This window comes from Rhizobium sp. ERR 942 (assembly GCF_007828395.1).
Classification (GTDB): domain Bacteria; phylum Pseudomonadota; class Alphaproteobacteria; order Rhizobiales; family Rhizobiaceae; genus Rhizobium; species Rhizobium dioscoreae.
In genome coordinates, this window is record NZ_VIUA01000002.1 from 1,085,132 (window position 1) to 1,140,903 (window position 55,772).

Genomic DNA, 55,772 nt, shown 5'->3' on the forward strand with positions numbered 1-55,772 from the left:
TCGAGAAATTTCATGCTGAAGGCGCCGGACAGTTCTCCCGCCTTCGATATAATCCATTTGTTGACGCATCCGTGGCGAATGACGTTGCTGTTTTTCATCTCAGGCGCCGTGACGGGCATGCTGCTTGTGAAGCGTCCTCCAGGCGCATTGAGGAGTGCGCGGACAAGACAACTATTGCTGCCTTTTCTGGCGGGCATGGTATTTCTGATTCCACCACAGATATATGTGTTTTTGAACGCTGAGATGGGTGTGCATATCAGCCTTTTGGAGGTCTTCTGGAATTATCTGACCTTGACTCCGGTTTCCTTGCCGAGCGGTGAGCAGACGCTCCTCGCCGGCATGCAGCATCTTTGGTATCTCCTGTATCTGTGGAGTTATACCGTGATCATTACGCTCGCGGTAGCGGTGTGGCCATCGTTGTTGCCCTATATGGGAGATCGGCTTGCGCCCTGGCTTACGGGCAAATGGGTACTGATAGCGCCCGCCTTGCTATTTATCTTACTGCGGCTCGTCTTGAGACCAATTTTCCCCCCATCACTGGAGTTTTTGACGGATTGGTACAGTCATGCCGTTTATATGGCCGCGTTCCTGATGGGAGCTGTGATGGCAACGCGTGACGATTGCTGGGATGCTATTGTCAACATGCGGAGGCCGGCATTGATTCTGACGGTCGCTTGCGCGGTGGCTTTGGTATGCCTGTTTCCCAGCCTGCCTTCCAGTGATCCAGAAATGTGGCGGCTGTCTGTAGGGAGGGTGCTTGGTGGTACGTTCCAGTGGTGCGCGATCGTCGCCGTTCTCGGCTATGCGAGGATTTGGTGCCGATCGGAAAACGCCGTGATCCGCTATCTCAACAGGGCAGTTCTCACCTACTACGTTCTCCACCAGACCGTTATGCTGCTGATCGCCTATGGGTTGGATCGTATTGGGCTCTTGTCCGCCGTGTCGTTTATCCCGATTTCCGTTGCGACTTTGGCAATCTGCGCTGTGGCTTACGAACTGAAGCTTCGTCTGGAGAGTGCCGCGAACGCAATGTTTCGTCCGCACGCTGCCTGATATCACGAGCGAGCTTGGCAAATCGGATTCTTATCGATCGTCAATTGTCGGGAGCTGGCCGCGCAACCGGCTCCCGTTGCGATGATCTACAGGTCGCGATCGATGGCATCGCGCTTAAAACATGGCGCTCCAAATAGGCGGCGGCAGTCAGAGACTGGCTGCCAACAATCAATGATCTGAGACGGATCGCAATCTCTACATCTCAGGCTCTCAATGCACCGCTCCCGATCCGCCAGCCGCAACGATTGCAAAGGGTTGCCCCTCGACGGGAATGCTGCGGACTTCCTTCAGCGATTGATTATCGACCATGCGCACGAGGCTGTGGTGCGGATCGGTAATGGCGACGAGGTTGCCGGCCATCGCCAGGCGAGGCCGCGGGTCGCGCCAGTGGCCGTCCTTGCTGTAAGGCTCGGTAACGGTTTCGGATTTCACGATCGCGCCTTTCACGACGTCAAGAAGGTGCAGATTGCCGTCCTCCGTGAGAATGTAGGCGATCTGCGGCTTTGCCGGATCGAGCACGAAATCGACCCGTCGTGTCGGCAGTTCGATCAGCTTGTATGGTTGGTCAGAATTGTCCGGATCGATCAATACGACGTTCTGCTCACCATAATTGCCGAGGAAGTATTGCATGGACGTGCCGCCGAGCAATGTCGAGACCTTGCCCTTTGGCAGGGAGGGGGCATAGGCAAGCATCTCAACCTTTGGGCCGTCGATGCCGCCAGGGCGCGCGATCAGGACACCTTCCTCGCAGCCGAAGGCAACCAGCCGGGCGGAGGTCGCTTCCCCATGAAGCCCTGTGCAGCGCTTGATATCGCCGACCTGTTCTCCCTTTCGGTCTAACACGCGCAAGCCGAGGCGCGGCGGCAATTCGCCTTCCTTGAGAGGTGCCTCCATGTTCGGCGCCGACACGAGAAGATGGTTGCCCATCGGAACGGCAACGCCATGGTGGGCGGCGATCGTCCGGAACGAACGAATATCTGCTTTGCCTTCGGCAAGGTCACTTTCGGACAGGAGATCGAACTTGTCGTCGCGATCATAGAAGATCGCGACATCGTTGCTGTGTGTCACCACATGCCCGGGCTTTTCGCCCTTGATCGATGCTGGAAGCAATTTCGGATCGGAAAGCTCGATATCGCGATGTTCGCCGTGGTCGGAGAGGGATATGCCGGTTGCTATCGCGTGGACCACATTCTTTTCGCCTTGCACGGCAAATATGGTGCGGCCGGATTGACTGAGAGACAGGGAGGCATGGCCGTCAAGATCGAACCGGCCGATTTCCTTCCCACTCGAGGCATCGATCGCGCGGACGATCGGCAGGCTGTGATCGGCGACGAATAGGCGCCAGCTTTCCATCTCCTTTTCGTCGTCGGCAAACGATGGAAAGGCAAGCAGGAGGGCGCAAGCCAGGGATGAGGCCGCCAGGAGGATACCAGAGCTCGTGTTAGGCATGAAAGGTCCTTTATGTAATAACATTACATGTGCAGCGTAATGAAATAACGCTGTATCTGTCCAGCCCCCCTGTGCACGCATCAGGCGAGATTGTCGGAATTCATCAACATCGAAATGGGCTTGAGGCCATCGAAGCAGTTGACGCAATTTTAACTGAAGATACTATATATAGTGTTCGAGGTTCTTCTGATTCGCAAGGATTGGAGGCTAAGACGGGAATCCGGTCGGCGAACATGATGATCGCTAAGCCGGAGCTGCCCCCGCAACTGTGAGCGGTGAGCATTCGTTCGATGACGTCACTGAGACCCCCGTGTCTTGGGAAGGCGAGACGAATGTTATGACCCGCGAGCCAGGAGACCTGCCTTGAGCATTGACGTCCACGGGCGGGGTGTCCGGCTGGCGAGCGATGATCCATGCGGCATGATGGCCGCCGTCGCTTCCTCGAATACCTCGCTGAAGAACTTCGGGGTGAAGTGCATGTTCCTGAGTATCCATAGTCGCCGGCGCGAGTGACGGACGCTTAAAAGCGTCCGGCCGCCCGCTAGGTTTGCCTCCACTTTTCACCCGACGAGCGGGCATCACCCGATGCCCGAGCGATTTTCCATGCCCATCCATACGAGGATATCTCATGAGCATCACCGTCTACAGCAAGCCCGCCTGCGTCCAGTGCACAGCAACGACCCGCGCGCTTGATCGCCAAGGCATCGACTACACCATCGTCGACGTGTCGACCGATGCCGCCGCCTATGAACTGGTGCAGGGTCTCGGCTATCGCCAGGTTCCCGTCGTTGTTGCCGGTGAACAGCATTGGGCCGGCTTCCGTCCCGACATGATCAGCGCTCTCGCTTAAGGATCCGGGCGGTGGGCGGGATCGTCTATTTCTCCAGCCGGTCGGAAAATACCCATCGCTTCGTTGTCAAGCTCGCATTGCCGGCTGCTCGTATCCCGCTTGCCGTGGGAGACGAGTTTCGTGCGGCCTCGCCCTACGTCCTGATCGTCCCGACCTATTGCGGCGAAGGCGGCAAGGGGGCCGTGCCCAAGCAGGTGATCCGCTTCCTCAACGATACGGGCAACCGTTCGAACATTCGCGGGGTCATCGCCGCGGGCAACAGCAACTTCGGTGCGACCTACGGGATCGCCGGCGACATCATCTCTGCCAAATGCCAGGTGCCGTATCTCTATCGGTTCGAACTTCTGGGCACGGATGAGGATGTCACCAATGTCAGACATGGATTGGAACGATTTTGGATACGCTAAGCTCTTCTTTGTCGCGGGATGCGGGCGAAAAGCCGCATAACACTTTTTCTCATCCCGGGAATGACCGGCAAGCCAAGGCCGCGGAAACCGCTTTAGACTATCACGCCCTGAACGCCATGCTGAACCTCTATGACGAGCACGGAAAAATTCAGCTCGACAAGGACCGCATGGCGGCCAAGCAGTACTTTCTCCAGCACGTCAACCAGAACACGGTCTTCTTCCATAACCTGAGGGAAAAGCTCGATTATCTGGTGACAGAGGGCTATTACGAGCAGGAGGTGCTGGATCAGTATTCCTTCAATTTCGTGCGCGATCTCTTCGACCACGCCTATGCGAAGAAGTTCCGTTTTCCGACCTTCCTCGGCGCCTTCAAATATTACACCAGCTACACGCTGAAGACTTTTGACGGAAAGCGCTATCTGGAGCGCTATGAAGACCGCATCTGCATGGTCGCGCTGACGCTGGCGCAGGGCAGCGAGCAGATTGCGCGCGATCTGGTCGACGAGATCATCTCAGGCCGGTTTCAGCCGGCGACGCCGACCTTCCTCAATGCCGGCAAGAAGCAGCGCGGCGAACTGGTTTCGTGTTTCCTGCTGCGTGTCGAAGACAACATGGAATCGATTGGCCGCGCTATCAATTCCGCGCTGCAGCTGTCGAAACGCGGCGGTGGCGTCGCTCTGTCGCTCACCAATATCCGCGAGGCCGGCGCGCCGATTAAGCATATCGAGAACCAGTCGTCCGGCATCATTCCCGTCATGAAGCTGCTGGAAGACTCCTTCTCCTACGCCAACCAGCTTGGCGCGCGGCAGGGGGCCGGTGCCGTCTACCTGAATGCTCACCATCCCGACATTATGCGCTTTCTCGACACCAAGCGTGAAAATGCCGACGAGAAGATCCGCATCAAGACGCTGTCGCTCGGCGTGGTCATTCCCGACATCACCTTCGAGCTCGCAAAGAACAACGAGGATATGTACCTCTTCTCGCCCTATGACGTGGAGCGCGTCTATGGCGTGCCGTTTACCGAGATTTCGGTGACGGAGAAGTATCGCGAGATGGTCGCCGACAGCCGTATCCGCAAGAAGAAGATCAAGGCGCGCGAATTCTTCCAGGTGATCGCCGAGATCCAGTTCGAGAGCGGCTATCCGTACATCATGTTCGAAGACACGGTGAACCGCGCCAATCCGGTTGCCGGCCGCATCACTATGAGCAATCTCTGCTCGGAAATTCTGCAGGTCAGCGAAGCCAGCGAGTACAACGACGACCTCTCCTATAAGCATATGGGCAAGGACATCTCCTGCAATCTCGGTTCTCTGAATATTGCTGCCGCAATGGACAGCCCGGATTTCGGCAAGACGATCGAGATGTCAATCCGGGCGCTGACCGCCGTCTCCGACATGAGCCATATCTCCTCCGTACCCTCCATCGAAAAGGGTAATGACGAAAGCCATGCGATCGGCCTCGGCCAGATGAACCTGCACGGTTATCTCGCCCGCGAGCGCATTTTCTACGGTTCGGAAGAAGGCGTCGATTTCACCAATATCTATTTCTACACGGTCACCTACCACGCCATTCGCGCCTCGAACGTGCTCGCTGTCGAGCGCGGCCAGAGCTTTAAGGGCTTCGAGAATTCGAAATATGCTTCCGGCGAATATTTCGATAAATATACGAACCGGGAATGGAAGCCGGCGACCAAGCGCGTCGCGGAAATCTTCGAAACCGCCGGCATCGCCATCCCGACGCAGGAAGATTGGCTCGCGTTGAAGAATGCCGTCATGGAAGGCGGGCTCTATAACCAGAACCTGCAGGCCGTGCCGCCGACCGGCTCGATCTCCTACATCAACCACTCGACCTCCTCGATCCACCCGATCGTCTCCAAGATCGAGATTCGCAAGGAAGGCAAGATCGGCCGCGTCTATTATCCAGCCGCCTTCATGACGAACGACAATCTCGACTATTACCAGGACGCCTACGAGATCGGGCCGGAAAAGATCATCGATACCTATGCCGCGGCCACTCAGCATGTCGACCAGGGCCTGTCGCTGACGCTGTTCTTCCGCGATACCGCAACCACGCGCGATATCAACAAGGCGCAGATCTATGCCTGGAAGAAGGGCATCAAGACTATCTACTACATCCGGCTTCGCCAGATGGCGCTCGAAGGCACGCAGGTTCAGGGCTGCGTTTCCTGCACGCTCTGAACCTTTGAGGGACGATGAAAATGAACATGCAATTCAAGCCGTCAAGCCGGGTTCGCGCCATCAACTGGAACCGCATCGAGGACGACAAGGATCTTGAGGTCTGGAACCGCCTGACCGGCAATTTCTGGCTGCCGGAAAAGGTGCCCTTGTCGAACGATATTCAATCCTGGGCGACGCTGAAACCTGAGGAGCAGCAGCTCACCATCCGCGTCTTCACCGGCCTGACGCTGCTCGACACGATCCAGAATGGTGTCGGCGCCGTCAAGCTGATGGCTGATGCCGCCACGCCGCATGAAGAAGCGGTGCTGTCGAACATCTCCTTCATGGAAGCCGTGCACGCACGCTCCTATTCGTCGATCTTTTCGACGCTTTGCCTGACGCCTGACGTCGATGACGCCTATCGCTGGTCGGAGGAGAACGAGTTCCTGCAGAAGAAATCGACGCTGATCATGGAGCAGTATGCCTCCGGCGATCCCTTGAAGAAGAAGGTTGCAAGCGTCTTCCTTGAAAGCTTCCTGTTTTATTCCGGCTTCTATCTGCCGATGTTCTGGTCGAGCCGCGCCAAGCTTACCAATACGGCCGACATGATCCGTCTCATCATCCGTGATGAAGCCGTGCATGGCTATTACATCGGTTACAAGTTCCAGCGCGGGCTCGAGCGGCTTTCGGAAGAGCGCAGGCAAGAGATCAAGGATTTCGCCTTCGATCTTCTGCTGGAGCTTTATGACAACGAAGCCAAGTACACCGAGGCGCTCTATGATGGCGTCGGCCTGACTGAGGACGTCAAGAAGTTCCTGCATTACAACGCTAACAAGGCGCTGATGAATCTTGGTTATGAGGCGCTCTTTCCGGTCGAAGCCTGCAAGGTCAATCCGGCCATCCTCTCGGCACTATCTCCGAATGCGGATGAGAACCACGACTTTTTCTCAGGCTCCGGCTCGTCCTATGTCATCGGCAAGGCCGTCGCCACCGAAGACGAGGACTGGAATTTCTAAGATTGCATCTTCCGCCGCCTGGATAATTTATCCATCGTTTCCGATCGCAGCTATTAGGCTGCGATTGCTGTTCTAAGATGTCGGTGGCAGCGATCGGCATCGCGCTTTGCAGATCTGTCAAAATCCCATGATACGCCCGCTGAAGACGTGTGGTTCCGGGCGATTCGCGCGTATTCTCGCGAGATGAGGACCTATCATGGACTATGCCGACTATATCGCCGATCCCTCGCGCGATTGTGCGATCGTCGTTCATCGCGGGATCTGGCGCGCCGCGCCGGAAAACAGCCTGCTTGCGATCGAGCGGGCGATTTCAGCCGGCTACGATGTGGTCGAGATCGATGTGCGATGCAGCAGCGATGGCGAGTTCTTTCTTCTGCATGACGATACGCTCGAGCGAACGGCTGGCCTCGCCCGAGAGGCGGAGGGGTTGACGCTGCAGCAATTGTCGAACCTGAACCTGCGCGATCGTGATGGCGGCGAGGCGAACCGGATGACCGATGAAAAGCTGCCGAGCCTGAAGGACGTCTTCGATCTCACGCGCGGTCGCATTTTCCTGCATCTCGATGTCAAGCGCAGTGACATGATCCCCGGCGTGATCGCCTGCGCCAGGGCGATGGGCGTCGATCGGCAGGTCGACTTCTGGAGCGATCTGAAAACCTCGGACGATCTCGCCTGGATCCAGAGCAACGTGTCGCCGGAGATGGTACTTCTCATGGCGAAAACACGCCTCGGTTCTGTGGATGCCGAGAGCCAGCTTGATCTTCTCCGTCAACTCAAGCCGCTGCTCTGCGAAATCTACTTCGACAGTCTTGACCAGCTCGCGGCCCGCAAGGCGCTTTTTGTGGATGCGGGTATGCGCCTGTGGGTCAATACCCTCGATTCCGTTTCCTGCGCGGGCTTCACGGATACTGCCGCCCTGCAGGATCCTGCTGCGATTTGGGGCAGGCTTGTCGATGCCGGCGTCTCTGCCATCCAGACGGATGAGGCTGAGGCGCTGAGGACCTATCTCGATACGCGTTGACCAGCCCTTCGATGCGATCAGCAAGCGCGGTCGCCTTGGTTTGAAAACGCAAACGGCCGGCTCTAACAAATAGAGCCGGCCGTTGAACTGTGGGATCCTAACGATCCGGATTACTTGTTGAGCGCATCCTTCAGCGCCTTGGCCGGCGTGAAGGCGAGCTTCTTCGATGCTGCAACCTTGATGGTTGCGCCCGTTCCCGGATTGCGTGCTTCGCGCGCCGGCGTATCCTTGACTTTGAACTTGCCAAAGCCCGGGATCGAGGTTTCGGCGCCGGATGTTGCGGCTCCGGTAATGGCTGCAAAGACGGCTTCGACAATCGCCTTGCTCTGGACTTTGGTAAGCTTGTGGTCTGCAGCAATCTTGTCTGCAATTTCATTGGTGGTGGTCATGAGGCTTCCCCCGCATTGATGACGGTGGAATCATTTCCATTGCCGATGTCCATTGTCACCTGGAGTCCGGGTCGGAAAGGCCTAGAATGCCCGTATTTCCACAGGTTCCGACGCATCGAGGCCATTTCGAACGCTTTCCGCAAGCGATTTTCCAATCAAGGCCTCTGTTAGGCCGGCCGATAGGAGAGCGGTCAGCGCTATCCGCAGACGCCTGCGAATCTGCGGAAAGAACCGGAATCAGAGCTCCGGCCCCCTTCACCATACGGATGCGAGCGGTAATGGAGTCATTGAAACTGGCCTTTTGCCCGGCAGGTCTATAGAGGCTTGGCTGTGACCAATAGGTGGAACGGACAATGGAACACGAGATCAAGATAGACAACCGCGGTGATTTCGGGCTTTGGGCCATCGAGGTCGCAAAGCAGATCATCAGCGATGAGGGCTTTGAATTGGCAAGAGCCGCACGGGACGGCACGGAGGATGATGTCCGCGCGGCCGGTAACGCACTTGGCCAGGCCATCACCAATGCGATGATGGAAGTCTATGACGGTTTGATCGAAGGAGCGGATGAAGATTAGGATCGTCTTCGAAGGGTGTGGCCAGTCATCCGCATGCTCGCGCGGCTGGCTTGCTCTGGATTGAAATCTGAAAGTTGCACCAACTTAAAATCGCAGCCTTACAATCACGAACAGGCATCCCCATATAGGGGCGGGTTAGTCTTTCTGCCCTATGACAGGAGAGCCAATGTTCAGTGCAGTACCGCGTTTCGCCAAGATCGCAGCCATCGTCGTCCTTGCCGCCGCGTCGTCTTTAGCGACCTTTGACGCTGCCGATGCACGCCGAGCTGGATCCAGCGGCTTCGGAAGCCGCGGAACGCGCACCTTTGATACCCCGGCCATAACACGGACGGCGCCTACGCAGGCTGCCCCGATCGACCGGTCGATGACGCAGCGGCCGCAGCAGCAAACGACGACGCAGCCGCCGCTCGGCGCGCCGCAGCGTCCAGGTCTTTTCGGCGGCTTCGGTGGGTCGATGATCGGTGGCCTGATCGCCGGCGGTCTTCTGGGCATGATGCTCGGTCACGGTTTCGGCGGCGGCATCGGCTTCCTCGGCATGCTGCTGCAGATCGGTCTGATCGTGTTGCTGATCAGTTTTGCCATGCGTTTCTTCGCAAACCGCCAGCGGACACAATATGCAGCACCGGGATCGGGCACGTCCTACAATATGAATCCGATGAACAACGCAGGTGTTTCCCCGCGCCCTTCCTTCTCCATCCCGTCTATCGGCGGTGGAGCGGCGGCCGCGCCGAAGGCGCGCCAAGCCAATGACGAGATCGGGTTGCAGCAGGCCGATCTCGATCGCTTCGAGCACCTTCTGACAGAAATCCAGTCGGCCTATGGTAAGGAAGACTATGCCACGCTGCGCCGGCTGACCACGCCGGAGGCGATGTCCTACCTCGCCGAAGAACTTGGGGAAAACGCGACCAGCGGCGTGCGCAACAGCGTTTCCGACGTCCGGCTGCTGCAAGGCGATATCGCCGAAGCGTGGCGCGAGGGCAATGCCGAATATGCGACGCTTGCCATGCGCTATTCGAGCATCGACGCGATGGTCGATCGCGCGACCGGGAAACTCGTCGACGGCGACGATCGCAACCCTTCGGAAACGACGGAACTCTGGACCTTCGTGCGCAAGCCGGGTTCGGACTGGACGCTTTCAGCGATCCAGGGAACGGAGCTGCACTGATCTGCGCAGTTTCCGCAGAGCCCCGCCTCGCGAGGGATCGCGGGCGGCTGGCCATGTCCATAAACTGATTGTTCTCATCCTTTAAACTTAAAGACGTCAAGCGGCTGTCGAAGACGACGCTGCATCCGCCTTGACTCGCCAAATCTGTCCTCTAATGTGCCGATGTGGAAACGTTACCACATCGGGAGGAAATGGATGAAATCCGCGCGGTTCAACCGCCTGTTCGGCGTGTCCGGAAATTGTTTCGACGTCGCCATAGACCATGGCATGTTCAATGAACGGACCTTTCTCGCTGGCATCGAGGATATGCGAACGGCGATCAAGGTCATTGCCGATGCCGCGCCCGATGCCATCCAGCTTCCGCCGGGCACCGCACCCATTCTGCAGGCGATCCCCGGCAAAAGTCGTCCGGCTTTGGTGCTGCGGACCGATATCGCCAATATCTACGGCAATCCGCTGCCATCGGCGCTGTTTTCCGAAATGATCGACCGAGGCGTGGAGCAGGCCGTCGCACTCGACGCCGCCTGTGTGGTCGTCAATCTTTTGATGCTGCCGGACCAGCCGGAAGTTTATCGCGCCTGCGTGCGCAACGTGAACAGCCTGAAGCGCGAATGTGAGATTTACGGCATGCCTTTGATGGTCGAGCCGCTGGTCATGCAGGATAATTCCAAGGGCGCCTACATGGTCGATGGGGCGATCGACAAGATCCTGCCGCTGGTACGTCAGGCTGCCGAACTTGGCGCCGACATCATCAAGGCCGATCCCTGTGACGACGTGCGGGAATATCACCGCGTCATCGAGATTGCTCAGGGCTTGCCCGTACTGGTGCGTGGCGGCGGCCGCGTCTCGGATCAGGAAATCCTTTCACGTACGAAACAGCTGATGGAGCAGGGCGCCCGCGGCATCGTCTATGGCCGCAACGTCATCCAGCACAGTAATCCCGCCGGCATGACGCGCGCCCTAATGGCGATCGTCCATGAGGAGGCTTCCGTCGAAGATGCCTCGCGGCATCTCGCCTGATGCATCCTGGGAGAAGGAAACATGAAGAAGGTATTCCGCTTCGGCGTCATCGGCTGCGGCCTGATGGGGCGTGAATTCGCAAGCGCCGCCGCACGCTGGCTGCATCTTGCCGACACGAGGGCACGGCCGGAAATCGTTGCCGTCTGCGACACCAATGAGGCGCTGCTCGACTGGTTCAAGGACAATGTGCCGTCGGTTCGGCAATTCACTAGCGACTATAAGGAGCTGCTCGCCAATCCGGATGTTGACGCGGTCTATTGCGCCGTGCCGCATGTGCTGCATAAACAGTTTTACGTCGATATCCTGAAGGCCGGAAAGCATCTGCTGGGCGAAAAACCGTTCGGCATGGATGCGGCACAGAACCGCGAGATCATGGCGGTGCTTGCCGAGAACCCGAAGCTTCTGGTTCGCTGCTCGTCGGAAATGCCCTTCTTCCCTGGAGCGCAGAAGGTCATCGCGCTCGCCGAAAGCGGCGAGATGGGTGATATCCTCGAAGTCGAGGCCGGTTTCCTGCATTCTTCCGACATCGACAGGCAAAAGCCAATCAACTGGAAGCGCATGGCCGATATCAATGGCGAATACGGCTGCATGGGCGATCTCGGCATGCATGTGCTGCATGTACCGCTGCGGCTCGGCTGGCGTCCGCAGACCCTGCATGCGCAGCTGGTCAAGAAGATCACCGAGCGCCCCGATGGCAAGGGCGGGATGGTGCCGTGTACGACCTGGGACAATGCGACGATCAGCACTCGCGTCAGTACGGGCGGTCAGGATTTTCCGATGATTTTGAAGACCTGGCGTATCGCACCGGGTGAGGCCAATAGCTGGTATATTCGCATCCTTGGCATGAAAAAGAGCGCCTTCTTTACTACCAAGGCGCCGCGGCAATGGCAGTGGATGGATTATACCGGCGGCGTGCAGGCCTGGAGTACCGAAGATTTGGGATACGGCTCGCTCTTCCCGGCGATAACAGGCAAGATCTTCGAATTCGGCTTCGCCGATGCCATTCAGCAAATGTGGGCTGCCTTCGTCGATGAATTGGCCGGCGGAAACGCCAACGGCTTCACCTGTGCCACGCCGGAAGAGGCGCAGGCGCATCACGCAGTGCTGACGGCGGCACTGAAATCCGGCCGTGAAAATATCGTCGTGCCGGTCGATTACGAAGGAGCGACCGTCCGATGAAGCGCTCCGAAATCAACGAAGCGCTGCGGCGCGCAAGTAAAACCGTAGGCCATTGGCGCTGGTCGCTGCCAGAGTGGGGTTATTGGACCGCGGCGGACTTCGCTGCAAATCCGGAGGCGGCGCGCTATCTGCGTAGTCATCAGCTGGGGTGGGATGTCACTGATTTCGGCTCGGGCCGTTTTGCCGAATGCGGCCTCGTGCTCTTCTGCTTGCGCAACGGCATCGTCGGTGTCGAAGGCGAACGCACCTATGCCGAAAAGCTGCTTTTCGTTGAGGAAGGGCAGGTCACGCCGACCCATCGTCACCAGGCGAAGATGGAAGACATCATCAACAGGGCCGGCGGCGATCTCGTCATTGAATTCGCTGCGACCGATGCCGAGGGCAATGTGCTGCAGGATGACGTGACCGTCCCGGTCGACGGCTTGCCGAAAAAACTTGCGGCATGGGAGCCGTTGGTTCTTTCTCCTGGCCGGAGCGTGACGATCCCCACCGGGCTCTATCATCGCTTCTACGGCCGCAAAGGCGGCGGTCCGGTCTTCGTCGGCGAAGTCAGCCAGGTCAATGACGACAATAGCGACAATTACTTTCTGGAACCGATCGGGCGCTTCGCCGCGATCGAGGAGGACGAGCCGCCGCTCAGGCCTCTATGGAATGAGGCAGGTGGCTGATGCGGACCGGGGAGGAGGTTCACGACGGCGAAAAGAAGGACCAGGGAGGTATCGTCTGCGCGGGAAACTTCATCGTCGACCGTGTCCATACGCTGTCCTACTGGCCCGAGCAGGGTAATCTTGCTTATATTCAGCATCAGGATGTGGGCGTTGGCGGCGGGGCCGCCAATGTCGTCACCGATCTCGCCTCCCTCGGCTTTCCCGGGAAGCTTGCCGCCGCCGGTTGTATCGGCGCGGATATCGATGGCGGGATCGTCAAGGCGCGGCTTCAGAGCGCCGGTATCGATGCAAGCGGTCTGCGGGAGCTTCCCGACCGTGCAACAGCTCATACGCATGTCATGAACGTGCCGGGGCAGAACCGCACTTTCTTCTATCACGGCGGTGCCAATGATGCGGTGACGGACGCGCTCCTCTCGCCCGCGACCTTTGCCAACGCCGGTTACCGGCTGTTCTATCTCGGCTATCTCATGCTCCTGCCTGGTCTCGATATGCTCGATGCGGATGGCCGATCCGGAGCATCGCGCCTGCTGGAGGCCGCGCGCAATGCCGGCCTGATCACTTGCGTCGATTTCGTCTCCAGTGAGGATCCGGAATTCGCGGCAAAGGTTGGCGCGGCGCTGCCCTATTGCGATTATCTTGTCATCAACGAAATCGAAGTAGGGCGGGCAACCGGCGTGACCGTGCGGGACACGAAAGGGGAGCTGAACGAGGCCGCACTGTTGGCGGCGGGTGAGCAGCTGTTGGCGCGGGGTGTCGCCAAGGGCGCAATCATTCACGCTCCGGAAATCTGTTTCTGGTTTGCACCGGGCGTGAAGCCAATTGTCTCACGCTCCCGGCCAGTTGATCCGGCGGAAATCGTCAGTACCGTCGGCGCCGGCGATGCTTTCTGCGCCGCTGTACTTTACGGTCTGCATGAGGACTGGCCCGTCGAGCGCATCTGCGCTGCTGCACATGCTGCCGCTGCGCGTTGCCTGAGGGGGGCAACCGCGACGGATGGCATTCCCCACATGGCGGCACTTCTGGAGGATATAAAGGAGATGCAGCTCGCCGGTGTCTAGCGCACCGCTGTGGAGCGGCAACGCCATCCTTGAGTGCTATAGTGCCGATGGGAGCGGCGCGATAGTGAGCGAATCAAATTTTACGCTTGGAGGAGGCGAATGAGGGCAGTCCGTTTGGAAGCAATCGGCGATATGACCATGCATATGGTCGAGAAGCCGAGCGCCGGTCCGGGAGAGATTGTCGTGCGGGTGCTGGCCGCCGGCATCTGCGGGTCAGACCGGCACATGTACAAGGGCGAATATCCGACGGCGATCCCCATGACCTTGGGCCACGAGTTCTGCGGCCTCGTCGAGGAGGTGGGCGAGGGCGTTACCTCATTCGTGGGCGGTGAACTCGTAACCATAGACCCGAATATCGCTTGTGGCACATGCCCCGCCTGTCGGCGCGGGCGGCCAAATCTCTGCGCCAACCTCACGGCTATCGGCGTGACGCGCGATGGCGGCTTTGCCGAATATGTCGTAGTTCCCTGCGAACAGGCGTTCATACTGCCTGCGGATCTCGATCCCGTTCACGGCGCCTTCTGCGAGCCGCTGGCCTGCTGCATCCATGCCATCGACAAGGCACAAATCCGTCCGGGCGACAGCGTCGCCATATTGGGCGGTGGTGTCATTGGCTTGCTCATGGTCCAACTGGCGCGCCTCGCAGGCGCTGACCAGATCATCCTGATCACGAGGCAGCTGTCACGGCGGGAAGCAGCTTTGCGCCTGGGTGCAACACAGGCCCTCGATCCGACGGCGATCGACGCTGTTGCTGCTGTGCGGGATGCGACCGGCGGGGGCGTCGATGTCGTCATAGAATGCGCCGGCGTTCCCGAAACGCTGCAGACCGGCGTCCGGATGGTGCGGCGCGGCGGTGCCTTCGTGCTGTTCGGCGTGACGCCTGCTGGCCTCCTAGTGCCCGTTCTGCCGTTCGATCTGCTCGTCAATGAAGTCGAGATCAGGCCAGCCTATCTCAATCCATTCACCCACGCTCGCGCCGCTGCCATGGTGGCAAGCGGGATTCTTGAGCTGGATTCGCTGGTTACGAAGACGATTGGCCTTGAGGATGTTGCAAGCGTGGTCGGCAGCGCTCCGTTGGCTGGCGAAATCAAGGTCATCGTCCGGCCCTGAGCGCTGCTTGCATTCATGTGCGAACGAGGCCGGTGGAGTCGCGCCGGATCAAGGTGACAGGCACTTTGATGAGGCTATCCATTCGCGGCTCGCCATCGACCTGGTCTTCATCGATCAGGGCCTCCAATCGCCGGACCGCCTGCTCGCCGACGCCGCGGATCGGTTGGGCGATGGTCGTCAACCGCGGAAAGACATAGGCCGCCTCCGGCAGATCGTCGAAACCGATCACCGAATAGTCGCGAGGCACGGAAAAGCCGTGATCTTGAACGGCGTGGATTGCGGCAATCGCCGAAATATCCGTCGTGCCGATGATAGCAGTCAGTTCGGGCCGAGATGCCAGCAACTCCCTTGCGAGCGGATAGGTCGCCGCGAAGCTGTGCTCCTCGGCCATGGCTATTGCGGCGGGAGCCATGCCGTTTCCAGCCATTTCAGCCGTGATGCCGAGAAGGCGAAGCTGGACAGGCTGGCTATGGGCGGGAGCGCCGACGATACCGATTGCGCGATGACCGAGTTCGATCAGGTGACGGGCCATCAATCGTCCGCCTTCCTCGTGATCGGCCATGACGGCCTCGCCGGCTATTCCGGGAAGCTCGCGGTCGATGGCGACGATCGGGATATGGGCCTCACGCAACGCCTCGAAATGCTCGGTGCTGCCGAAGGCGCTGGCGACGATGACGCCGTCGACGCGCTGAGACAGCAGCATGGAAATATAGCGCGCCTCGTGATCCATGTTTTCGGCGGTGCTGCAGATCAACGTCTGATAGCCGCGCCGGAACAATTCCTGCTCGATGGCGTGGGCGAGGATGCCAAAGAAGGGTACGTCGATGGAAGGCAGCATAAGGCCGATCATGCGGCTCGGCGCGCCGCGAAGCATCCGCGCACCCTTGCTTGGCGTGTAATTGAGCGTGCGAATGGCCGCTTCCACGCGCTCTCGGAGTTCCGGAGAGGCATAGCCACTGTTGTTCAGCACGCGCGAGACCGACGAGACGGACGTTCCCGCAAGTTTGGCGATATGTCTGATGCTGGTCGTCACTTGCGCGCGTTTCTTTGGCTTGCGGTCGAATGGTCGGGAGCAAGACTGTCGGAGTGCAGGCCAACTCGCCCTCGGACTTAATCACTGCCAGAATGCTGCATCAAGCGCCATCCATGCGGTCTTAATATCTGGCTATGCCAAATCCTTCTATATTAGGCTTTTCGCATATGATGTGATGCAATTATGGAGGGTGGCTGAGATCGATGAAGCATCTTAAATGTCCTGTGCGGATCATTCAGGAAATTCAATAAAATAGCGGCCCCATGCCCATGGAATATGCCTCGTTCTTCGAGCGAGTTTGGCAATGCGGGCGGGCATCCGCTTCGCGTATGAACATAGTTTTAGACCGTCATCATCCGCCCCGGCATTTATAAGATTTTTATATCTTCCGCTTTTCCGCCGTCTCGAACCTTAATGCGGTTCGGTCGCATATTACATCTGGAAGATACACCCAAAGTGATCTTCCTGGTCGGCAGGAAAAAGAGGCGCTCTGAGCAAGAGCGCTCTCCATCATTTCTGCATTCAACAATAACAATCAAGGAATCGCGATCAATGATGGACATTATTCTTGTCGGGATCGGCGTTTTATTCTTCCTCCTCTGTGTCGCTTATACCAAGGCCTGCGACAGCCTCTAGTCGGAGAGACGGCAATGCTTCTCGATTACATTCTCGGTGGCGGCGTGACGATCTTTCTCACCGTCTACCTGGTCTATGCTCTCATTCGCCCCGAGCGCTTCTGACAGCGCTGGATAGGGAAAGTTACCTCCATGACCTTCAACGGATGGCTTCAGATCCTCATTTATATCGGGATCCTTCTCCTGCTCGTCAAACCGCTCGGCGGTTACATGACGCGTGTCTTTACCGGCGAGCGCACCTTCTTCTCTTTCGTCCTCCGTCCTGTGGAACGGGGGCTTTATCGTTTGGCCGGCACGGATGAACGCGAAGAGCAGCACTGGACGACCTATTCTGTCTCCATGCTGCTGTTCAGCCTCGCGGGTTTCCTCGTTCTTTACGCCCTGCAGCGACTGCAAGGCAGCCTGCCGTATAATCCGGCCGGCATGACCGCAGTCGGCCCGGAACTGTCCTTCAACACGGCAACGAGCTTCGTCACCAATACCAATTGGCAGAATTACGGCGGCGAGAGCACGATGTCTTACCTCGTGCAGATGGCCGGCCTGACGGTGCAGAACTTCGTGTCTGCGGCAACCGGCATTGCCATTGCCATTGCGCTGATCCGTGCTTTCGCACGTGCCTCGGGCAAGGCGATCGGCAACTTCTGGGTCGATATGGTCCGTGCGACGCTCTACGTCCTCTTGCCGATCTGCATCGTGCTGACGATTGCTTTCGTCTATCTCGGTGTGCCGCAGACGCTCGGCCCCTATGTCAATGCCACGACGCTCGAAGGCGCGCAGCAGACGATCGCCGTCGGTCCCGTTGCCTCGCAGCTTGCCATCAAGATGCTCGGCACGAATGGCGGCGGCTTCTTCAATGCCAACTCGGCGCATCCGTTCGAAAACCCCGACGCCATCTCCAACCTCCTGCAGATGCTGGCGATCTTCGCCATCGGCGCGGCGCTGACCAATGTCTTCGGTCGTATGGTCGGCAGCCAGCGTCAGGGCTGGGCGATCCTGGCCGCGATGGGCACACTGTTCATCGCCGGCGTGATCGTCACCTATTGGGCTGAAGCGGCAGGCAATCCGCTTGTTCATGCGCTCGGTATCCAGGGCGGCAATATGGAAGGCAAGGAAGCCCGCTTCGGTATTGCCGCCTCCTCGCTCTTCGCCGTCATCACCACCGCCGCATCCTGCGGCGCGGTCAACGGCATGCTCGACAGCTTCACCGCGATCGGCGGCCTGATCCCGCTCATCAACCTGCAGCTTGGCGAAGTCATCGTCGGCGGCGTCGGCGCCGGCTTCTACGGCATCCTGATGTTCGTCGTCATCGCCATCTTCGTTGCGGGTCTGATGGTCGGGCGCACGCCGGAATATCTCGGCAAGAAGATCGAGGCCAAGGAAGTGAAGATGGCAATGCTTGCCGTGCTTTGCCTGCCCGCCGGCATGCTGATCTTCACGGCGATCTCCGTGGTATTGCCTTCCGCCGTAGCCTCGATCGCCAATGCCGGTCCGCACGGCTTCTCGGAAATCCTCTATGCCTATAGCTCGGCGGCGGCAAACAACGGCTCGGCCTTCGGCGGCCTGACGGGCAATACCTCCTGGTACAATATCACGCTCGGTATCGTCATGCTGATCGGCCGTTTCCTGGTCATCGTTCCGGCCCTTGCGATTGCCGGTTCCCTGATCAGCAAGAAGACGGTTCCTGCCTCGGCCGGCACCTTCCCAACGGATGGTCCGCTCTTCGTTGGTCTGCTTGTTGGTACGATCCTGATCGTCGGCGGTTTGACCTTCTTCCCGGCGCTGGCGCTCGGACCGATCGTCGAACATCTGTCGATGATTGCAGGCCAGACCTTTTAAGGAATGACGGCCATGAGCCAACCGCTTCTAGGCAAGCTTAAAAAAGTCATCGATCCACGCCCCTTCGACAGGGGGCGTGGCCCGGCCGGAACAACCTGCGCGTCCGACGCCATTTTGCTGGCGATGGTTGCCCTGTTCCTCGGCCTTGTCGTCTTCGGATTTCTAATCGGCTGATCGGCGGCGTTCCGATCTGACGTTTTCCTCTTCACGCTGGAGCCTCTTATGAGCCAGTTAAAATCAGCGAGTATTCTGGATTCTCGCATTCTCGTTCCGGCGATCGGCGCTTCGTTCAAGAAGCTGAACCCGCGCACCCTCGCCAAGAACCCCGTCATGTTCGTGGTCGCCGTCGTTTCGATGCTGACGACCGTCCTCTTCCTGCGCGACCTCATCACGGGTGGCGGCAATCTCGCCTTCTCGCTGCAGATCAATATCTGGCTGTGGTTCACGGTGCTGTTCGCCAATTTCGCCGAAGCGGTAGCGGAAGGCCGCGGTAAGGCGCAGGCGGATTCGCTGCGCAAGTCGCGCACCGAAACCCAGGCGAAGCTGCTCGTCGGCAACAGCCGCACCGATTACAAGATGGTGCCTGGCACCAGCCTGAAGGTTGGCGATGTCGTCCTGGTCGAAGCCGGCGATATCATCCCTTCGGATGGTGAGGTCATCGAAGGCGTCGCTTCCGTCAACGAAGCCGCCATCACCGGCGAATCCGCGCCTGTCATCCGTGAATCGGGCGGCGACCGCTCGGCTGTGACCGGCGGTACGCAGGTTCTGTCGGACGAGATACGTGTGCGGATCACCGCTGCTGCGGGCTCGACCTTCATCGACCGGATGATCGCGCTGGTCGAAGGTGCCGAACGACAGAAGACGCCCAACGAAATTGCGCTCAATATCCTGCTGGCCGGCATGACGCTGATCTTCGTGCTCGCGACCGTCACCATCCCGAGCTTCGCCGCCTATGCCGGCGGCTCGATCCAGACGGTCGTGCTCGTTGCGCTCTTCGTGACGCTGATCCCGACCACCATCGGCGCATTGCTTTCGGCGATCGGCATTGCTGGCATGGACCGTCTGGTGCGCTTCAACGTGCTTGCCATGTCCGGCCGCGCCGTCGAGGCCGCCGGCGACGTCGACACGCTGCTTCTCGACAAGACCGGTACGATCACGCTTGGCAACCGTCAGGCGACCGCCTTCCGCCCCGTCCGTGGTGTCAGCGAGCAGGATCTCGCCGACGCCGCGCAGCTTGCCTCCCTTGCCGACGAGACGCCGGAGGGACGCTCGATCGTGGTGCTTGCCAAGGAGAAATATGCGATTCGCGGCCGCGACATGACGAGCCTGAAGGCGACCTTCGTTCCCTTTACCGCCCAGACCCGTATGAGCGGCGTTGATCTCGATGGCTCCTCGATCCGCAAGGGCGCTGTCGATGCCGTGGTCGCCTATGTCGAAGGCGCGGCCAATGGTTCGACGGAAGGCACCGCCATCATGTCGCGCACGTCAAGCGAAATGCTGCGCGAGTTGCAGGCGATCGCAGATGAGATTGCCAAGGCCGGCGGTACGCCGCTTGCCGTTGCTCGTGACGGCCGTCTGCTCGGCGTCATCCATCTCAAGGATATCGTCAAGGGCGGTATCCGTGAGCGTTTTGCGGAGCTGCGCCGTATGGGCATCCGCACCGTCATGATCACGGGCGACAATCCGCTGACGGCTGCCGCCATTGCCGCCGAAGCCGGCGTCGACGACTTCCTCGCACAGGCGACGCCTGAGATGAAGCTGGCGCTGATGCGTCAGGAGCAGGCACAGGGCAAGCTGGTCGCCATGTGCGGCGACGGCACGAACGATGCGCCGGCACTCGCCCAGGCCGATGTCGGCGTTGCCATGAACACCGGTACGGTGGCCGCTCGCGAAGCCGGCAACATGGTCGACCTCGACAGCGACCCGACGAAGCTGATCGAGATCGTCGAGATCGGCAAGCAGCTGCTGATGACGCGCGGTGCGCTGACGACCTTCTCCATCGCCAACGATATCGCCAAGTATTTCGCCATCATCCCGGCCATGTTCATCGCCTTCTACCCGCAGCTGAAAATGCTGAACGTCATGGGACTGGCAACGCCGCAAAGCGCCATTCTCTCGGCCATCATCTTTAACGCGCTCATCATCGTCGCGCTGATCCCGCTGTCGCTGAAGGGTGTCCGCTACCGCCCGATCGGCGCCGGCGCGCTGCTCAGCCGCAACCTGCTGATCTACGGCCTCGGCGGCATCATCGTTCCCTTCATCGGCATCAAGGCCATCGACATGGCGATTACCGCCATTGGCCTCGCCTAAGGAGTTTCTCTCATGTTGAAACAAATCAGACCCGCGATCGTCATGATCGTCGCCACGACCGTTCTGACCGGCCTTGCCTATCCGCTTGCCATGACCGGTGTCGCCCAGGCGCTCTTCCCTCACCAGGCCAATGGCAGCCTGGTGGAGAAGGATGGCAAGGTGATCGGCTCCAGTCTTATCGGCCAGAATTTCACGGCGGATAAGTATTTCCACGGGCGTCCGTCAGCCACGACCGGCGCCGACCCAAACGATCCGACCAAATCGGTTTCCGCACCCTATAATGCCGCCAATTCCGGTGGCTCCAATCTTGGCCCGACCAATTCGAGCCTGATCACCCGTATCAAGGGCGATGCCGCGACATTGCAGGCGCAGAATCCGAATACGCCGGTTCCGATCGATCTGCTCACCACTTCGGGCAGCGGTCTCGACCCGGACATCTCGCCCGAAGCCGCCTATTTCCAGGTGCCGCGTGTCGCCAAGGCTCGCGGCATGGATGAGGCCAAGGTCAAGTCGCTCGTCGAGGCAGCCATAGAGCCGCGGGAGCTCGGCGTTCTCGGGGAACCTGTGGTCAATGTGCTGGCATTGAACCGGGCGCTCGATGCTTCTATGACTCAATAAGTTGAAGAGGTTGAGACGGTTCGTGCCGTCTCAACCTTATCAGGAAAGACAACCAGCGAATGGCAGACGACAGCCGCGATATGTTGAGCAGGCCTTCTCCTGATGCGCTTCTCGAGAAGGCGCGGGCCGAGACGCGCGGTCGGTTAAAGATATTCCTCGGAGCGGCACCGGGCGTCGGCAAGACCTATGAGATGCTGATGTCGGGCAGGGCGAAGATTGCCGACGGCGTCGATGTCGTGGTCGGTGTCGTCGAGACCCATGGCCGCCGAGAGACACAGGCCCTGCTCGAAGGATTCGAGATCGTACCGCGCATCAATGTCGACTATAAGGGCAGGGCGCTGGAGGAGATGGATCTCGATGCCATCCTGAAACGCCGCCCCGACCTGGTGCTGGTCGACGAACTTGCTCATACCAATGCGCATGGCAGCCGGCATCCCAAACGCTACCTCGATGTCAAGGAGTTGCTTGAACGCGGCATCGACGTCTACACGACGTTGAATATCCAGCATGTCGAAAGCCTGAATGACGTCGTTTCGCAGATTACCCGCATCCGTGTGCGCGAGACGGTGCCGGATTCGATCATCGACATGGCCGATGATGTCGAGATCATCGATTTGACCCCTGATGATCTCATCAAGCGGCTGCATGACGGCAAGGTCTATGTCTCGAAGACGGCCGAGCGCGCGCTGACCAACTATTTCACGCCGGGCAACCTGACGGCCTTGCGGGAGCTCGCGCTGCGTCGCACCGCCCAGCGCGTCGACGACCAGCTGCTGACCCATATGCAGGCGCACGCGATCCAGGGACCTTGGGCTGCCGGCGAGCGCGTGCTCGTCTCCATCGATCATCATCCACGCTCAGCGGCGCTTGTCCGCTATGCCGCGCGCATGGCCGCGCGCCTGCGGGCCCCCTGGGCAGCCGTCTATGTCGAGACCAACCGCTCGATCAGTTTGAGCGAGGCGCAGCGCGACACGATCGCCGCAACGCTGCGGCTCGCCGAGCAGCTTGGCGGTGAAGCAATCACACTTCCGGGTCGGGAAGTGGCGGAGGAGCTGCTTCGTCATTCGGCGAGCAACAACGTGACCCACATCGTCATCGGTTCGCCGAAAATCGGTTCCTGGCGTGATTGGTCTCGCCGCTCAGTTTCTTATGATCTCATTCGCAAGGCCGGGGACATCAGCGTCCATGTCATTTCCGGCAGCGAAGCGGATGGCGAGGCTGCAGGGCGTGGCGTCAAAGTGGCACCCTCATCGCCACCTTTCCAACTCCGCGGCTATGTTCTGGCAACGCTCTATGTCGCCATCGCGCTGGGCTTTTGCGTCATCCTCGATCAGGTGCTTGACGTGCGCAATCTGGCGCTCGTCTTCCTGATGGCGGTGCTGGTAAGCGCCGTGACCCAGGGCCTGCGTCCAGCACTTTATTCCTGCTTTCTCGGTGCTCTTGCCTTCAACTTCTTCTTCCTGCCGCCGCGCTATACGCTGACGATCAGCGATCCCGAAAGCGTGCTTGCCTTTTTCTTCTTCCTTGGTGTCGCGGTCATTGCGAGTAACCTGACGGCGACGGTGCAGCGCCAGGCGGCGGCGGCGCGGCAACGGGCGCGAACGACGGAAGATCTCTATCTCTTCTCCAAGAAGCTTGCCGGCACAGGCACGCTGGACGACGTTCTATGGGCAACCGCTTTCCAGCTGGCGTCGATGCTCAAGCTGCGCGTCGTCCTGCTCTTGCCCGAACATGGCACGATCGCCGTCAAGGCCGGCTATCCGCCCGACGACACGCTCGACGACGCCGATATCGCGGCGGCGCGCTGGGCCTGGGAGCATAATCATGCCGCCGGCCGTGGCGCAGATACACTACCAGGCGCCAAGCGCCTTTACGTTCCGCTCCGCACCGGCCGAACCGCCGTCGGCGTTATCGGCCTCGATAGCGACCGCCGCGACGGCCCGCTTCTGACGCCGGAGCAACAGCGGCTGCTCGATGCTCTCGCCGATCAGGCGGCTCTTGCCATCGAGCGCGTGCAGCTGGTAGCCGATGTCGACCGCGCGAAGCTGGCGGTGGAGGCCGACCGGCTGCGGTCGGCTCTGTTGACCTCGATTTCGCATGATTTGAAGACGCCGCTTGCTGCCATCCTTGGGGCGGCAGGCACCTTGCGCGACTATCTGGAAACCCTGCCACACGAAGATCGCGTCGATCTCCTGTCGACCGTCATCGACGAATCCGAACGCCTCAACCGCTTCATCGCCAATCTGCTTGACATGACCAAGATCGAGTCCGGTGCAATGGAGCCGAATTATGCTCTGCATTATGGCGGCGATATCGTCGGCAGTGCGCTGCGGCGGGCGGAAAAAATCCTGGCACATCATCGCGTCGACGTGCGGATGCCCGTTGATCTGCCGATGGTGAAGGTCGATCCGGTCTTGTTCGAACAGGTACTGTTCAACCTGCTCGACAACGCCGCGAAATATGCGCCGGAAGCATCGGCCATTCGCCTGGAGGCCTGGGCCGATATAGACAATATCGTCTTCCGCGTGATGGACGAGGGACCAGGCATCCCGCCCGCCGACCTCGAACGCGTCTTCGATACCTTCTATCGGGTACGCAAAGGTGATCAGGTGCGTGCCGGAACCGGGCTTGGCTTGTCCATCTGCCGCGGTTTCATCGAGGCGATGGGCGGCACGATCGCCGCCGGCAACAGAACTGATCGGCAAGGGGCAGTTTTCACCATCCGCCTGCCGAAACCAACAGATGTCCCGAAGCTGGATGAACTGAAATGAACACCACTGCCGTCAAGATTCTCGTTGTCGATGACGAGCCGCCAATCCGCAAATTGCTGCGCGTGGGCCTCGGTGCCCAGGGCTACGTCGTCAATGAGGCACAGAGCGCCGCGTCAGCCCAGGCGTCGATCGACGAAGACCAGCCCGATCTGATCGTGCTTGATCTCGGCCTGCCGGATAAATCAGGCCAGGATCTGTTGCTCGGTTGGCGCGAGGATGGGGTGCAGATCCCGGTGGTCATCCTGTCAAGCCGCACCGACGAAGCTGGCATCGTCAAGGCGCTCGAAAGTGGCGCCGACGATTATGTGACCAAGCCTTTCGGCGTCAACGAGCTTGCTGCCCGCATCCGTGTGGCGCTGCGCCATCGCCTGCAGCAGCAGGGCGAGAAGGCGATTTTCCAGACCGGCGGTCTTTCCATTGATCTCGTCAAGCGTATCGTCAAGGTCGATGGCAAGGAGATCAAGCTGTCGCCGAAGGAATACGACATCCTGCGCGTGCTCGCCCAGCATGCCGGCAAGGTGCTGACGCACCAATTCCTGCTGAAGCAGATCTGGGGGCCGGCGGCCGATGTGCAGTATCTGCGCGTTTATGTGCGCCAGCTTCGGCAGAAGATCGAAGAGATTCCCGATCAGCCGCACTATATCACCACCGAGACAGGTGTCGGCTACCGGCTGCGCGAGCCTGATTGAGGCGGCGGAAGTTTCGAGCCCATGATCGAGGCGATTTGGCCTCGGACTTGTGGCGATGAATGCCATTTCAGAATTTATTGCCGGACCTTGAGTGCGACCATGGACCTTTCCACGATCATTCTTCCCGAACACGTCTTTGTCGGCGTCTCCGCTCCGACGAAATGGTGGGCATTGCAGATGCTGTCGTCGAAGGCAGCCCATTGCTTTGGCCTGGACGAGGCAGTGGTCCTGCGAGCGCTGGAGACGCGCGAAAAATTGGGCACGACGGGGATCGGCAATGGCGTTGCGGTTCCGCATGCCGCCATCGCTGGCATGACGAGGCCTCGGGGACTCATGGTGCATTTTGCACATCCAGTCGATTTCGAAGCCATCGACGACATACCGACGGAATGGGCCTTCGTGCTGTTGTTCGGAGAGGGCGGCCGGGGCGACTATCTGAACGTGCTTGCCGCGATCGCGAGGCGTTTGCGCACGGAAGGCGTTCTGACGGCGATGCGGCAGACAAAGAGCGCCGACGAACTCTATTCTGTCTTTATGTCCGACTCCATTCGGTGACGACACACGCGTTGAGCATCTGATACCATTTCGGAATGTGATTTCACTTTTTTCGATTCTATGGGATGCTGTTCTCCGCAGTTGCCGAAAACGGAAACTGCCTTCGTTACTTTATACGACCAAGTTGGTAGGGTTTAAGGACAAACGAAGGGGGTGCATCCATGCAGACGATTAAGCTTTCTCGGCTTCTCGCCACCGCAATTCTGATCGGCAGTTTCTCGATCGCGGCCGTCGCGCCGACCTGGGCGGCGGACAAGACGCTTCTCAATGTTTCCTACGATCCGACCCGTGAACTCTATAAGGACTTCAACACGGCTTTTGCTGCCAAGTGGAAGAAGGATACGGGCGAAACCATCAATATCAAGGCTTCGCATGGCGGTTCCGGCGCGCAGGCTCGCTCGGTGATTGACGGTCTCGATGCCGACGTCGTGACGCTCGCCCTCGAAGGCGATATCGACGCGATCGCCAAGGCGACGCACAAGATTCCGCCAGACTGGAAGACCAAGTTCCCGAACAATTCGGTTCCCTACACTTCGACCATCGTTTTCCTGGTGCGCAAGGGCAATCCCAAGGGCATCAAGGACTGGCCGGATCTGGTCAAGGACGGCGTAGAAGTCATTACGCCGAACCCGAAGACATCAGGCGGCGCACGCTGGAACATCCTGGCGGCATGGGCCTGGGCGAAGCAGGCCAATGGCGGCGATGATGCCAAGGCGCAGGACTATGTCGCGCAGCTCCTGAAGCATGTCCCGGTCCTCGACACCGGCGCGCGCGGCGCGACGACGACTTTCGTACAGCGCGGTCTTGGTGACGTTCTGCTTGCCTGGGAAAACGAGGCCTATCTCTCACTCGATGAACTCGGCCCAGATAAATTCGAAATCGTCACACCGTCGGTTTCGATCCGCGCCGATCCGCCGGTTGCCGTTGTGGACGGCAATGTCGATACCAAAGGCACGCGCAAGGTCGCGGAGGCCTATCTGAACTACCTGTACTCGGATGAAGGTCAGAAGATCGCTGCGAAGCACTATTACCGGCCGATCAAGCCGGAAGCGGCCGATCCGAAGGATGTCGCTCGTTTCCCGTCCCTGAAGCTCGCCACTATTGACGACTTTGGCGGATGGTCTCAAGCTCAGCCGAAATTCTTCGCTGACGGGGGCGTCTTCGATCAGATCTACAAGCCGGGACAATAAGACTGAATGCATTCTATAACCCGCAAACGGTGGCGGTTACGGCAGCCGAGCGTCATTCCGGGATTCGGATTGGCGCTCGGCGTTACCTTGGCTTGGCTCATCTTCATAGTACTCATTCCGCTGTCGGGGCTTCTCTGGAAAAGCAGTGCCCTCGGCTGGCAGAATTTCTGGGCCCTCGCGCTTGACGTGCGCACGCTCTATGCGCTGCGCATGAGCTTCGGCGGCGCCTTCATCGCCGCGCTCGTCAACGCCGTGCTGGGGCTTATCCTTGCCTGGGTGCTGGTGCGCTATCGCTTTCCAGGCAAGCGCATTCTCGATGCGATGGTCGATCTGCCGTTCGCCTTGCCGACGGCGGTTGCCGGCATTGCCTTGACGACGCTATATGCGCCGAATGGCTGGATCGGTCAGTTCCTGACGCCGCTCGGCATCAAGATCGCGTTCACGCCGGTCGGCATCGTCATCGCATTGATTTTCGTCGGCCTGCCGTTCGTGGTGCGCACGGCACAGCCGGTCATGGAGGAGATCGACCGCGAAGTCGAGGAGGCGGCGGCGACCCTTGGTGCCTCGCGTTTTCAGACGATAACCCGCGTGCTGCTGCCGGGCCTCGCCCCTGCCGCTCTGACTGGCTTTGCGCTGGCATTCGCACGTGCGGCCGGCGAATACGGATCGGTCATCTTCATCGCCGGCAACAAGCCCTATGTTTCGGAAATCGCGCCGCTGCTCATCGTCATTCGCCTGGAGGAATATAATTATTCCGCAGCGACGGCGATCGCGACGGTGATGCTGTTCATTTCCTTCACCATGCTTTTGATCATCAATCTCATCCAGTCGTGGAGCAGAAGGAGATATGGCTATGGCGCATGATCTTTCTGCATCAGTCGAAACCGGTCATTCGGTCATCACCGAAAGCCGGCTTGCGCGCATCGTCTTCATACTGATCTCGCTCGCGTTCCTGACGCTGATGGTGCTTCTGCCTCTCGCCGCCGTTTTCGTCGAAGCATTCCGCAAGGGGATCGAGACCTTCTTCGAAGCCTTGGTTGACGAGGAAACCTTCGCGGCGATCCGGCTGACATTGATCGTTGCCGGCATCAGTGTGCCGCTGAACCTCGTCTGCGGCATTGCAGCCGCCTGGGCGATCGCCAAATTCGAATTCAAGGGCAAGGCCTTGCTGACGACGCTGATCGATCTGCCCTTCTCGGTGTCGCCGGTCATATCGGGCTTGGTCTTCGTGCTGTTGTTCAATTCGAACAGCACACTCGGCCCTTGGCTGCAGAGCCATGGCATTCAGATCCTGTTTGCGGTTCCTGGGCTGGTGCTGGCGACGATGTTCGTCACCTTTCCCTTCGTCGCGCGCGAATTGATCCCACTGATGCAGGAACAGGGCAGCGCAGACGAAGAGGCGGCGCTCTCGCTCGGGGCCAATGGCTGGCAGACCTTCTGGCATGTCACGCTACCGAACATCAAATGGGGCCTGCTTTACGGCGTGCTGCTCTGCAACGCCCGCGCCATGGGTGAGTTCGGAGCCGTTTCGGTCGTTTCGGGTCATATCCGCGGCGAAACCAACACCATGCCCTTGCAGGTCGAAATTCTTTATAACGAATATAATTTTTCGGGGGCATTCGCGGTTGCCACGCTGCTGGCCCTGCTCGCCCTTGTCACATTGATACTGAAGACGCTGCTGGAAATGCGCTATAGCGAAGAGATCGCAGCCAGCCGGCGTCACTGAAGGAATTCTTGATGGAAGTTCGCGTTCAAAACCTGCGTAAGGAATTCGGTCGCTTTCCCGCATTGCATGACGTGTCGCTGGATATCCGCTCGAGCGAATTGATTGCGCTTCTTGGTCCATCGGGCTCCGGCAAGACGACGCTGCTGCGCCTGATTGCCGGTCTCGAAACCCCGACGGAGGGACAGATCTTCTTCGGCCAAGAGGATGCGTCGCGAAAGACGGTGCAGCAGCGCAATATCGGCTTCGTGTTTCAGCACTACGCGCTGTTTCGGCACATGACGGTGCTCGACAATATCTCTTTCGGCCTGAAAGTCCGCTCGGCATCGCGTCGTCCGCCACGCGATGAAATTCGCCGGCGTGCCCTGGAGCTGTTGGAACTGGTGCAGTTGAACGGCCTGGAGAAGCGCTATCCGGCCCAGCTTTCCGGCGGCCAGCGCCAGCGCGTGGCACTGGCGCGCGCCATGGCGGTCGAGCCGAACGTGCTGCTTCTGGACGAGCCCTTCGGCGCTCTCGATGCTCAGGTCCGCAAGGACCTGCGCAAGTGGCTGCGGGAAATCCACGACCGGACCGGCCACACCACCGTCTTCGTGACCCATGACCAGGAAGAGGCGCTGGAGCTCGCCGACCGCGTGGTCGTACTCAACAAGGGCGCGATCGAACAGGTCGGAACGCCGGACGAGATCTACGACTCGCCGAATTCTCCCTTTGTCTATGGCTTCATCGGCCAATCCAATCGTCTCAAGGTGCGCATCACCAGCGGCGAGATCTGGTTCGATGACAAGCCGCTGGGACTCAGCACGCCGCATGAGCCCGATGGCGAAGCCTATCTCTATTTCCGACCCCACGATATCGAAATCCGTGACGGCGATGGCGGCGCGATCGCGGGTCTGCTCGTTGCCAGCAGGCGCGTGGCAGGCACTCGCCACCTTGAAATCAACATCGGTGCCGAGCACGATCCCATCGAGATCGAACTGCCGCCGAACAAGGCGGATGCCTTGGATCGCAACCGCATCGCCTTCAGGCCGACACGCTGGAAGCTCTTTCGCAACGGTGTCTGACGATCAGTCCTCGGGGTGAGCGGCAGAAGCAAAGCCGCCGCCCTGATAGACGATTGCGGGATCATTCGGATCCTCGGCGGGTGTTTTCGACAGAATTTCGGCGCGCCAAGGAGCCGCACTATCGCGCGGCTTCCAGCCAAGAAAGGCAGCGTTGCTGTTGTCCCACCATTGTTCGTCATTGTCCGAGACGCCGTAGACGATCGTATGGCCGAGGCGCGGGGCGTTGAAGGCGCAATCGCAAAGCGAGACGAAATCCCCGATGCTGAACCACGTGGCGAGCATGCGCGTGTTGCGGGGCTCGGGAAAGCACGAGCCGATGCGTACCGAAAGCGTTTCCTGGCCGAACTTGTCGAAGTAGAGGCTCGCGACGGCCTCACCGAACACCTTTGAGACGCCATAGAGTGAATCCGGCCGGGTCGGCACCTTGTTGTCGATCCGCTCATCTCGACGATAGAAGCCGATCGTGTGATTGGAGCTCGCAAAGACGATACGCGGCTTGCCGGCGCCGCGCGCGGCCTCATAGAGATTGTAGAGGCCGAGAATATTGCCCTGCAGGATCAGATCGAAGGGCTTTTCCACCGATATCCCCCCGAGATGGATGATACCATCAACACCTTTCACCATCGCATCGACGCCGCTGCGGTCAGCGAGATCACAGGCGACGAAACGCTCGTTCGGGCGCAGGTCGCTTATCGGCGCGAGGTCTGACAAAAGGACGTTCTCGGCGATCTGCGACAGAAGCGGCCGGATTGCCTGGCCAACACCGCCGGCGGCGCCGGTCAGCAACAGAGTTTTCAGCATGATTGTCTCCCGGATCGGTCATTTCGGCGGGGAGCCTATAAGATGGTCCTCCGCCCGTCATCACATATATCGGTGGGATCAACATGAAGTATGTCGATAACGTCTAGGCAGTCTGTGAATGCGTCCGAGCGTCGATGTCGAGCACTTCCAGGCTGACCACGGCCTTGATGGGCAGGTGATCGGAAGCCACGCGTGCCAGCGGCGAGTCATGCACTTCGACTGCGGAGATCATGCCGCGGCGGTTTGCCATGATGCGGTCGAGCGCCAGAAGCGGCAGTGTCGAGGGAAAGCTCGGTACGGCAGGCGGTAGCGGTCCGAACGCGTTCTGGATGGTATTGAGAGATGAGCGGTCGCCAAGGCGCCATTCGTTGAGATCGCCCAGCAGGATGGTCGGCGTCTCGCTGCCGTCGTTCATGAGGTCGACGATCAAACGCGTCTGCTGCGCGCGCGAGCGATGCAGCAGGCCGAGATGCGCCGCGATGATCCTGAGGCTTCCGCCACGAGCCAATTCCAGTTCAGCGATCAAGGCGCCGCGCGGTTCAAGCCCTGGCAGATTGATCTGGTGAACGTCGCGAACCGTGCCCTGTTTGAAAAGAACCACATTGCCGTGCCAGCCATGCGCCTTGGTGACGCCGGCGATCGGCACCGGAATGAGGCCTGTCTCGCGTTCGAGCCGGCGCAGATCGAGAATGCCCGTGCGTTCTCCAAAACGCGTATCGGCTTCCTGCAGACCGATGATATCGGCATCGATTTCATGAATGACGCGGCTCGTTCTTTCCGGATCGAAGCGGCGGTCGGCGCCCACGCATTTGTGGACATTGTAGGAAGCGATCAACGTGCCGTCCGGGCGGTCCGGCTTGCTGCCGGCCGGTGTGGGGCGCGATTTCTTTCGGTTCTTCAGGCTTTCCAGAATGCTCGCACGGAGACTTTCTTTCTTTTTTCGCATCTATCCGTCGACCGTTCCTTGATCAGATCATGTCGGGCACGTGGGACAGAGTATAAGAAGCGATTGTTGGCGTTGTCATGTAAAAAGGCTGCGACAAAGGCAGATAGTCTTTCGTTGCAGTCGTCAGAGATAGGGTGAGCCAAGCCAGAGCACCTTTTCGATAAGCCGTACGACAAACGGCCGCGCCCTGAGCTTTTCGAGGTCTACCGGATGTGCAGTTTCCAGGATCGCGCCGATATGATCGTCGATCGTGCTCGCAAAGCCGCGATCGAGTACCTCGAGATCCACTTCGAAATTGAGCCGCAGGGAGCGCGGATCGAGATTGGATGAGCCGACATAGGCCCAGATACCGTCGATGGACAAAAGCTTGGAATGGTTGAAGGCGCCTTCGGCGCGCCAGATGCGGCAATAGTTCTTCAGCATCTGGTCGAATTGCGCCGTCATGGCCCGGTCGACGAGTACCAGATTGTTGGCTGTCGGCACGACGATATCGACTTCGACGCCACGCCGGGCCGCCGTCACCAGCGCACTGATTAACTCGCGATCCGGCAGGAAATAGGGCGACATGATTCGGATGGATTTGTGCGCCACCGACAGCGCGCCGATGAGCATCTTGTGATTGGTCTCGACGCTGCGATCCGGGCCGGAGGCAACCACCCGCATGAAAACGGGCGCTCCAGGCTCGTTGGAGGGCGCGGCAATCCGCCATTCCTCGCCATTCAGGACTTCGCCTGTGGTGAAGCGCCAATCCTCGGCTGCCGTATTGAAGAGATCGGCGACTGCAGGTCCCGTCACGCAGAAATGCATGTCGCGAGCGCTGTGCTCGTGCGCGAATTCACGCGTGAAGCCCTGACGGATATTCATGCCGCCGGTAAAGGCAATTCGCCCATCGATGCTGAGGATCTTTCGGTGGGTACGCAGGTTGGCATAAGGCAACCGGAGACCGATGATGACGTTGCCATTGAAGACGTCGACCTGCACGCCTCCTTCGCGCAGATAGCCCATGATGCTCGGCACGGAGTAGCGGGCGCCAACAGCATCGATGAGTACACGCACGCTGACACCGCGTTTGGTCGCAGCAATCAGGGAATCGGCGATGCGGAGGCCGATCGGGTCGCGATCGAAGATGTAGGTTTCCATCAGAATGCTGCGCTCGGCGCCGTCGATTGCAGCCTTCATCGCGGCATAGGCAACGTCGCCGTTCGTCAGCATCTCGATGGTGTTGCCGGTGCTCATCATATAGCGAACGACGCGGTCGCCGAGCGTCTTCATAGAACCGAAACGATCGCCGAACCGCCGGCGCACCTCGCCGCCATCGGCGTCGAAGCTGGAGAGCTCGCCATTCGCATCCTTGCGAAAGAGCGCGTCGCGCTGCGAGCTGAGGGAGGCCCGGCGGATGCGATTGATGCCGGCGACAGCATAGAGGACGGCACCGATGATGGGCGACAGGATGATGACGCCGACCCAGCCGATCGCGGCGCGGACATCTTCTTTGGTCATGGCTGCATGGATTGCAGCGGCCGCCCCCATCACAATGGACAGGACGGCGAGAATTTGGCCCCAATGGGCAGCCACGAGGTCGATCATGATGCAAGTATATCCTTGCCCGCAAAAGCTGCAATGAGTGGGCCGGCGATCGTCAAGATGTCATCAATAGCGGTGCGAAACTTCATCTTATTAGATAATTTTAATTGAACCCTGTTCTGACCAGCATCATACTTAGGTTGCTTCGGCTGCTTCGCTACCGTCCCCCACGGTAATTTCTGTTTCTCGTTCGAAGCGCCACTGCGGTTCGACAGTCGAGATCGAAGAACGCTAGCCATAGCGTCTTGGCTGCTCGGGGGAGGCGTCAAAGCCCGCGTTTCAAGAACGGGCATCGTTCATCAAAACCTTGTTCAATGATGCGAACGGAGAACAGCAGATGTTGGAATCTCGGGACGAATGGATCAAGAAGCGCGCATACGCCATATGGGAAGAGGAAGGCCATCCTTCCGGTCGCGACGTCGAGCACTGGGCGCAGGCGAGCAGTGAGCGCATCGCGCTTGAGAAAACGGCAGCAGACGGCGGCGCGATCGACATCAAGCCCAAGGCGAAGCGCAAGACGGCGGTCGCCGCGGCGGCTGTTGCTGAGGAAAAATTGGCTAAGCCAGCAAAGAAGATATCGAAGAAGGGTGTAGCCGCGAAGGTATAGGACGCGTCAGCTTTAGGAGTGTGGCGGAGATGAGGGCGGCTCGATGGCAACATCGGGCCGTCTCTCTTTTCGAGATGGTAGCTGGCGGAATATTCGCAATAATTTCGGTGATTTGGCTCTCATCCGCGAAATAGTTGTCACACATCGATGCTACAGATTGTGAAGGGAGTTCAGCAATGTGTGGCAGCTATATCGATGATGTGGAAATGACGGTTGCGGCGATTGTCGCAGCGCAGTGGCCTTTGTGGCTTGCCGCTAGATTGGAGCTGATGGGATGACATCACTCCTCGTGCTCGTTGCGCTGTATCTTCTGACGGCCTTGGTCCTCATTCTGATCATCGATCGCTCGGTCGGCGTCTTTTTCCCTGCCTCTGCCAAGCAGCGTGTCGCTGTGCGGCATGGTCGGCGCTTCTGGATGCTCCCGAGCAATCTGCTATCCGGCAATCGCAATTCTTCAGGCCAAATCTCGGAACCTTTTCCCTGACGACGGGTTGCTCTTCCTTCCCAGCAAGGAGAAAGATCATGCCCCGAGGAGATAAGTCCGCCTATACCGACAAGCAGAAGCGCAAGGCCGAGCATATCGAGGAAGGCTACGAAGACCGCGGCGTTTCGCACGCAGAGGCGGAGCGGCGTGCCTGGGCGACTGTAAACAAGGAAAGCGGCGGCGGTAAGAAGTCAGCCTCCGGTCGCGGCCATTCCGAAAACCACGAATCGTCCGAAAAGGGCGGCAGGATCGGCGGACGCGCCGCTGCAAGCCGACCCGCTGCGGAGCGCTCCGCCTCTGCAAAAAAGGCGGCTGCGACGCGTAAACGCCACGAGCACAACACACATTCCTAGGCCATCGGTGAGAACTGGATGCGATCGTCGAGATCCATTCGGCCGTCGCTATGAAGTTCATAAGGTTTCCGGTGCATATGCCTGCGCCTGTAATCGTCGATTGCCTCTTACCTTTCGCGATGTCGACGCTAAATTGCAGTCTTGCGGCGATCATTGCAGCGGATTGCTCTCAATATCGGGGAGATGAAACCGAATGGCCTATGAACTCTATTATTGGGATGGCATTCAGGGGCGCGGCGAATTCGTTCGGCTGGCGCTGGAGGAAGCCGGTGCAGACTATGTCGATGTTTGTCGTGCTCCTGCAGGCAGGGGGCATGGTATGCCCGCCATGTTCGCCATCATGGAGGGTAAAGCTGAACTCGGTCTCCCATTTGCCCCACCGTTTCTGAAGGACGGTGATCTCATTATTCCGCATGTGGCGAATATCCTGATGTATCTCGGGCCGAAGCTGGGTCTGGCGCCGAGGGACGAAGGAAGGCGCCACGTGTTGAACGGCCTGCAGCTGACGATCACCGATCTCGTCGCCGAGGTACACGACACGCACCACCCGATCGCGACGTCGAAATATTACGAGGATCAGAAGCAAGAGGCCAAGGCGCGGGCTGCAGAATTCATCGAAAACCGCATTCCCAAGTTCCTCGGTTATTTCGAGAAAGTGCTTCAGCAAAACCCCGAAGGATCGAGCCATATCTTCGGCGGAGAATTGACCTATGTCGATCTTTCGCTGTTTCAGGTCTATGAGGGGCTGCGCTATGCCTTCCCCCGCGCGACGGCGCATCTGGATCGCCGATATCCGCATCTGACCGCGCTGCACGGAGCTGTCATGAAACGGCCCAACATTGCTCGCTATCTTCAGTCAGATCGCCGCATTCCCTTCAATGAGAACGGCATTTTCCGGCACTATCCGGAACTGGACAAAGATGTGGCCTGAGCGATGCTCATCTATCAATTCATTCCTGCATGCTGGATCGTCTGGCTATTGATCTGGCTTTTCGCTTCATTCAGCGTCAAGAGGAACGTGCGACAGGAGGACCCTCTGTCGCGGCTCGGCAATACCGTGCCGATCTGGATCGGCGCTTTCCTTCTTGTCGTCAATCCATCCTGGCTGGGTCCTTTGCGGTTCCGCCTCATCCCACAGGATCTCACATCCTATGCGATTGGCGCGGTTCTGACCTTCATCGGTCTCGTTTTCGCTGTCTGGGCTCGCTATCATATCGGGCGCAACTGGAGCGGGGTGATCACTCTCAAGGAAGATCACGCGCTCATTCGCTCCGGTCCTTATGCGCTTGTGCGGCACCCGATCTATTCCGGTCTGATGCTGGCCATTATCGGCTCGGCAATTGCGCGCGGTGACATCGCGGCCGTCCTTGCGATCATCGCGGTGCTCTATGCTGTATTGCGCCGCGTGCAAATCGAGGAGAGCTGGATGAACGAGACGTTCGGCTCGGCCTATGCCGATTATAAGGCCAGCACGCCCGCGCTGGTCCCGTTTCTGGTGTAACGTCAGACCTTGAGAGGCGATGCCGCCTTGAAGAAATCGGCCCAGGGATCCGTGCTCGATTGGCCGAGGCGCGATGCCGCATTCTTGACGGTAAAGGAAGCAGGCCCGATCTTGCCGTCCAATTCTTCCCAGCTGACCGGCATCGAAACGGCAGCGCCCTTTCTGGCGCGTGTCGAATAGGGTGCCACGGCTGTGTTGCCGCGGCCGTTGCGCAGATAATCGATGAAGATATGGCCCGCCCGTTTCGCCTTGCTGGCAACCGACAAATACGTCTCCGGGCTATCGGCACTCATGGCGTGGGCGATTGCCTCGGCGGCATCCTTGACCTGCGGCCAGGTCGCCTGCGGCTTGACGGATGCAACCACATGCAATCCCTTGCCGCCTGACGTTTTGACGAAGGATGTTAGTCCCAGGGTGGCGAACCGCTCCCTGATCTCCTTCGCTGCAGTCACGACCTCACTCCATGCGACATCCTCCCCGGGGTCGAGATCCATGATGATCATGTCGGGCTTTTCCCAATGATCAGTCGTCGTGCCCCAGGGGTGAATTTCCAGCGCAGCGGATTGGACAAGGGCTGCCAGGCCATCGAAATCCCCAATCTTCAGAAGCTTCGCAGCGTCCTTATCTTCTGGATCGGCAATTTCCTGGATATGCGGATTGATGCCCTTCCAGGCATGTTTCTGGAAGAAGCGTGGTCCATCGATGCCATCCGGACACCGCAGGAGGGCGAGGGGACGGTTGACGACGAAAGACGCCATTCTACGCCAGGCCAAAGCGTAGTAATCAAGAAGGTCTTGCTTGCTGACCTCATCGCCGGGCCAATAAACTCGATCCGGATGGGTCAATTCCACCGACGTTTCAGTGCCGTCATGAATGGGCGTCTTTGCCATCTGCATGCGCTCCATCTTCCTCGACGCGAAGGCGCCGTGCCGGGCAAGACTAGCATTGCCCGCCACACAAAGCGACCGCTGGCCACTTCTCACGGCATGAGCTGGCCGCCATTGACTTCGATGATCTGGCCGGTGATGTAGCCAGAAAGAGTGGGAGAGGCGAGAAAGAGGTAGGCGCCAACGCAATCTTCCGGCGTGCCCACGAATCCCATGGGGATCGTCTTGCGCTGCAACTCCATCTGCTCGTCGTTGGTATAGCGCTCGTGGAAAGGCGTTGCGATGACGCCGGGTGCGACGGCGTTGACGCGGATCTTGTCGTTGACGAATTCCTTGGCGTGGCCATGGGTAATGGTCGAGACGAACCCTTTGGAGGCCGCATAGAGGATCGCGCCGTTGCCGCCGCCATTGCGTGCGGCAATGGAGGTCGTGTTGATGACGAAACCGCCCTGTTTTTTCAGGTGAGGATGAGCAGCGCGGGTCGCCGCAAGCACGGAGCGTGCATTGAGGTTCATCACCCGCTCATAATGCTCATCCGTCATTTCGGCGGTCGGAAGACGCCCGAGCATGCCGCCGGCATTATTGATCAGGCCATCGAGGCCTCCCAAAGCTTCGGCTGCGTCCTTGACCACACGTTCGGTCTCGCCATCTCGGGAGACATCGCCCTGGATGAGATGCACAGTTCCGCCGCCAGCCTTGATTTCATCGGCCAGTTTTTCCGCCGGTTCGCGGCTTGCATTGAAGTGGAGGCCGATCTTCATGCCCTGGGCGGCAAGGGCGCGCGCGACGGCAGCGCCAATACCGGTTGAGGCGCCCGTTATCAGCACTCTTTTGCCGGCAAGATCGGGAATGCGGATGGACGCAAGCGATTGCGCGAGTTCTGTCATGACGACTCCTCCTGAACGTCAACCAATCATACGACGAAATAGGTCTTTGTCTTATCAGGCTCCGGGGCAGAAAGGCAATCATCCCAGGCGCGACAAAAGGACGAGATGAGATTTCGTGGAGGAAGCGTCCGTAATTTGCGGAAAATAAAAGAGTTTTTCTTGCATTTGAAGTTAAGGTTTCGATCGAAGTCGCAGAAGCATTGCTCCACACCCATCTCGCAAACGGACAAAACGATCTGGCGTGGCGCCGCTGCGACAGATAAGGAAGCTACCAGGAGAGTCGAACGCGTGCGCCTGTTCCGATGAAACGATGGCGACCGCGGCTTTCAGCAACAGGGAAAGACTGAGGATATCATGAGCAAGAACAAGCTGATCCGTTTCGACGTCGCCGACAATCAGGCTGGCGGCCAGCGCCGCCCCTTCGCCAAGGCCGTCAGGGCAGGTGATTTCGTCTACGTCTCGGGCCAGGTTCCGACCATCAACGGTGAAATCGTTGCCGGCAATATCGTCGCTCAGACCGAGCAGGTCATCGCCAATATCAAGGATGTCCTTGCCCTTGCCGATTGCACGCTCGAGCATGTGGTGAAAGTGAATGTGTGGCTGGATGACGCTCGCGATTTCTCGAGCTTCAACGCTGTCTTCGAAAAGCATTTTATCGATCATCCGCCAGCCCGCTCGACCGTTCAGTCGCCCATGATGGTGGATGTCAAAGTCGAAATGGATGTCGTCGCCTACAAGCCGCTCGACTGAGCAAACGCCGATTTCGCTTCGATTGCGGTGCGGCCAGGACTGCATCGCAATCAATCCCGCGTCCATGTGCGATGGCGCGTCCAGATGATCAATCTCCCGAATATTTGCTCTTAAATGCACAAGCCGGCAGGGTGCCTGTTCGGTATTGTGGATAAGCGCACGCTTTTTCGCGCTTGCGGCTCCGTATGATCGCAACTGCAAACGTGCCACTGCGCCGTAGCTCCCGATATCTCCATGCAATTTCCGGTAGCGGCGGTGTGGGTGCCGACATCTGCGGCAATCCTCCAGGTTACAAAATCAATGCCTGTTGATTTCCAATCAGCGATTGACGAGTTTCAAAACTCACGATTAAATCAATTTGATTGACTACTCCAAAACAGCAAGAGGGGCTGGAAATGAGAATGAGGAAAAAGTCATTACGCAATCTATTTCAGCGGACATCACTGGCAGCGGCGGCGCTCGGCGCTTCGCTGGCACTTAGTGCGGGTATCGCCTCCGCGGCTGAATCCGTACTGACGATGCATATCGAGGAGCAGACCAGCTGGGTCAGTAACTTCAATCCTTTCGATCTCGCCGGCCGCCGTCAGAGCACGATGGATTTCATCTACGAGCCGTTGGTCATCTTCAACGCCAATGATGGCGGCAAGCCGGTCTGGCGGCTTGCGACCAGCTACAAGTTTTCCGACGATCTCAAGTCGATCACCTACGATCTGCGCGCCGGCGTGAAGTGGTCGGATGGTCAGCCGCTGACCTCTGCAGACGTGAAATACACGATCGACCTGATGCTGAAGAACCCGGCCGTCGATACCGTCGGTGTCGGTCAGACGGTCGCCTCCGTCGAAGCGCCGTCGCCAACGCAGGTGACGATCAAGCTCAAGGCTGTGAATTCCGAATTCCCTGAATCGCTCGCCGATCTCGCCGTCGTACCCGAGCATATCTGGAAAGACGTTGCCGATCCGGTCGCCTTTAAGAACGAGAAGCCCGTCGGTTCCGGCCCGATGACCGAGGTCCGCCGCTTTACGCCGCAAGTCTACGAGCAGTGCCGCAATCCGAACTACTGGGATGCCGCGTCGCTGCATGTCGACTGCCTGCGTCTGCCGCAGATTTCGGGTAATGACCAGATGCTGGCGCTGCTGCCGGAAGGCACCGTGGACTGGATCGGCTCGTTCCTGCCGCAGATCGACAAGACCTTCGTCGCGCTCGACCCGCAGCATAATGGTTACTGGCAGCCGCCGGCGGAAACCGTTGCCTTCGAGATGAACTTCAAATCCACGAATGCCGGCAATCTCGAAGCTTTCAAGGACCTCAACTTCCGTCATGCCTTCAGCCTGGCGATGGACCGCAAGTCGATGGTCGATATTGCCGGCTTCGGCTATCCGGTCGTCAACCTGCATGCCAGCGGCCTGCCGCCGCGCTTCGAGAGCTGGCGCAATAAGTCAGCTGAAGGCGATAAGGACGCCTTCATGGGCTTCGACACCGAAAAGGCAAACAAGATCCTCGACGACGCCGGCTACAAGAAGGGTGCCGATGGTTTCCGCACCACGCCGAGCGGCAAGCCGATCACCTTCGCGGTCATCGTACCGAACGGCTGGACGGACTGGATCGACGCAGTGCAGATCGCCGTCGAAGGGCTGCGCGCCGCCGGCATCAACGCCTCGGTCGCAACGCCGGAATACGAGCAGTGGCGCAAGCAGCTTCTCGATGGCAGCTTCGATGTCGTCATGAACTCGCGCGCCGATAGTGCCACCCCGTTCCAGGGCTATTATCAAAGCCTGTCGACGGCCTATGCCGGCAAGCTTACCGTCGCCGCGGCGCGCTATTCCAACCCGAAGCTTGATGCGCTCTTCGATCAATATCTGAAGTCTTCTTCCGATGAGGATCACAAGAAGATCTTCAACGACATTCAGGTTCTGATCGCCGATGACTTCCCGGTCGTTCCCGTCTTCAACGGCCCGACCTGGTACCAATATTCCAGCAAGCGTTTCACCGGTTGGGTCACGGACAAGGATCCCGTGATGAACCCGGAAAACCACGACAATAACCGCATGCGTCTCATGCATCTGCTGCGTCTGAAGCCGGTCCAATAAGACCACAGCGAAGGAAGCAGAGATGCGTGTTTCAAGCCGGCGCCTTGGCGTCTATGCGGTGGCCTTGGCCTTCGCGATCGTCGTGAATTTCATTCTTCCCCGGCTTATGCCGGGGAGCCCCGTCGATGCCATGGTCGCGCAACTCGGGCCGCGGGCCACACCCGCGGCGGTGGAGGCGATCAAGGCGCGTTTCGGCGAGATCGATCAGCCGATCATGATGCAGTTCCTCGACTATCTCAAGGGCCTTGCCACCTTCGATCTTGGCGTTTCGGTCAAATATTACCCGCAGACGGTGGTCCAGGTGCTGAGCCGGGCAACGCTGTGGACCATCTTCCTGGTGGTCACGGCGATCATATTTTCGCTGTGTGTCGGCGTCGTGCTCGGCGCCATCGCGGCCTGGAGACGCGGCGGGCGGTTCGATACAATCGTATCGCCTTTCGCAGTCATCCTGTTCTCGATACCGCCCGTCATTGTCGCGCTCACGACCCTGTTCATCTTCGCGGTGTCACTGCGCTGGTTCCCGGTGGGATATGCCTACGATCCCAATCTCGATCCGGGCTTTAATTTCACCTTCGTGGGCAGCGTGTTCATGCACGCGATCCTGCCGGTTCTGACGCTATCGCCTTTCCTGATCGGCGAGTTTCAGACGACGATGCGCTCATCCATGATCGTCGTGCTCGGCGAGGATTACGTGACGATGGGGCGGGCCAAGGGGCTGAGCAATCTCGCCGTCATGTTTGGCTATGGCGCGCGCAATGCGCTTCTGCCTGTGCTCACCAATCTCGCGTTGATGCTAGGGGCCGTCTTCGGCGGCTCGATCGTCACCGAGATCGTCTTCAACTATCCAGGTCTCGGCCTGACGCTGTTTACCGCCAGCGTGGCGCGCGACTATCCTGTGATCCAGGGGCAATTGCTGCTGATGACACTCGCAACTCTCGGCGCCAATTTCCTCGTCGACATCATCTACGGTCTCGTCGATCCGCGATTGAGGGAGGCAGGCCGATGAGCTTCTCGTTCCGATCCATCTTCAGCCAGAAGAAGGCGCTTGTCGGCTTCATCATCGTCGCCGCGCTATGCCTGATGGCGATCTTCGCGCCGGTCATCGCTCCAGGCGAACCCGGCGCTCGCGTCGGCCGCTCGCATCAGCCGCCATCTGTCGAACATGTCTTCGGCACGACAAAGATGGGCCGCGACGTCTACAAGCAATTTGTCTGGGGCGCCAGAAGCTCGCTTTCCGTCGGCTTCGCCACCGGCATCGCGATTACCGTGCTCGGCACAGCCATTGGCCTCATCGCCGGCTATACCGGCGGCAAGACGGACGCGGCGCTCGACCTTGCCACCAATGCCGTGCTTGTTATCCCGAACATGCCGCTCCTGATCCTGCTTGCCTCCTTCGCGGGCACGGTCGGGCCGATGACAATCATGACCATCATTGCGCTGACGTCCTGGCCATGGGGCGCACGCATGACACGCTCGCAGACGATGGCCTTACGCAACCGCGATTTCGTTACCGCCGCCAAGATGATTGGTGAACCGGCCTGGCGCATCATCTTTGTCGAAATCCTGCCGAATCTGACGCCGCTCATCGGCATCAACCTCGTCGGCAGTATCATCTATGCGATCGTTGCCCAGACCACGCTCGAATATCTGGGCTTCGGAGATCCGCTGAAGGTCACGTGGGGCACCATGCTCTATAACGCGCAGAATGCTTCCGCCATCATGGTCGGCGCCTGGTGGGATATCGGCGTGCCGGCCATCGGTATCGCCCTGACGGGGCTGGGTCTCGCGCTGATCAATTTCACCTTCGACGAAATCGCCAATCCGCAATTGCGTTCCGGCCCCGCCTTGACCCGCTGGTTCCGCCTGACGCGCGCCCGCAACCGCATGATGAGGACCGAGCAATGAGCGACAATCTGCTTGAAATCGAACACCTCAATATCGACTATCTGCTCGACAAGGGCGATTTCCGGGCGGTGAAGGATGTCTCCTTCAATATCGGCCACGGTGAGATCTTCGGTCTTGCCGGCGAATCCGGCTGCGGCAAGAGCACGATCGCCTACGCGATCACGCGGCTATCGAAGGCGCCGGCCTGGATCAGTGGCGGAAGCATTCGGCTCGATGGTCAGGACTTGCTCAGCATGCCGGAAGGCGAGTTGCAGAAGATCCGCTGGAAGCGCATCGGCATGGTGTTCCAGAGCGCCATGAATTCGCTCAATCCGCTAATGCGGGTAGAGGCGCAGTTCCACGACGTCCTGCATCGCCATACCGGCTGCTCACGCCAGGAATCGCGTGCGCGGGCCGAGGAGATGTTCAAGCTGGTCGGCATTCCCGCGCATCGCGTCGGCGATTATCCGCACCAGTTTTCCGGCGGCATGCGTCAGCGCATCGTCATCGCCATCTGCCTGGCGCTGCGTCCTGAACTCATCATCATGGATGAACCGACGACGGCGCTCGATGTCGTCGTGCAGCGTGAGATTCTGGAGCAGGTTCTCGACCTGCAGCAGACCTATGGTTTCTCGGTGCTCTTCATCACCCATGACCTGCATCTGATGGCCCAGCTTTGCCATCGCATCGGCGTGATGCTGAAGGGCGAACTGGTTGAGGTCGGCGATGTAGCCCAGGTCAGCCAGTCGCCTGTCCATGAGTACACGCGCAAGCTCTGGAATGCCATCCCGCAGCTTCCGGCCAGCGCCCATTCTCCCGGAGTTTTCGCATGAACCCGCAGATACAGGCCGTAACTGCAGAACCCGTCATCCGGCTCGATGATATCCAGCGCCATTTCGGCCCGGTACACGCATTGAAGAGCGTCTCTTTCTCGCTGTTTGCGGGACGGGCGCTGGCATTGGTCGGCGAATCCGGCTGCGGCAAGACCACCTGCGCCCGCATCATCGCCCGGCTCGACAAGCCGACGGCCGGCAGGCTGCAGTTTCGTGGGCAGGATCGCACGGCGCGAGGGTCGGGCAGGGAAGAGCGGATGTACCGTAAGGACGTCCAGATGGTCTTCCAGGATCCGTTCTCATCGCTCAACCCGGCCTTTACCATCAATCATCACATCGCAAGGCCGCTGCAATTGCACGGTCAGGACAAGCCGAAGGCCGAGCGGGACGAGGATATAGCGAAGCTGCTCGAAAGCGTCGGGCTCGATCCTTCGGTGACGCGTCAGAAATTCCCGCACGAACTCTCCGGGGGCCAGCGTCAGCGCGTCAATATCGCCCGTGCGCTAGCGGTCTCTCCGAGCGTGCTGGTGGCGGATGAGCCGACCTCGATGCTTGATGTCTCGATCCGCAAGGACATTCTCGATCTGCTGGCGCGGGTAAAGCGGGAAAACGATCTCGCCATGCTCTACATCACCCATGATATCGCGACGGCGGCTCATGTTGCGGAAGAGATCGTCGTGATGTTTGCCGGCCACATGGTCGAGTGGGGCGAGACCAATGCCGTGCTTACCGATCCGAAGCATCCCTATACGCAGCTTCTGCTTTCGGCTGTGCCGGACGGCGGCCGCAGGTTCGTGACCGGTGGCAGTGCCCGCTTCTTGGAGCAGGCGGAGAAGATCCGCGCGCTCAGCCGTCCGATCTCGACGGTGGTCGAGGAGGTCGGCCCCAATCATTTCATGCGTGCGCTGGTCGCATCGAATTAGGAGGAATTCCCCTTGGACTACCTGGTCAATCTATCGACCCTGCCGGTCGACACGCAATCGCCCGAGCGCATGGCGAAGGCTGATGTCACCATCCGCCGCGCGCTGCCGCCGGAACTGCGACTGATCACCGGCTGGGTGGCTCAACATTTCAGCGAGGGCTGGGCAAGCGAGACGACGGTCGCGATGACCCGCCAGCCGCCGACCTGCTTCATCGCTACCCGTAATCGCGAGCTTGTCGGCTTTGCCTGCCACGAAGCGACGGCGCGCGGCTTCTTCGGCCCGACCGGCGTCGACGAGAGCGTGCGCGGTCTTGGCATCGGTCGCGCGCTTCTCTTTGCCTGCCTCAATGATGCAAAAGCCATGGGCTATGCCTATACCGTCATCGGCGATGTCGGGCCTTCGGAATTCTACGAGAAGACGGTCGGCGCGATCCAAATCCCCAATTCCGCACCCGGTATCTATGCCGGCATGCTCAAGCTTTGAACGATCCTTCAGGAAGAAAGAATGCTCATGTCCATACCGCGATCCCCGGCTCTGCGGCTTGAAACCACCTGGAACCCGCCAACCGACGAAAAGGAATTTTCTTATGTGCTGCGGCTGAAGAACCTGTCATCGGAGCCGCTTTCCGGCTTTACGCTCTGTGTCAGCGGCCCCGGTCGTGTCGATCCAGCCGGCATTGTCGAAGGTGCGACGGTTACCAGGCGGCTGTCCAATTTTACCGAATTCCAGCCGCCCGAGGGCTTCGTGCTGGCCGGTGGCGGGACGTGGACGATCACCGTTTGCGCGCTGAGCTGGCAGTTCCGACATTGGAACGATGGTGCCAACAGCGCCTATCTCGCATTTGCCGATGGCACTACGGTTTCACTTGGCACGGAGCCGACGCGTACGTCGTCAAGCAATGCGCCGTTGAAGCGCGGCGCGGAGGTCTACCCGGTGCCGGCCAATCCGCCGGTGCCGCTGGCGATCATTCCCTGGCCGAATCGCGTCGCTGTCTCCTCCCGTCGCCCGCTTCCCGCAGGCTTTGCCTTGAAGGCCATGGCGCCGGAGGCGCAGGCTGCCGCCGAAAGCTTTACGGCTCTCGTCGAGCACCTCTTTTCCGCCGAAGGACTGATCCGCTCCGAAGCGGAGGGTGCCGTACCCGTGGAATTGCGAGAGGTTGAGGGTTTAGGCGCCGAGGCCTATAAAATCGTCTTTTCGCCCGAAACCATAACCGTCGAAGCGAGCGCGCAGACCGGCTTCGTCTATGGTCTCGTCACCATCGGCCAGATCTGGCGCGGCGCGCGCCTGCACCCGCAGGCATTCCATTTCCCTGCGGCCGGCGAGATCGTCGACGAACCCGCGATGAGCTGGCGCGGCCTGCACCTCGATGTCGCACGGCAATTCTACGGTTCGGCTGAAATCAAGAAGCTGATGGCAGTGCTTGCCTGGAATAAGCTGAACCGCTTCCATTGGCATTTGTCGGATGATGAAGCCTGGCGTGTCGAGATCGATGCCTATCCGGCTCTGACCGAGATCGGCGCGTGGCGCGGCCATGGCCTGCCGATGCCGCCGCTTCTCGGCTCCAGCCCGGCCCGCACCGGTGGTTACTACACCAAGGCCGTTGTGCGCGACATCGTCTCCTACGCTAAGGGTCTTGGCATCGAGGTTCTGCCGGAGGTCGATATACCCGGCCATTGCTATGCCATGCTTCAGGCGATTCCGGAGCTGCGCGATCCAAACGAAGTCGGCAGCTATTATTCTGTTCAGGGTTTCCCGGATAATTGCATCAACCCGGCGCGTGAAAAGACCTATGAAGTGATCGAGACGATCCTCTCGGAGCTGATCGAGCTTTTCCCGTTCAAGACGATCCATATCGGTGCCGACGAGGTTCCCCTCGGCGCCTGGTCCGGCTCGCCGGAGGCGCTGGCACGCTTGCGTGAGATCGCCGGTGATGACGTTGCGCAAGCGCATGCCAAGCGATTGAACGTCATCACCAATACGCATGGAGCCGACGATATTCATGGCTCGGGCGCGGCCTTCCTGCAGGCGGAATTCCTGGAACGCATCCAGGCATTTCTCGCCTCAAAGGGTTGCGTGACCGGTGGATGGGAAGAGGCGGCCCATGGCGACAGGATCGACAAGGACAAGAGCTATCTCTGCAGCTGGCGTAGCGTCGAGGTGGCGGCGGAGCTTGCCGGTCGCGGATACGAGATCGTCGTTTGCCCGGGGCAGGTCTATTATCTCGACATGGCGATGCGCCCGGATTGGGACGAGCCGGGCGCAAGCTGGGCAGGCCATTCGGATCCGGAGAAACTCTACACCTTCGATCCCATCGGTGGTTGGACGGACGCCCAGAAGGAAAAGCTTCGTGGCATTCAGGCCTGCATCTGGTCGGAATCGATGACCGATCGGGCAATCTTCGACCGGTTGGTCTTTCCGCGCCTCTCGGCACTTGCCGAGACGGGTTGGACGAAGCCATCGGCCAAATCCTGGGAACGTTTCAAGGCATTGGCCGGCACCATGCCGCTGCTATACGGCCTGCATCAATTGTGACAGCCTGATGCGTAGCCTTCAGGCGCGCCCCGCATTGGTCGCGCCTGAGTTAAATCAATAATGCAGGGCTGGCGCTAGGCCCTTCAAGGCTGAGTAACGGCACGATGCGTCAACGGCTTCTGCAGGACATCGAACTGCGGGTTCGTTTCGGAAAAGATAGGCAGAGCGGCCGCACCTAAAATGGCGGTATCCTTACCGCTGGCGCCGATCATCAACCGCGGAATGCTGCGCTCTTCGGTTGGGTTGACTGGGGTGTGGAGAGGCTCAACGCTTTCGGCTAGCCCCGTCATCAAGGATGTTGGCGCACTGCCGCCAAGCACGATCGTCTGCGGATCGAAGGCCAACTCGAGAAAGTCGATCGTCTGGCGCAGCGGCTGTACCGCCTGTTCCAGCCATGCCTTCAGGCCATGGCCGTTTGCCGCGATCAGCGCATCCAGATCGTCGGGGTCCAGCTCCTGTGCATTCTCGATGCCTAGGCATTCGTAAGCGACGGATGGCGAGACATAGCGGTCGAGGCAGCCGCGCTTGCCGCAAGTGCAGAGCCTGCCATGCGGCTCAACGATGATGTGGCCGATTTCGCCGGCATTGGCGCGGCTACCCTTGTAGAGATGGCCGTCGAGGAACATTCCGGCGCCAATGCCGCCATCACCGGCAAGAAAGAGATAGACGAAGCTGCCAAGGCCGCGGGCAACGCCATAGAGCCGCTCGCCGATCGCCGCTGCCGTAGCGTCGTTTTCGACAAGTACGGGCAGGCCGATCAGGCGTTCCAGCTCACTGGCAACGGGAAAATCCTGCCAACCCGGCAGGTTGAGCGGACTTAGCGAGGTTACGCCGCCATCAGCGTAGCGCCCGGGTAAGGCGATACCGACGCCGAGCAGCCGGTCGCGGTCAAAGGAGAAGGCTTCCTGCAGATCCCTGACGATCTCTGCAAGGACCGGCATTGCCTCAGTCGGTCCCGGTCTGTCGACATGGCACTCGACGCGGGCGCAGACCGCGCCGGACAGATCGGTGAGCACGCCGGCCGCACGCTGGCGCCCGAGTTCCAAACCGATGGAGTAGGCGCCAGCCGGATTGATCATATAGGGCGTAATCGGTTGACCGCGGGCGATCTTCTGCGCCTCCATCGCGATCAGGAGATGCGAACGCGCGAGTTCCTCCACGATATTCGAAACGGTCTGTGTGGTCAGCGCCGTCATGCGGGCAATGGCGGCCCGCGACATCGGGCCATTGGTGCGAATGGCCTCGATCACGACGCGCCGGTTGTGAGATTTGGCCTGTTCGAGATTCGTGCCTGAAATAGTCTTCATGAGAGGATAGTGGAGCACTCAGTTCGTGTTGCTGCTTGTCGCGCTTCGCCAGTGCGTGAGGTGAGGGTGGCCGCATGACATTGCTTGCCCCTATGTGGGCAGTTTCTATTCTTTTGTCGATCGATTCAAGACGGGGTCGGCCAGGTCCGTGCCGTTTGAGGGATAATACAGAAGGCTTTTTCTTTTGCGTGGATGATTGGCGCATATCTTTACTCCGGCGGGCATTCCGTTAGACTCCGCTAACCCGGTCTTTTGCCGGGATAGCCCGGAGGAATTCGATGATCAGACTGCTTGCAATAGCCATTGTCTCGACCTGCATCGCCGGCGGTGCGATGGCAGCGGATGCGACATGCAAGGCCCAGGCCGCCGACAAGAAGCTGGCGGGCGCCGCTTTGACGAGCTTTACAAAGAAATGCGAGAAGGATGCCGCAAGCGCCTGCGATACTCAGGCCGCATCGAAGAAGCTTGCCGGTGCCGCCAAGACGAGTTTCGTCAAGAAGTGCACCGCCGACGCAGTTGGCAGTTGAGCGCCGGATTTCAGTCTTTCTCAAATCACCCGGCCGCCGGTGGCGGCTGGATCACAAAAATTCCTGGTTATCGATGACGGTCTGGTGCACGGTGACGTTGCCGTATTGCGAGATATTCCTCACCTCGCAGTCAACCGGGCTTAGGCCATATCACTGTTTGCGATAGGTACCCTGCAAGGTCACCCCGGCGGCGAAATCGCACACGCCCGCCTGCGACACACGCCAGGTCTTTGCGTTAAGGCGATCGAGATCGATCTTGCAGGCGTCTCTGGAGAGTTCAGCGTGTCCCTTCGTCAGCGGTACGACGCTATCGAGACCGTCGGCGTTGACGTCGCCGGCATCTGCTCCGCCCGGGCCGACGAAGGCCGAGGAGAGCGAAACTGCGAGGAGACCACCGACCGGTCCGAAGATGGCAAGGTGGCCCTCATTGCCGTCGGCGCTGCTCGACTGGAAATCCATCGAAGCGCTTTGTCCGCCCTTGGTCCTCAAGAGAGACGCAATCTGATCGTCATAGGCCTGCCGGGCGCATGCTGCATCGCCGCAGGATTGCACTTTGGTGATCCAGCGGCGCTGCCGTTCCCGGATCTTGTCCGTATCATCGCGTTTCAGGGCGGCGGCATAGAGATCCCTCACCATTGCATCGCGGGCAAGCAGCGATTTGTCCTGACAGATCACATGATCGCTTGGCGAGCCCGGCTTTGAGCAATCGATCCCCGCAGCTTCGGCTGGAATGGCAGAAAGGCCGATGATGATCATCGCCGAAAGGGATCTTCGTATCTTCATGAGTTCCTCCATCACCCGATACGTCAGCTAATTATGGTCGCTCGTTGCTTCGTAAAGATCGTGCCGGCGTGCAGCTGAACTGGGCCGAATATCGCGCCGGCATTTGAAGATCGTCGGCATCCTCCTAATTTGCATTGAGCAGATAGACGTCGATGGGGAGGTCACGTGGAAGGCGAAACGCAATTGTCCGGCAGGGTCACATTCCTGATCGTCGGTTCCTTGTTTCTTGCCATCACCATAGCAATGGGAGCCTTGGCACTTCATCTTTATCGGACCTATGCAAACGCGACCGCCATGGCAGCATGCACGGTTTTCTCTTGGGGCTTCGGCAGCATGCTCATATCGATGGCGCTTGTGCTTCTGACCTCAAGAAAGAAGGTTCGGGGCAGGCTCGCCACCAGACGCGGCAAGGTGACAGTCAGGCTCGGTAACCGATCACCAGGCTCCAATGGTCACGTGACCGGCGATGGCGTCGAAGCCGAAGGCGAGGCGGGGGTGCCCATCACAAGCATAATCCCCTCGCTCTTCCTGATCGCCTCCTCGATCGGCTTGGCGCTTCTCGGCCTCTTCCTTTTCGGCCGCCATCGGCTGGACCTTATTGGATCGGGAATGTTCATCGCATTTGTAATCTATATTGCAAATTGGAGCAGGCTGGCTTGGCCGCGCGAATAGCTCCTCCGTGCCGGCAGGTATAGGGAATTGCGCCTGCTATTCCGATTTCCTAGATTGGCCTCAGCAGACCGACCGAATGTCAGGCGGCATCCTTGTGAGCGCTTTCGGTTGAGGGATTTGCCTTGAGCGGATCGAGATCGACTCGATATGCAAACAATCTGCGGCCGGCTCTGACACTTAACGGAATAAGCAAGGGCAGAAGCAGATCGCGCAGAAACAGGCTGAGCCGACTGTTTTTCCGCTTCCTGGAAGCATTTTGCCGAGTGAGCTTCACCACGCGAGCAATGCGTGGGCGCCGCAGGGCCTCATAGCGGGCAAAGGCGGTACCGTAGTCGAGCGTATCCGCCAGGCAAGATGACAAGACCACCGCATCTTCTATCGCCATCGAGGCGCCTTGGCCGGCATGCGGGCCAATGGCATGAGCGGCGTCGCCGAGCAAGACGACACGCCCGCTCGACCAGACCGGAAGCTGCGGCATGTCGAAGATGGGATAACTGCGTTCGATCTGACCGACCGCCTGGAGGATCGATCTGTTGGGTTCAGGATCGTCGGCATGCATCTGGCGAACATGAGCGGCCAGTGCCGTCGGTTCCAGTGTGCGTACAGCGTCGGGTGTGTCGGCGGGGAAGGACTCGAACCAGTAGACGGGGTGGGATGCCGTCTTGATGTAGCCGAAGAAGGCCTTCTCTCCGAAGGTCATGCGCATCACGCCATCCATATCCGGTATGTCGGCATCGACGAGGCCGCCTGTGCCGATCAGGCCGGTAAATTGCGGCAGGGGATAATCCGGAAATATTTGCGTACGGACGAAGGATCGCAGTCCGTCGGCGGCGACGAGCAGGTCGACGGCAAGGCCTGCACCTTCGGAGAAGTTGAGCGTTACGGCATGCGGGAGGTTGTCGACCTTGGTCGCGCGCCAGCCAAATTGCACGCTGATGCCTTCGGCTTGGCACTTTTCGATCAGGATGCCTGTGAGAACGCCGCGCTTAATAGTGACGGCGGGCGTGCCGAATGTCGCCAAATGGTCGCTCTGGTCGATGAGTGCGAGCCTTTTACCGCGCGCGTTGCAGAGTTCGATGGCGCGGGTCTCCAATCCCTGGCGCAACACTTCTTCGTAGCAGTCCACCGTGCGCAGCCCGTTCATGCCGTTGGAAGCGAGCGTCAGAAACTCCCCTTCGGATAAGGCGGCTTCCTTTGAGCGGGCTTCGAACAACACCGGACGAAAGCCGAGCTTTGCCAGCCGGAGCGCGAGCACAAGCCCGCCGATACCGGCGCCGCATATGCCGACCGTCACCTCGCGGTTTGTCGCTCGATTCATGGTTGCAGCAGGATCGTCAATGGGGCACATTGGTTCTTCCTTCTAAAAGTTTGATAAATGAATTATTCGATGATCGAACAAAAGTCAAATGAAGATGAGCATCGCCTCGTGGAAGACATCAGCCTTGCCTGCATGCGCTGGCAAGAGGCGACGGAGAGCTTCGACGAAACCTTCGGCAAGCTGCATGGGCTCAATAGCGCCGAGCGGCGCTGTCTCAGCGTGATCATGCGCGCGCCGCAGCCGGCAAACGCCGTCGCCAAGGCTATCGGCCTTGCGCCTCCGTCGGTTACTGCTTTGATCGACCGCCTTTCGGCACGCGGTCTTCTTCACCGCGTTCCCGATCCCAACGACCGGCGTCGCGTGCTGGTAGCACCATCCGAGAAGGCGATCAGGCTAGGACGCGAAGCCTATGGCCCGATCGCGCAGGCCGGCTCGCAGATGCTCAAACAGTTTTCAAAGGCGGAAAAGCAGGTGATCTTGCGCTTCGTCACGCAAGCTATCGAGATGCAGGAGCGGGAACTGGAGCGGCTGTTGCAGCAGGACAAGAGCTGATTTCGGCCGCCGTGCGGTCGGTTGGAAGAGTGCGTTCGGTCGGCTCTTGAACTCGATAGGGTGACATCTCATTTGAATAGTCACCACTTCAATCTGTCGAACTGACAGCCTCCTGCCTCCCAACAGTTGCTGCCGGTCCTCGTAGCGACGCGTCCGCGTCGGAGGAGTTTTCATGGGCTTCATTGATCGTGACATCCAGCCGTCATCCGATGCCGGGCTGCTGGATGCCTATTCGCAATCGGTATCGAGTGCCGTCGATCTCGTCGGGCCCGCCGTCAGCCGGATCGAGCGTTTGGGCGGCCGCGCCGGACATGGCTCCGGCTTCGCCATTTCGCCGGACGGCTTGGTTGTCACCAACAATCATGTCGTCGACGACGCCAAAGCCGTGCGCATCAAGACTCCGGAAGGCGCGACTGTCGAGGGCAGGGTGCTGGGGCGCGATCCGGATACCGACCTCGCTCTCATCCGCGCCAATGACTGGCCGGGCTATTGGGCGCGACTTGGCGATTCCAAATCGCTCAAGCGCGGTCATATCGCGATCGCTATCGGCAATCCCCTTGGTTTCGAATGGACTGTCACGGCCGGCATCGTCTCGGCGCTTGGCCGCTCCATGCGCGCGGCGAGCGGTCGGCTGATGGAAGATATCATCCAGACGGATGCCGCGCTCAATCCCGGCAATTCCGGCGGTCCGCTGGTTTCGTCGGCGGGTGAGGTTATCGGCGTCAATACCGCCGTCATTCAGGGTGCGCAGAGCATCGCATTCTCGGTCGCCTCCAACACGGCCAAGCATGTTGTGTCCGAGATCCTGCGTTTCGGCCACGTCCGGCGCGCCTATATTGGCATTGCCGCCGACACGGTCGAGCTGCATCGGCGCATCGCGCTGGAGGCTGGCGTCACGCATTCGACCGCTGTGCGGCTGCGTCGTGTCGAGAAGGATAGCCCGGCCGAAAAGGGCGGATTGCAGGAGGGTGACTACCTACTCGCCATCGATGGCCAGGCTGTATCCGGCATAGACGATGTCGTCCGGTTGCTCGATGGCGACAAGATCGGCATGGAGATCGAGGTCCTGATCTTCAGCGTTGCCGGCCTGATTGAGCGAAGGCAGGTCAAGCCTTCCGCACGACCCGCAATCTAACGAATAGCGCAAACCACAAAAACGGCAGCATTGCACTCGGTGCTGCCGTTCTCTTTTATCCTCTGCCGACAAGCGGCATCTTCGTTGCCATGACGGTCATGGAAAGAACATTGGCGTCGAGCGGCAGCGTGGCCATGTAGACGACGGCGCGGGCGACATGCTCTGCCGAAATCGTCGGTTCTGCTGCGGTCTCGCCATTTGCCTGCAGTACGCCGGCGCTCATCCTCGCCGTCATGTCGGTGGCGGCATTGCCGATATCGATCTGCCCGCAGGCGATATCGAAGGGACGGCCATCGAGTGCCGTCGATTTCGTGAGACCGGTGATTGCGTGTTTCGTGGCCGTATAGGGTGCGGAATGCGGCCGCGGCGTCGTTGCCGAGATCGAACCGTTGTTGATGATGCGGCCGCCTTGCGGCACCTGGGCTTTCATCAGGCGGAAGGCCTGCTGCGTGCACAGGAACGCGCCGGTCAGATTGGCTCCGACAATCGCATTCCATTGCTCGAAGCTCAGTTCCTCCATCGGCACGGCCGGCAGGCCCATGCCGGCATTGTTGACCAGAAGGTCGAGGCGGCCATAGCGGTCGGCGATCACATCAAAGAGGCTGCGGACCGATGTGGGGTCGCTGACATCGGCTGCAACCGCAAGAAACTCCGCCCTGGTCTCCTCCGAAAGCTCACGAGCAGCTTTTTCGAGAACATCAGCCCGGCGCCCTGAGATGACGACCCTGAAGCCTGCCGAGCCAAGCGCCTTGGCGATAGCTCGGCCGATGCCGGTGCCGCCGCCGGTCACCAGCGCGATTGCACTTTGTGCGTTCGATGACGCCTCCGTCATGCGACCCTCCCGTCCAGTTCGTCTTCGATATGCGCCCGCAGGATCTCGTCGAAGCTCTGTTCTGCTTCGAAGCCGAGATCACTCGCCCGCTTGGCATCGAACTGCGTCGCCCAGCCGGAAACGATGCGCTCGATCACCGGATCGGATTCGCGGCGGATCAGCGCAACCGCCTTGTCGCCGCCGACACGGCGCAGCGCATCGATCTCATCGGAAACGAGCGCCGAAAGCCCCGGCATGGTGAGATTGCGCCGCGGCCCGATCTTTGCCGTATCGAGCGTTGCCGCATGAACGAAGAAACCGACCGCCGCTCGCGGGCTTGCAAACCAGTGGCGCACCGTATCGCTGACGGGCAGGACAGCCTCTTTGCCGACCAGCGGCTCGCGCAGGATGTTGGAAAAGAAGCCGGAGGCCGCTTTGTTCGGAGCGCCGGGCCGAACGCAGATGGTTGGCAGTCGGACACCGATGCCATCGAAAATGCCCCGGCGTGAATAATCGGCAAGCAGGAGCTCCGCGATCGCCTTCTGCGTGCCATAGCTCGTCAACGGCGCGGTCAGGAATTCATCGCCGATAACTTCGGGGAAGGGGGTGCCAAACACGGCAATGGAGGAGGCGAAGATGACGCGCGGTACATAGGCGGATTTCAGTCCCTGCTGGCGGATGGCTTCGAAGAGTGCTCGCGTGCCATCGAGATTGACGGAGTACCCCTTGTCGAAATCGGCCTCGGCTTCGCCGGAGACGATGGCGGCGAGATGGAAGATCATATCCGGACGGTCTTCGATGAGCTTTTCCGCAACACCTGCTGGCGCAAGATCGATCGTCAGGGCTTTTGATACGGATTGAAGCGCTTCCGGCACTAGCGGCTGGAAGGCATCGACCAGTGTCAGGCGATCGATGGCTTGCCCGAGAATTTTCGGCTCGGCGGCGATGCGGTTGACGAGCTTGCGGCCGACCATGCCTGCGGCACCCAGGATCAAAACATGCATATCGGATTTTCCTCCCAATAGAGCAATTCCAGGAAAAGTGCGTAGCGGTTTTCCGTCCGGAATTGCGAGAAACAAACAGACGGAGCGGCTCACGGATTTAAGGAAAAGCTGAACTGCTCCAAGCTGACATCAGTATTCGGGACACTTCCCGAGTGAATCTCTTTGAAGGCCGTTAGTCGTTCTCGAAGCCGGTCTCTCATTTGAATGCCTGCAGCCAGGCAAGTCCTGCATCCGTCGTGGTTGCCGGCCGATATTCCGCGCCGATCGGCCTGTCATAGCCAAGCTTTTCCAGGACCTGCAGAATGTGACGATAATCGATCTCCCCATGGTCCGGTTCGCGCCGATCCGGCACGGCAGCGATCTGAATATGGCCGATTGCCGTCATATGATCCTGCAGCCTACGGGTCAGATCGCCCTGCATGATCTGGATGTGATAGCAGTCGAACATCAGTTTGAGGTTCTCGGCACCGGCCGCGGCTATGATGTCGCGTGCCTGATCCGCCGTTTGAAGGAAGTAGCCTGGCGCATCGCGATAGTTAAGTGGCTCGATCAGGATGGTCGCCCCCATCTTGCTGACGCGTTCGCAGGCATAGCGCAGATTGGCAATGAAGGTGGCTTTTGCCTCGTCGCCGGCTGCCTTGCCGGCCATCACATGCACGTTTCGCGCACCGATGGCGGCCGCATAGTCGATCGCCTGATCGATGAGCAGGCGGGCTTCGTCCTCGCGGCCCGGAATGGCGGCAAGTCCATTATCGCCGGCCGCGACATTGCCGCGGGCGGTGTTGAGGCCGAGCATGGGAAGGCCGGTTTCCTCCAATGCCTGACGCACGGCCTCAGCGGGAGTGTCGTAAGGGTAATGGCATTCCACGGCATCGAAGCCGGCGGCCTTGGCGGCGCGGATGGCGTCGGGAAGGAAAAGCTCCTGCCACAGGAATCCCAGATTGGCCGAAAAGCGCGTCATGTTCAGTCCCATTCCACGTCATAGGTGCGGACGAGATCGGCGATCTGCGCATCCGTCAACAGCGAAGGATTGGCCCCGCGGGTCA

General features: G+C 59.5%; 58 protein-coding genes and 1 riboswitch (2 of these 59 running past the window's edge). Of the genes, 43 read left to right on the forward strand and 15 right to left on the reverse strand.

Annotation, left to right across the window (positions count from 1 at the left end):
• A protein-coding gene (locus FBZ97_RS11905) for an acyltransferase family protein (protein ID WP_145319772.1) crosses the window boundary here: on the forward strand, positions 1-1,053 show its 3' portion. The gene continues 93 nt to the left of window position 1, outside the view; only the last 1,053 of its 1,146 coding nucleotides appear in the window; its start codon lies beyond the left edge, outside the window; it ends in the stop codon at positions 1,051-1,053.
• A 210-nt stretch (positions 1,054-1,263) separates the two neighbouring features.
• Here the strand turns inward: FBZ97_RS11905 and FBZ97_RS11910 are convergent, their stop codons facing one another.
• Positions 1,264-2,502: a metallochaperone AztD gene (locus FBZ97_RS11910; RefSeq protein WP_145319774.1), complete on the reverse strand. Its 1,239-nt coding sequence runs from the start codon at positions 2,500-2,502 to the stop codon at positions 1,264-1,266.
• A gap of 161 nt (positions 2,503-2,663) precedes the next feature.
• A riboswitch (cobalamin riboswitch) is annotated at positions 2,664-2,883 on the forward strand.
• On the opposite strand from FBZ97_RS11910, the gene FBZ97_RS34390 reads away from it, so the two are divergent.
• The 6 genes from FBZ97_RS34390 (at position 2,866) to FBZ97_RS11935 (ending at position 7,973) form a co-directional block, all read left to right on the forward strand.
• The gene (locus FBZ97_RS34390) at positions 2,866-3,015 is read left to right on the forward strand and encodes a hypothetical protein (protein ID WP_156090755.1); all 150 of its coding nucleotides are present in this window, start codon (positions 2,866-2,868) and stop codon (positions 3,013-3,015) included. Its footprint overlaps the riboswitch before it by 18 nt.
• Positions 3,016-3,130: 115 nt before the next feature.
• On the forward strand, positions 3,131-3,352 hold the full coding sequence (nrdH, locus tag FBZ97_RS11915) for a glutaredoxin-like protein NrdH (RefSeq protein ID WP_113350929.1): 222 nt from the start codon (positions 3,131-3,133) through the stop codon (positions 3,350-3,352).
• Between the two features lie 11 nt (positions 3,353-3,363).
• The gene (gene nrdI, locus FBZ97_RS11920) at positions 3,364-3,759 is read left to right on the forward strand and encodes a class Ib ribonucleoside-diphosphate reductase assembly flavoprotein NrdI (RefSeq protein WP_145319776.1); all 396 of its coding nucleotides are present in this window, start codon (positions 3,364-3,366) and stop codon (positions 3,757-3,759) included.
• 107 nt (positions 3,760-3,866) lie between these two features.
• Positions 3,867-5,957, forward strand: a complete 2,091-nt coding sequence (gene nrdE / locus FBZ97_RS11925) for a class 1b ribonucleoside-diphosphate reductase subunit alpha (protein ID WP_348642365.1) — start codon at positions 3,867-3,869, stop codon at positions 5,955-5,957.
• 20 nt (positions 5,958-5,977) lie between these two features.
• On the forward strand, positions 5,978-6,952 hold the full coding sequence (gene nrdF, locus FBZ97_RS11930) for a class 1b ribonucleoside-diphosphate reductase subunit beta (RefSeq protein WP_113351072.1): 975 nt from the start codon (positions 5,978-5,980) through the stop codon (positions 6,950-6,952).
• A 196-nt stretch (positions 6,953-7,148) separates the two neighbouring features.
• Positions 7,149-7,973, forward strand: a complete 825-nt coding sequence (locus FBZ97_RS11935; protein ID WP_145319780.1) for a glycerophosphodiester phosphodiesterase family protein — start codon at positions 7,149-7,151, stop codon at positions 7,971-7,973.
• A 110-nt stretch (positions 7,974-8,083) separates the two neighbouring features.
• Here the strand turns inward: FBZ97_RS11935 and FBZ97_RS11940 are convergent, their stop codons facing one another.
• Positions 8,084-8,362 carry an HU family DNA-binding protein gene (locus FBZ97_RS11940; protein WP_069609985.1) on the reverse strand — a complete coding sequence of 93 codons (279 nt, stop codon included), beginning with the start codon at positions 8,360-8,362 and terminating at the stop codon, positions 8,084-8,086.
• A gap of 353 nt (positions 8,363-8,715) precedes the next feature.
• Between FBZ97_RS11940 and FBZ97_RS11945 the strand changes: the two genes are divergently transcribed.
• From FBZ97_RS11945 to FBZ97_RS11975, 7 genes are all read left to right on the forward strand, one after another.
• Positions 8,716-8,937, forward strand: coding sequence for a hypothetical protein (locus tag FBZ97_RS11945; protein ID WP_095437446.1), 222 nt, complete (start codon positions 8,716-8,718; stop codon positions 8,935-8,937).
• A 166-nt stretch (positions 8,938-9,103) separates the two neighbouring features.
• Entirely contained in the window at positions 9,104-10,102 is a 999-nt protein-coding gene (locus FBZ97_RS11950) for a Tim44 domain-containing protein (RefSeq protein WP_145319782.1), read from the forward strand.
• Between the two features lie 195 nt (positions 10,103-10,297).
• Positions 10,298-11,122: an aldolase gene (locus tag FBZ97_RS11955; protein WP_145319784.1), complete on the forward strand. Its 825-nt coding sequence runs from the start codon at positions 10,298-10,300 to the stop codon at positions 11,120-11,122.
• A gap of 21 nt (positions 11,123-11,143) precedes the next feature.
• The gene (locus tag FBZ97_RS11960) at positions 11,144-12,301 is read left to right on the forward strand and encodes a Gfo/Idh/MocA family oxidoreductase (protein ID WP_145319786.1); all 1,158 of its coding nucleotides are present in this window, start codon (positions 11,144-11,146) and stop codon (positions 12,299-12,301) included.
• Positions 12,298-12,969 carry a D-lyxose/D-mannose family sugar isomerase gene (locus FBZ97_RS11965; protein WP_145319788.1) on the forward strand — a complete coding sequence of 224 codons (672 nt, stop codon included), beginning with the start codon at positions 12,298-12,300 and terminating at the stop codon, positions 12,967-12,969. The genes FBZ97_RS11960 and FBZ97_RS11965 overlap by 4 nt, the downstream gene beginning before the upstream one ends.
• Positions 12,969-14,027 carry a carbohydrate kinase family protein gene (locus FBZ97_RS11970; protein WP_145319790.1) on the forward strand — a complete coding sequence of 353 codons (1,059 nt, stop codon included), beginning with the start codon at positions 12,969-12,971 and terminating at the stop codon, positions 14,025-14,027. The genes FBZ97_RS11965 and FBZ97_RS11970 overlap by 1 nt, the downstream gene beginning before the upstream one ends.
• Positions 14,028-14,126: 99 nt before the next feature.
• A complete protein-coding gene (locus tag FBZ97_RS11975) occupies positions 14,127-15,137 on the forward strand; it encodes a zinc-dependent alcohol dehydrogenase family protein (protein WP_145319792.1) in 1,011 nt (336 codons plus the stop codon).
• Positions 15,138-15,150: 13 nt separating this feature from the next.
• Here FBZ97_RS11975 and FBZ97_RS11980 read toward each other — a convergent pair whose 3' ends face one another.
• A complete protein-coding gene (locus FBZ97_RS11980) occupies positions 15,151-16,170 on the reverse strand; it encodes a LacI family DNA-binding transcriptional regulator (RefSeq protein WP_113329244.1) in 1,020 nt (339 codons plus the stop codon).
• 650 nt (positions 16,171-16,820) lie between these two features.
• On the opposite strand from FBZ97_RS11980, the gene kdpF reads away from it, so the two are divergent.
• The 12 genes from kdpF (at position 16,821) to FBZ97_RS12040 (ending at position 29,558) form a co-directional block, all read left to right on the forward strand.
• Positions 16,821-16,910, forward strand: coding sequence for a K(+)-transporting ATPase subunit F (gene kdpF / locus FBZ97_RS11990; protein ID WP_041678183.1), 90 nt, complete (start codon positions 16,821-16,823; stop codon positions 16,908-16,910).
• Positions 16,911-16,937: 27 nt separating this feature from the next.
• On the forward strand, positions 16,938-18,641 hold the full coding sequence (gene kdpA, locus FBZ97_RS11995) for a potassium-transporting ATPase subunit KdpA (protein ID WP_145319796.1): 1,704 nt from the start codon (positions 16,938-16,940) through the stop codon (positions 18,639-18,641).
• Positions 18,642-18,653: 12 nt separating this feature from the next.
• Complete coding sequence (locus tag FBZ97_RS34395) at positions 18,654-18,815, forward strand: hypothetical protein (RefSeq protein WP_156090756.1); 162 nt, start codon at positions 18,654-18,656, stop codon at positions 18,813-18,815.
• Positions 18,816-18,863: 48 nt separating this feature from the next.
• Complete coding sequence (gene kdpB / locus FBZ97_RS12000) at positions 18,864-20,951, forward strand: potassium-transporting ATPase subunit KdpB (protein ID WP_145319798.1); 2,088 nt, start codon at positions 18,864-18,866, stop codon at positions 20,949-20,951.
• A 12-nt stretch (positions 20,952-20,963) separates the two neighbouring features.
• Positions 20,964-21,569, forward strand: coding sequence for a K(+)-transporting ATPase subunit C (locus FBZ97_RS12005; protein WP_145319800.1), 606 nt, complete (start codon positions 20,964-20,966; stop codon positions 21,567-21,569).
• Between the two features lie 59 nt (positions 21,570-21,628).
• Positions 21,629-24,340 carry a sensor histidine kinase KdpD gene (locus FBZ97_RS12010; protein ID WP_145319802.1) on the forward strand — a complete coding sequence of 904 codons (2,712 nt, stop codon included), beginning with the start codon at positions 21,629-21,631 and terminating at the stop codon, positions 24,338-24,340.
• Positions 24,337-25,029 carry a response regulator transcription factor gene (locus FBZ97_RS12015; RefSeq protein WP_069609971.1) on the forward strand — a complete coding sequence of 231 codons (693 nt, stop codon included), beginning with the start codon at positions 24,337-24,339 and terminating at the stop codon, positions 25,027-25,029. Before FBZ97_RS12010 ends, FBZ97_RS12015 begins: the two co-directional genes overlap by 4 nt.
• A 99-nt stretch (positions 25,030-25,128) precedes the next feature.
• The gene (locus FBZ97_RS12020; RefSeq protein WP_145319804.1) at positions 25,129-25,584 is read left to right on the forward strand and encodes a PTS sugar transporter subunit IIA; all 456 of its coding nucleotides are present in this window, start codon (positions 25,129-25,131) and stop codon (positions 25,582-25,584) included.
• 161 nt (positions 25,585-25,745) lie between these two features.
• Positions 25,746-26,774, forward strand: a complete 1,029-nt coding sequence (locus FBZ97_RS12025; protein WP_145319806.1) for a sulfate ABC transporter substrate-binding protein — start codon at positions 25,746-25,748, stop codon at positions 26,772-26,774.
• A 6-nt stretch (positions 26,775-26,780) separates the two neighbouring features.
• Positions 26,781-27,638: a sulfate ABC transporter permease subunit CysT gene (gene cysT, locus FBZ97_RS12030; protein ID WP_069609968.1), complete on the forward strand. Its 858-nt coding sequence runs from the start codon at positions 26,781-26,783 to the stop codon at positions 27,636-27,638.
• Positions 27,628-28,500: a sulfate ABC transporter permease subunit CysW gene (gene cysW / locus FBZ97_RS12035; protein ID WP_113350944.1), complete on the forward strand. Its 873-nt coding sequence runs from the start codon at positions 27,628-27,630 to the stop codon at positions 28,498-28,500. Before cysT ends, cysW begins: the two co-directional genes overlap by 11 nt.
• Positions 28,501-28,511: 11 nt before the next feature.
• The gene (locus tag FBZ97_RS12040; RefSeq protein WP_145319808.1) at positions 28,512-29,558 is read left to right on the forward strand and encodes a sulfate/molybdate ABC transporter ATP-binding protein; all 1,047 of its coding nucleotides are present in this window, start codon (positions 28,512-28,514) and stop codon (positions 29,556-29,558) included.
• A 3-nt stretch (positions 29,559-29,561) separates the two neighbouring features.
• On the opposite strand, the gene FBZ97_RS12045 is transcribed toward FBZ97_RS12040, so the two are convergent.
• The 3 genes from FBZ97_RS12045 to FBZ97_RS12055 form a co-directional block, all read right to left on the reverse strand.
• The gene (locus FBZ97_RS12045; protein ID WP_145319810.1) at positions 29,562-30,359 is read right to left on the reverse strand and encodes an NAD(P)-dependent oxidoreductase; all 798 of its coding nucleotides are present in this window, start codon (positions 30,357-30,359) and stop codon (positions 29,562-29,564) included.
• 103 nt (positions 30,360-30,462) lie between these two features.
• On the reverse strand, positions 30,463-31,305 hold the full coding sequence (locus tag FBZ97_RS12050; RefSeq protein ID WP_145319812.1) for an endonuclease/exonuclease/phosphatase family protein: 843 nt from the start codon (positions 31,303-31,305) through the stop codon (positions 30,463-30,465).
• 123 nt (positions 31,306-31,428) lie between these two features.
• Positions 31,429-32,892 carry a phosphatidylserine/phosphatidylglycerophosphate/cardiolipin synthase family protein gene (locus FBZ97_RS12055; RefSeq protein ID WP_069609963.1) on the reverse strand — a complete coding sequence of 488 codons (1,464 nt, stop codon included), beginning with the start codon at positions 32,890-32,892 and terminating at the stop codon, positions 31,429-31,431.
• Positions 32,893-33,226: 334 nt separating this feature from the next.
• Between FBZ97_RS12055 and FBZ97_RS12060 the strand changes: the two genes are divergently transcribed.
• From FBZ97_RS12060 to FBZ97_RS12080, 5 genes are all read left to right on the forward strand, one after another.
• Positions 33,227-33,496, forward strand: coding sequence for a DUF2934 domain-containing protein (locus FBZ97_RS12060; protein ID WP_112721911.1), 270 nt, complete (start codon positions 33,227-33,229; stop codon positions 33,494-33,496).
• A 274-nt stretch (positions 33,497-33,770) separates the two neighbouring features.
• Entirely contained in the window at positions 33,771-33,980 is a 210-nt protein-coding gene (locus FBZ97_RS12065) for a hypothetical protein (protein WP_145319814.1), read from the forward strand.
• Positions 33,981-34,018: 38 nt separating this feature from the next.
• Positions 34,019-34,333 (forward strand): plasmid stabilization protein, encoded by a 315-nt coding sequence (locus tag FBZ97_RS12070; protein WP_145319816.1) that lies wholly within the window; start codon positions 34,019-34,021, stop codon positions 34,331-34,333.
• A gap of 193 nt (positions 34,334-34,526) precedes the next feature.
• Complete coding sequence (locus tag FBZ97_RS12075) at positions 34,527-35,264, forward strand: glutathione S-transferase (protein WP_145319818.1); 738 nt, start codon at positions 34,527-34,529, stop codon at positions 35,262-35,264.
• Between the two features lie 3 nt (positions 35,265-35,267).
• A complete protein-coding gene (locus tag FBZ97_RS12080) occupies positions 35,268-35,834 on the forward strand; it encodes an isoprenylcysteine carboxylmethyltransferase family protein (RefSeq protein ID WP_145319820.1) in 567 nt (188 codons plus the stop codon).
• A 2-nt stretch (positions 35,835-35,836) separates the two neighbouring features.
• Here FBZ97_RS12080 and ligD read toward each other — a convergent pair whose 3' ends face one another.
• Both ligD and FBZ97_RS12090 read right to left on the reverse strand, forming a co-directional pair.
• Positions 35,837-36,724, reverse strand: coding sequence for a non-homologous end-joining DNA ligase (ligD, locus tag FBZ97_RS12085; protein WP_145319823.1), 888 nt, complete (start codon positions 36,722-36,724; stop codon positions 35,837-35,839).
• A gap of 89 nt (positions 36,725-36,813) precedes the next feature.
• Positions 36,814-37,608 (reverse strand): SDR family oxidoreductase, encoded by a 795-nt coding sequence (locus tag FBZ97_RS12090; RefSeq protein ID WP_113350954.1) that lies wholly within the window; start codon positions 37,606-37,608, stop codon positions 36,814-36,816.
• A gap of 354 nt (positions 37,609-37,962) precedes the next feature.
• Between FBZ97_RS12090 and FBZ97_RS12095 the strand changes: the two genes are divergently transcribed.
• From FBZ97_RS12095 to FBZ97_RS12130, 8 genes are all read left to right on the forward strand, one after another.
• Positions 37,963-38,358 (forward strand): RidA family protein, encoded by a 396-nt coding sequence (locus FBZ97_RS12095; protein WP_113329227.1) that lies wholly within the window; start codon positions 37,963-37,965, stop codon positions 38,356-38,358.
• Positions 38,359-38,876: 518 nt separating this feature from the next.
• Positions 38,877-40,445 (forward strand): ABC transporter substrate-binding protein, encoded by a 1,569-nt coding sequence (locus tag FBZ97_RS12100; protein WP_246661759.1) that lies wholly within the window; start codon positions 38,877-38,879, stop codon positions 40,443-40,445.
• A 22-nt stretch (positions 40,446-40,467) separates the two neighbouring features.
• Positions 40,468-41,451, forward strand: a complete 984-nt coding sequence (locus FBZ97_RS12105) for an ABC transporter permease (protein WP_145319827.1) — start codon at positions 40,468-40,470, stop codon at positions 41,449-41,451.
• The gene (locus FBZ97_RS12110) at positions 41,448-42,350 is read left to right on the forward strand and encodes an ABC transporter permease (RefSeq protein WP_145319829.1); all 903 of its coding nucleotides are present in this window, start codon (positions 41,448-41,450) and stop codon (positions 42,348-42,350) included. Before FBZ97_RS12105 ends, FBZ97_RS12110 begins: the two co-directional genes overlap by 4 nt.
• Positions 42,347-43,162, forward strand: coding sequence for an ABC transporter ATP-binding protein (locus FBZ97_RS12115; RefSeq protein ID WP_145319831.1), 816 nt, complete (start codon positions 42,347-42,349; stop codon positions 43,160-43,162). The genes FBZ97_RS12110 and FBZ97_RS12115 overlap by 4 nt, the downstream gene beginning before the upstream one ends.
• Positions 43,159-44,085, forward strand: coding sequence for an ABC transporter ATP-binding protein (locus tag FBZ97_RS12120; protein ID WP_145319833.1), 927 nt, complete (start codon positions 43,159-43,161; stop codon positions 44,083-44,085). Before FBZ97_RS12115 ends, FBZ97_RS12120 begins: the two co-directional genes overlap by 4 nt.
• Before the next feature lie 12 nt (positions 44,086-44,097).
• On the forward strand, positions 44,098-44,568 hold the full coding sequence (locus FBZ97_RS12125) for a GNAT family N-acetyltransferase (protein WP_145319835.1): 471 nt from the start codon (positions 44,098-44,100) through the stop codon (positions 44,566-44,568).
• A 27-nt stretch (positions 44,569-44,595) separates the two neighbouring features.
• A complete protein-coding gene (locus FBZ97_RS12130) occupies positions 44,596-46,617 on the forward strand; it encodes a beta-N-acetylhexosaminidase (RefSeq protein WP_145320053.1) in 2,022 nt (673 codons plus the stop codon).
• A gap of 83 nt (positions 46,618-46,700) precedes the next feature.
• On the opposite strand, the gene FBZ97_RS12135 is transcribed toward FBZ97_RS12130, so the two are convergent.
• Positions 46,701-47,924 carry an ROK family transcriptional regulator gene (locus FBZ97_RS12135; protein WP_145319837.1) on the reverse strand — a complete coding sequence of 408 codons (1,224 nt, stop codon included), beginning with the start codon at positions 47,922-47,924 and terminating at the stop codon, positions 46,701-46,703.
• A 278-nt stretch (positions 47,925-48,202) separates the two neighbouring features.
• Between FBZ97_RS12135 and FBZ97_RS12140 the strand changes: the two genes are divergently transcribed.
• Entirely contained in the window at positions 48,203-48,451 is a 249-nt protein-coding gene (locus tag FBZ97_RS12140) for a hypothetical protein (RefSeq protein WP_145319839.1), read from the forward strand.
• Between the two features lie 150 nt (positions 48,452-48,601).
• Here FBZ97_RS12140 and FBZ97_RS12145 read toward each other — a convergent pair whose 3' ends face one another.
• A complete protein-coding gene (locus FBZ97_RS12145) occupies positions 48,602-49,234 on the reverse strand; it encodes a hypothetical protein (protein WP_145319841.1) in 633 nt (210 codons plus the stop codon).
• 165 nt (positions 49,235-49,399) lie between these two features.
• On the opposite strand from FBZ97_RS12145, the gene FBZ97_RS12150 reads away from it, so the two are divergent.
• Positions 49,400-49,906 carry a hypothetical protein gene (locus tag FBZ97_RS12150; protein ID WP_145319843.1) on the forward strand — a complete coding sequence of 169 codons (507 nt, stop codon included), beginning with the start codon at positions 49,400-49,402 and terminating at the stop codon, positions 49,904-49,906.
• A gap of 79 nt (positions 49,907-49,985) precedes the next feature.
• On the opposite strand, the gene FBZ97_RS12155 is transcribed toward FBZ97_RS12150, so the two are convergent.
• Positions 49,986-51,254: an FAD-dependent monooxygenase gene (locus FBZ97_RS12155; RefSeq protein ID WP_113329216.1), complete on the reverse strand. Its 1,269-nt coding sequence runs from the start codon at positions 51,252-51,254 to the stop codon at positions 49,986-49,988.
• Between the two features lie 39 nt (positions 51,255-51,293).
• Here FBZ97_RS12155 and FBZ97_RS12160 point away from each other — a divergent pair, with 39 nt between their 5' ends.
• Positions 51,294-51,776: a MarR family transcriptional regulator gene (locus tag FBZ97_RS12160; RefSeq protein ID WP_246661744.1), complete on the forward strand. Its 483-nt coding sequence runs from the start codon at positions 51,294-51,296 to the stop codon at positions 51,774-51,776.
• Positions 51,777-51,948: 172 nt separating this feature from the next.
• Entirely contained in the window at positions 51,949-52,911 is a 963-nt protein-coding gene (locus FBZ97_RS12165; RefSeq protein WP_145319845.1) for a trypsin-like peptidase domain-containing protein, read from the forward strand.
• 55 nt (positions 52,912-52,966) lie between these two features.
• Here the strand turns inward: FBZ97_RS12165 and FBZ97_RS12170 are convergent, their stop codons facing one another.
• The 4 genes from FBZ97_RS12170 to otnC all read right to left on the reverse strand — a co-directional run.
• Complete coding sequence (locus FBZ97_RS12170) at positions 52,967-53,743, reverse strand: SDR family oxidoreductase (RefSeq protein WP_145319847.1); 777 nt, start codon at positions 53,741-53,743, stop codon at positions 52,967-52,969.
• Positions 53,740-54,726 carry a D-erythronate dehydrogenase gene (gene denD / locus FBZ97_RS12175; protein ID WP_145319849.1) on the reverse strand — a complete coding sequence of 329 codons (987 nt, stop codon included), beginning with the start codon at positions 54,724-54,726 and terminating at the stop codon, positions 53,740-53,742. The genes FBZ97_RS12170 and denD overlap by 4 nt, the downstream gene beginning before the upstream one ends.
• A gap of 196 nt (positions 54,727-54,922) precedes the next feature.
• Positions 54,923-55,687 (reverse strand): TIM barrel protein, encoded by a 765-nt coding sequence (locus FBZ97_RS12180; protein ID WP_186449484.1) that lies wholly within the window; start codon positions 55,685-55,687, stop codon positions 54,923-54,925.
• Between the two features lie 2 nt (positions 55,688-55,689).
• Positions 55,690-55,772: the final stretch of a 3-oxo-tetronate 4-phosphate decarboxylase gene (otnC, locus tag FBZ97_RS12185; protein ID WP_145319853.1), read on the reverse strand. The gene runs 568 nt beyond the window's last position; only the last 83 of its 651 coding nucleotides appear in the window; its start codon lies off the right edge, out of view; it ends in the stop codon at positions 55,690-55,692.

Excerpts from the sequence above, each read along its gene's own strand:
- FBZ97_RS34395 (WP_156090756.1), top strand. The coding sequence starts at position 18,654 with ATGAGCCAACCGCTTCTAGGCAAGCTTAAAAAAGTCATCGATCCACGC.
- FBZ97_RS11940 (WP_069609985.1), bottom strand. The coding sequence starts at position 8,362 with ATGACCACCACCAATGAAATTGCAGACAAGATTGCTGCAGACCACAAG.
- FBZ97_RS12100 (WP_246661759.1), top strand. The coding sequence starts at position 38,877 with ATGCATATCGAGGAGCAGACCAGCTGGGTCAGTAACTTCAATCCTTTC.
- FBZ97_RS12170 (WP_145319847.1), bottom strand. The coding sequence starts at position 53,743 with ATGACGGAGGCGTCATCGAACGCACAAAGTGCAATCGCGCTGGTGACC.
- FBZ97_RS12025 (WP_145319806.1), top strand. The coding sequence starts at position 25,746 with ATGCAGACGATTAAGCTTTCTCGGCTTCTCGCCACCGCAATTCTGATC.
- nrdH (WP_113350929.1), top strand. The coding sequence starts at position 3,131 with ATGAGCATCACCGTCTACAGCAAGCCCGCCTGCGTCCAGTGCACAGCA.
- FBZ97_RS12055 (WP_069609963.1), bottom strand. The coding sequence starts at position 32,892 with ATGATCGACCTCGTGGCTGCCCATTGGGGCCAAATTCTCGCCGTCCTG.
- FBZ97_RS12065 (WP_145319814.1), top strand. The coding sequence starts at position 33,771 with ATGACATCACTCCTCGTGCTCGTTGCGCTGTATCTTCTGACGGCCTTG.
- FBZ97_RS11910 (WP_145319774.1), bottom strand. The coding sequence starts at position 2,502 with ATGCCTAACACGAGCTCTGGTATCCTCCTGGCGGCCTCATCCCTGGCT.
- FBZ97_RS12130 (WP_145320053.1), top strand. The coding sequence starts at position 44,596 with ATGTCCATACCGCGATCCCCGGCTCTGCGGCTTGAAACCACCTGGAAC.
- FBZ97_RS12010 (WP_145319802.1), top strand. The coding sequence starts at position 21,629 with ATGGCAGACGACAGCCGCGATATGTTGAGCAGGCCTTCTCCTGATGCG.
- FBZ97_RS12115 (WP_145319831.1), top strand. The coding sequence starts at position 42,347 with ATGAGCGACAATCTGCTTGAAATCGAACACCTCAATATCGACTATCTG.
- FBZ97_RS12080 (WP_145319820.1), top strand. The coding sequence starts at position 35,268 with ATGCTCATCTATCAATTCATTCCTGCATGCTGGATCGTCTGGCTATTG.
- FBZ97_RS12165 (WP_145319845.1), top strand. The coding sequence starts at position 51,949 with ATGGGCTTCATTGATCGTGACATCCAGCCGTCATCCGATGCCGGGCTG.
- FBZ97_RS12140 (WP_145319839.1), top strand. The coding sequence starts at position 48,203 with ATGATCAGACTGCTTGCAATAGCCATTGTCTCGACCTGCATCGCCGGC.
- FBZ97_RS12015 (WP_069609971.1), top strand. The coding sequence starts at position 24,337 with ATGAACACCACTGCCGTCAAGATTCTCGTTGTCGATGACGAGCCGCCA.
- FBZ97_RS12160 (WP_246661744.1), top strand. The coding sequence starts at position 51,294 with ATGATCGAACAAAAGTCAAATGAAGATGAGCATCGCCTCGTGGAAGAC.
- cysW (WP_113350944.1), top strand. The coding sequence starts at position 27,628 with ATGGCGCATGATCTTTCTGCATCAGTCGAAACCGGTCATTCGGTCATC.
- kdpB (WP_145319798.1), top strand. The coding sequence starts at position 18,864 with ATGAGCCAGTTAAAATCAGCGAGTATTCTGGATTCTCGCATTCTCGTT.
- FBZ97_RS12075 (WP_145319818.1), top strand. The coding sequence starts at position 34,527 with ATGGCCTATGAACTCTATTATTGGGATGGCATTCAGGGGCGCGGCGAA.
- kdpF (WP_041678183.1), top strand. The coding sequence starts at position 16,821 with ATGCTTCTCGATTACATTCTCGGTGGCGGCGTGACGATCTTTCTCACC.
- FBZ97_RS12050 (WP_145319812.1), bottom strand. The coding sequence starts at position 31,305 with ATGCGAAAAAAGAAAGAAAGTCTCCGTGCGAGCATTCTGGAAAGCCTG.
- FBZ97_RS11935 (WP_145319780.1), top strand. The coding sequence starts at position 7,149 with ATGGACTATGCCGACTATATCGCCGATCCCTCGCGCGATTGTGCGATC.
- FBZ97_RS12090 (WP_113350954.1), bottom strand. The coding sequence starts at position 37,608 with ATGACAGAACTCGCGCAATCGCTTGCGTCCATCCGCATTCCCGATCTT.
- FBZ97_RS12180 (WP_186449484.1), bottom strand. The coding sequence starts at position 55,687 with ATGACGCGCTTTTCGGCCAATCTGGGATTCCTGTGGCAGGAGCTTTTC.
- FBZ97_RS11975 (WP_145319792.1), top strand. The coding sequence starts at position 14,127 with ATGAGGGCAGTCCGTTTGGAAGCAATCGGCGATATGACCATGCATATG.
- FBZ97_RS12070 (WP_145319816.1), top strand. The coding sequence starts at position 34,019 with ATGCCCCGAGGAGATAAGTCCGCCTATACCGACAAGCAGAAGCGCAAG.
- FBZ97_RS12095 (WP_113329227.1), top strand. The coding sequence starts at position 37,963 with ATGAGCAAGAACAAGCTGATCCGTTTCGACGTCGCCGACAATCAGGCT.
- FBZ97_RS12155 (WP_113329216.1), bottom strand. The coding sequence starts at position 51,254 with ATGTGCCCCATTGACGATCCTGCTGCAACCATGAATCGAGCGACAAAC.
- FBZ97_RS12020 (WP_145319804.1), top strand. The coding sequence starts at position 25,129 with ATGGACCTTTCCACGATCATTCTTCCCGAACACGTCTTTGTCGGCGTC.
- FBZ97_RS12005 (WP_145319800.1), top strand. The coding sequence starts at position 20,964 with ATGTTGAAACAAATCAGACCCGCGATCGTCATGATCGTCGCCACGACC.
- kdpA (WP_145319796.1), top strand. The coding sequence starts at position 16,938 with ATGACCTTCAACGGATGGCTTCAGATCCTCATTTATATCGGGATCCTT.
- FBZ97_RS12110 (WP_145319829.1), top strand. The coding sequence starts at position 41,448 with ATGAGCTTCTCGTTCCGATCCATCTTCAGCCAGAAGAAGGCGCTTGTC.
- FBZ97_RS12120 (WP_145319833.1), top strand. The coding sequence starts at position 43,159 with ATGAACCCGCAGATACAGGCCGTAACTGCAGAACCCGTCATCCGGCTC.
- FBZ97_RS12045 (WP_145319810.1), bottom strand. The coding sequence starts at position 30,359 with ATGCTGAAAACTCTGTTGCTGACCGGCGCCGCCGGCGGTGTTGGCCAG.
- FBZ97_RS11965 (WP_145319788.1), top strand. The coding sequence starts at position 12,298 with ATGAAGCGCTCCGAAATCAACGAAGCGCTGCGGCGCGCAAGTAAAACC.
- FBZ97_RS12145 (WP_145319841.1), bottom strand. The coding sequence starts at position 49,234 with ATGAAGATACGAAGATCCCTTTCGGCGATGATCATCATCGGCCTTTCT.
- FBZ97_RS11960 (WP_145319786.1), top strand. The coding sequence starts at position 11,144 with ATGAAGAAGGTATTCCGCTTCGGCGTCATCGGCTGCGGCCTGATGGGG.
- FBZ97_RS12135 (WP_145319837.1), bottom strand. The coding sequence starts at position 47,924 with ATGAAGACTATTTCAGGCACGAATCTCGAACAGGCCAAATCTCACAAC.
- FBZ97_RS11950 (WP_145319782.1), top strand. The coding sequence starts at position 9,104 with ATGTTCAGTGCAGTACCGCGTTTCGCCAAGATCGCAGCCATCGTCGTC.
- denD (WP_145319849.1), bottom strand. The coding sequence starts at position 54,726 with ATGCATGTTTTGATCCTGGGTGCCGCAGGCATGGTCGGCCGCAAGCTC.
- FBZ97_RS11970 (WP_145319790.1), top strand. The coding sequence starts at position 12,969 with ATGCGGACCGGGGAGGAGGTTCACGACGGCGAAAAGAAGGACCAGGGA.
- FBZ97_RS12060 (WP_112721911.1), top strand. The coding sequence starts at position 33,227 with ATGTTGGAATCTCGGGACGAATGGATCAAGAAGCGCGCATACGCCATA.
- ligD (WP_145319823.1), bottom strand. The coding sequence starts at position 36,724 with ATGGCAAAGACGCCCATTCATGACGGCACTGAAACGTCGGTGGAATTG.
- FBZ97_RS11955 (WP_145319784.1), top strand. The coding sequence starts at position 10,298 with ATGAAATCCGCGCGGTTCAACCGCCTGTTCGGCGTGTCCGGAAATTGT.
- FBZ97_RS12105 (WP_145319827.1), top strand. The coding sequence starts at position 40,468 with ATGCGTGTTTCAAGCCGGCGCCTTGGCGTCTATGCGGTGGCCTTGGCC.
- cysT (WP_069609968.1), top strand. The coding sequence starts at position 26,781 with ATGCATTCTATAACCCGCAAACGGTGGCGGTTACGGCAGCCGAGCGTC.
- FBZ97_RS11945 (WP_095437446.1), top strand. The coding sequence starts at position 8,716 with ATGGAACACGAGATCAAGATAGACAACCGCGGTGATTTCGGGCTTTGG.
- FBZ97_RS12040 (WP_145319808.1), top strand. The coding sequence starts at position 28,512 with ATGGAAGTTCGCGTTCAAAACCTGCGTAAGGAATTCGGTCGCTTTCCC.
- nrdF (WP_113351072.1), top strand. The coding sequence starts at position 5,978 with ATGAACATGCAATTCAAGCCGTCAAGCCGGGTTCGCGCCATCAACTGG.